Annotated in this window: 53 protein-coding genes; 16 read left to right on the top strand and 37 right to left on the bottom strand. The window is 45.7% G+C overall.

Annotated features, from left to right (window positions below; translation table 11 throughout):
• Positions 1 to 175 precede the first annotated feature (175 nt).
• A complete protein-coding gene (locus ACFI6J_RS15380) occupies positions 176 to 1,231 on the top strand; it encodes an MBL fold metallo-hydrolase (protein WP_061486824.1) in 1,056 nt (351 codons plus the stop codon).
• A 58-nt stretch (positions 1,232 to 1,289) separates the two neighbouring features.
• Here the strand turns inward: ACFI6J_RS15380 and ACFI6J_RS15375 are convergent, their stop codons facing one another.
• The 13 genes from ACFI6J_RS15375 to gspC form a co-directional block, all read right to left on the bottom strand.
• Positions 1,290 to 2,723, bottom strand: a complete 1,434-nt coding sequence (locus ACFI6J_RS15375) for a YdgA family protein (RefSeq protein WP_156087254.1) — start codon at positions 2,721 to 2,723, stop codon at positions 1,290 to 1,292.
• Between the two features lie 100 nt (positions 2,724 to 2,823).
• Complete coding sequence (locus ACFI6J_RS15370; RefSeq protein ID WP_156087252.1) at positions 2,824 to 3,579, bottom strand: type II secretion system protein N; 756 nt, start codon at positions 3,577 to 3,579, stop codon at positions 2,824 to 2,826.
• On the bottom strand, positions 3,576 to 4,055 hold the full coding sequence (gene gspM / locus ACFI6J_RS15365; RefSeq protein WP_014977776.1) for a type II secretion system protein GspM: 480 nt from the start codon (positions 4,053 to 4,055) through the stop codon (positions 3,576 to 3,578). The genes ACFI6J_RS15370 and gspM overlap by 4 nt, the downstream gene beginning before the upstream one ends.
• The gene (gspL, locus tag ACFI6J_RS15360; protein ID WP_110288942.1) at positions 4,052 to 5,251 is read right to left on the bottom strand and encodes a type II secretion system protein GspL; all 1,200 of its coding nucleotides are present in this window, start codon (positions 5,249 to 5,251) and stop codon (positions 4,052 to 4,054) included. The genes gspM and gspL overlap by 4 nt, the downstream gene beginning before the upstream one ends.
• Positions 5,251 to 6,297 carry a type II secretion system minor pseudopilin GspK gene (gene gspK / locus ACFI6J_RS15355; RefSeq protein ID WP_156087250.1) on the bottom strand — a complete coding sequence of 349 codons (1,047 nt, stop codon included), beginning with the start codon at positions 6,295 to 6,297 and terminating at the stop codon, positions 5,251 to 5,253. Before gspK ends, gspL begins: the two co-directional genes overlap by 1 nt.
• On the bottom strand, positions 6,294 to 6,920 hold the full coding sequence (gene gspJ, locus ACFI6J_RS15350; RefSeq protein WP_014951312.1) for a type II secretion system minor pseudopilin GspJ: 627 nt from the start codon (positions 6,918 to 6,920) through the stop codon (positions 6,294 to 6,296). Before gspJ ends, gspK begins: the two co-directional genes overlap by 4 nt.
• A gap of 1 nt (position 6,921) precedes the next feature.
• Entirely contained in the window at positions 6,922 to 7,350 is a 429-nt protein-coding gene (gspI, locus tag ACFI6J_RS15345) for a type II secretion system minor pseudopilin GspI (RefSeq protein WP_156087248.1), read from the bottom strand.
• Positions 7,347 to 7,973, bottom strand: a complete 627-nt coding sequence (gene gspH, locus ACFI6J_RS15340; RefSeq protein WP_156087246.1) for a type II secretion system minor pseudopilin GspH — start codon at positions 7,971 to 7,973, stop codon at positions 7,347 to 7,349. The genes gspI and gspH overlap by 4 nt, the downstream gene beginning before the upstream one ends.
• A gap of 5 nt (positions 7,974 to 7,978) precedes the next feature.
• Positions 7,979 to 8,416, bottom strand: a complete 438-nt coding sequence (gspG, locus tag ACFI6J_RS15335; protein ID WP_014951309.1) for a type II secretion system major pseudopilin GspG — start codon at positions 8,414 to 8,416, stop codon at positions 7,979 to 7,981.
• Positions 8,416 to 9,642, bottom strand: coding sequence for a type II secretion system inner membrane protein GspF (gene gspF / locus ACFI6J_RS15330; protein ID WP_156087244.1), 1,227 nt, complete (start codon positions 9,640 to 9,642; stop codon positions 8,416 to 8,418). The genes gspG and gspF overlap by 1 nt, the downstream gene beginning before the upstream one ends.
• Positions 9,643 to 11,208, bottom strand: coding sequence for a type II secretion system ATPase GspE (gspE, locus tag ACFI6J_RS15325; protein WP_076012000.1), 1,566 nt, complete (start codon positions 11,206 to 11,208; stop codon positions 9,643 to 9,645).
• A gap of 1 nt (position 11,209) precedes the next feature.
• A complete protein-coding gene (gene gspD, locus ACFI6J_RS15320; protein WP_156087242.1) occupies positions 11,210 to 13,261 on the bottom strand; it encodes a type II secretion system secretin GspD in 2,052 nt (683 codons plus the stop codon).
• A 98-nt stretch (positions 13,262 to 13,359) separates the two neighbouring features.
• The gene (gene gspC, locus ACFI6J_RS15315) at positions 13,360 to 14,277 is read right to left on the bottom strand and encodes a type II secretion system protein GspC (RefSeq protein ID WP_061486815.1); all 918 of its coding nucleotides are present in this window, start codon (positions 14,275 to 14,277) and stop codon (positions 13,360 to 13,362) included.
• A gap of 129 nt (positions 14,278 to 14,406) precedes the next feature.
• On the opposite strand from gspC, the gene hslR reads away from it, so the two are divergent.
• From hslR to ACFI6J_RS15290, 5 genes are all read left to right on the top strand, one after another.
• A complete protein-coding gene (gene hslR, locus ACFI6J_RS15310; RefSeq protein WP_015000020.1) occupies positions 14,407 to 14,811 on the top strand; it encodes a ribosome-associated heat shock protein Hsp15 in 405 nt (134 codons plus the stop codon).
• Positions 14,812 to 14,834: 23 nt separating this feature from the next.
• Positions 14,835 to 15,734 carry an Hsp33 family molecular chaperone HslO gene (gene hslO, locus ACFI6J_RS15305; RefSeq protein ID WP_156079017.1) on the top strand — a complete coding sequence of 300 codons (900 nt, stop codon included), beginning with the start codon at positions 14,835 to 14,837 and terminating at the stop codon, positions 15,732 to 15,734.
• Between the two features lie 446 nt (positions 15,735 to 16,180).
• The gene (locus ACFI6J_RS15300; protein WP_061486814.1) at positions 16,181 to 17,743 is read left to right on the top strand and encodes a phosphoenolpyruvate carboxykinase; all 1,563 of its coding nucleotides are present in this window, start codon (positions 16,181 to 16,183) and stop codon (positions 17,741 to 17,743) included.
• A gap of 234 nt (positions 17,744 to 17,977) precedes the next feature.
• Complete coding sequence (locus ACFI6J_RS15295; RefSeq protein WP_462557731.1) at positions 17,978 to 20,401, top strand: TIM-barrel domain-containing protein; 2,424 nt, start codon at positions 17,978 to 17,980, stop codon at positions 20,399 to 20,401.
• A gap of 140 nt (positions 20,402 to 20,541) precedes the next feature.
• Positions 20,542 to 21,714: an MFS transporter gene (locus tag ACFI6J_RS15290; RefSeq protein ID WP_462557733.1), complete on the top strand. Its 1,173-nt coding sequence runs from the start codon at positions 20,542 to 20,544 to the stop codon at positions 21,712 to 21,714.
• A gap of 26 nt (positions 21,715 to 21,740) precedes the next feature.
• Here ACFI6J_RS15290 and envZ read toward each other — a convergent pair whose 3' ends face one another.
• The 5 genes from envZ to ACFI6J_RS15265 all read right to left on the bottom strand — a co-directional run bounded on the left by envZ (position 21,741) and on the right by ACFI6J_RS15265 (position 27,489).
• Positions 21,741 to 23,060, bottom strand: coding sequence for a two-component system sensor histidine kinase EnvZ (gene envZ, locus ACFI6J_RS15285; protein WP_014951299.1), 1,320 nt, complete (start codon positions 23,058 to 23,060; stop codon positions 21,741 to 21,743).
• 135 nt (positions 23,061 to 23,195) lie between these two features.
• Positions 23,196 to 23,918, bottom strand: a complete 723-nt coding sequence (gene ompR, locus ACFI6J_RS15280) for an osmolarity response regulator transcription factor OmpR (RefSeq protein WP_014951298.1) — start codon at positions 23,916 to 23,918, stop codon at positions 23,196 to 23,198.
• A gap of 307 nt (positions 23,919 to 24,225) precedes the next feature.
• A complete protein-coding gene (locus ACFI6J_RS15275) occupies positions 24,226 to 25,371 on the bottom strand; it encodes a DUF2855 family protein (RefSeq protein ID WP_049585473.1) in 1,146 nt (381 codons plus the stop codon).
• A gap of 154 nt (positions 25,372 to 25,525) precedes the next feature.
• Positions 25,526 to 26,431, bottom strand: coding sequence for a phosphoribulokinase (locus ACFI6J_RS15270; RefSeq protein ID WP_014951296.1), 906 nt, complete (start codon positions 26,429 to 26,431; stop codon positions 25,526 to 25,528).
• A gap of 122 nt (positions 26,432 to 26,553) precedes the next feature.
• Positions 26,554 to 27,489: an ion transporter gene (locus tag ACFI6J_RS15265; RefSeq protein ID WP_342317639.1), complete on the bottom strand. Its 936-nt coding sequence runs from the start codon at positions 27,487 to 27,489 to the stop codon at positions 26,554 to 26,556.
• Between the two features lie 157 nt (positions 27,490 to 27,646).
• Here ACFI6J_RS15265 and ACFI6J_RS15260 point away from each other — a divergent pair, with 157 nt between their 5' ends.
• Entirely contained in the window at positions 27,647 to 28,408 is a 762-nt protein-coding gene (locus ACFI6J_RS15260; RefSeq protein WP_049585477.1) for a sugar-binding protein, read from the top strand.
• 169 nt (positions 28,409 to 28,577) lie between these two features.
• Here the strand turns inward: ACFI6J_RS15260 and ACFI6J_RS15255 are convergent, their stop codons facing one another.
• From ACFI6J_RS15255 to prmA, 7 genes are all read right to left on the bottom strand, one after another.
• Positions 28,578 to 29,330 carry a glucosaminidase domain-containing protein gene (locus ACFI6J_RS15255; RefSeq protein WP_069945194.1) on the bottom strand — a complete coding sequence of 251 codons (753 nt, stop codon included), beginning with the start codon at positions 29,328 to 29,330 and terminating at the stop codon, positions 28,578 to 28,580.
• A 468-nt stretch (positions 29,331 to 29,798) separates the two neighbouring features.
• The gene (purD, locus tag ACFI6J_RS15250) at positions 29,799 to 31,091 is read right to left on the bottom strand and encodes a phosphoribosylamine--glycine ligase (RefSeq protein WP_061486808.1); all 1,293 of its coding nucleotides are present in this window, start codon (positions 31,089 to 31,091) and stop codon (positions 29,799 to 29,801) included.
• 27 nt (positions 31,092 to 31,118) lie between these two features.
• Positions 31,119 to 31,934 (bottom strand): class I SAM-dependent methyltransferase, encoded by an 816-nt coding sequence (locus ACFI6J_RS15245; protein WP_039228695.1) that lies wholly within the window; start codon positions 31,932 to 31,934, stop codon positions 31,119 to 31,121.
• A 311-nt stretch (positions 31,935 to 32,245) separates the two neighbouring features.
• On the bottom strand, positions 32,246 to 33,844 hold the full coding sequence (purH, locus tag ACFI6J_RS15240; protein ID WP_061487019.1) for a bifunctional phosphoribosylaminoimidazolecarboxamide formyltransferase/IMP cyclohydrolase: 1,599 nt from the start codon (positions 33,842 to 33,844) through the stop codon (positions 32,246 to 32,248).
• An 82-nt stretch (positions 33,845 to 33,926) separates the two neighbouring features.
• Positions 33,927 to 34,220, bottom strand: coding sequence for a DNA-binding transcriptional regulator Fis (gene fis / locus ACFI6J_RS15235; protein WP_012520109.1), 294 nt, complete (start codon positions 34,218 to 34,220; stop codon positions 33,927 to 33,929).
• Positions 34,221 to 34,250: 30 nt separating this feature from the next.
• The gene (dusB, locus tag ACFI6J_RS15230) at positions 34,251 to 35,249 is read right to left on the bottom strand and encodes a tRNA dihydrouridine synthase DusB (RefSeq protein WP_014951289.1); all 999 of its coding nucleotides are present in this window, start codon (positions 35,247 to 35,249) and stop codon (positions 34,251 to 34,253) included.
• 370 nt (positions 35,250 to 35,619) lie between these two features.
• Positions 35,620 to 36,498 carry a 50S ribosomal protein L11 methyltransferase gene (prmA, locus tag ACFI6J_RS15225; protein ID WP_061486807.1) on the bottom strand — a complete coding sequence of 293 codons (879 nt, stop codon included), beginning with the start codon at positions 36,496 to 36,498 and terminating at the stop codon, positions 35,620 to 35,622.
• A 291-nt stretch (positions 36,499 to 36,789) separates the two neighbouring features.
• Here prmA and ACFI6J_RS15220 point away from each other — a divergent pair, with 291 nt between their 5' ends.
• The gene (locus ACFI6J_RS15220; RefSeq protein ID WP_014951287.1) at positions 36,790 to 37,551 is read left to right on the top strand and encodes a substrate-binding periplasmic protein; all 762 of its coding nucleotides are present in this window, start codon (positions 36,790 to 36,792) and stop codon (positions 37,549 to 37,551) included.
• Positions 37,552 to 37,680: 129 nt separating this feature from the next.
• Positions 37,681 to 39,300 carry an amidase gene (locus tag ACFI6J_RS15215; RefSeq protein WP_156087235.1) on the top strand — a complete coding sequence of 540 codons (1,620 nt, stop codon included), beginning with the start codon at positions 37,681 to 37,683 and terminating at the stop codon, positions 39,298 to 39,300.
• Between the two features lie 98 nt (positions 39,301 to 39,398).
• Here ACFI6J_RS15215 and ACFI6J_RS15210 read toward each other — a convergent pair whose 3' ends face one another.
• From ACFI6J_RS15210 to ACFI6J_RS15200, 3 genes are all read right to left on the bottom strand, one after another.
• The gene (locus ACFI6J_RS15210) at positions 39,399 to 39,692 is read right to left on the bottom strand and encodes a high-potential iron-sulfur protein (RefSeq protein ID WP_014951285.1); all 294 of its coding nucleotides are present in this window, start codon (positions 39,690 to 39,692) and stop codon (positions 39,399 to 39,401) included.
• Between the two features lie 222 nt (positions 39,693 to 39,914).
• Positions 39,915 to 40,544 carry a flavin reductase family protein gene (locus ACFI6J_RS15205; protein ID WP_061486805.1) on the bottom strand — a complete coding sequence of 210 codons (630 nt, stop codon included), beginning with the start codon at positions 40,542 to 40,544 and terminating at the stop codon, positions 39,915 to 39,917.
• Entirely contained in the window at positions 40,537 to 40,728 is a 192-nt protein-coding gene (locus ACFI6J_RS15200; protein ID WP_014980678.1) for a zinc ribbon domain-containing protein, read from the bottom strand. Before ACFI6J_RS15200 ends, ACFI6J_RS15205 begins: the two co-directional genes overlap by 8 nt.
• A gap of 186 nt (positions 40,729 to 40,914) precedes the next feature.
• Here ACFI6J_RS15200 and ACFI6J_RS15195 point away from each other — a divergent pair, with 186 nt between their 5' ends.
• From ACFI6J_RS15195 to ACFI6J_RS15185, 3 genes are all read left to right on the top strand, one after another.
• Positions 40,915 to 41,202: a hypothetical protein gene (locus ACFI6J_RS15195; protein ID WP_230598863.1), complete on the top strand. Its 288-nt coding sequence runs from the start codon at positions 40,915 to 40,917 to the stop codon at positions 41,200 to 41,202.
• Between the two features lie 117 nt (positions 41,203 to 41,319).
• Positions 41,320 to 43,455 (top strand): exonuclease domain-containing protein, encoded by a 2,136-nt coding sequence (locus ACFI6J_RS15190; protein ID WP_039228684.1) that lies wholly within the window; start codon positions 41,320 to 41,322, stop codon positions 43,453 to 43,455.
• Positions 43,456 to 43,557: 102 nt separating this feature from the next.
• Positions 43,558 to 43,821: a TIGR03643 family protein gene (locus ACFI6J_RS15185; RefSeq protein ID WP_110288928.1), complete on the top strand. Its 264-nt coding sequence runs from the start codon at positions 43,558 to 43,560 to the stop codon at positions 43,819 to 43,821.
• A 52-nt stretch (positions 43,822 to 43,873) separates the two neighbouring features.
• On the opposite strand, the gene ACFI6J_RS15180 is transcribed toward ACFI6J_RS15185, so the two are convergent.
• The 8 genes from ACFI6J_RS15180 to cutA all read right to left on the bottom strand — a co-directional run bounded on the left by ACFI6J_RS15180 (position 43,874) and on the right by cutA (position 51,688).
• A complete protein-coding gene (locus tag ACFI6J_RS15180; protein WP_156087233.1) occupies positions 43,874 to 44,314 on the bottom strand; it encodes a hypothetical protein in 441 nt (146 codons plus the stop codon).
• Between the two features lie 250 nt (positions 44,315 to 44,564).
• Entirely contained in the window at positions 44,565 to 45,509 is a 945-nt protein-coding gene (locus ACFI6J_RS15175; RefSeq protein ID WP_156087231.1) for a hypothetical protein, read from the bottom strand.
• Positions 45,510 to 45,907: 398 nt separating this feature from the next.
• Positions 45,908 to 47,251, bottom strand: coding sequence for an acetyl-CoA carboxylase biotin carboxylase subunit (gene accC, locus ACFI6J_RS15170; protein WP_014999996.1), 1,344 nt, complete (start codon positions 47,249 to 47,251; stop codon positions 45,908 to 45,910).
• A 14-nt stretch (positions 47,252 to 47,265) separates the two neighbouring features.
• Entirely contained in the window at positions 47,266 to 47,730 is a 465-nt protein-coding gene (accB, locus tag ACFI6J_RS15165) for an acetyl-CoA carboxylase biotin carboxyl carrier protein (RefSeq protein ID WP_039221534.1), read from the bottom strand.
• Between the two features lie 14 nt (positions 47,731 to 47,744).
• On the bottom strand, positions 47,745 to 48,185 hold the full coding sequence (gene aroQ / locus ACFI6J_RS15160) for a type II 3-dehydroquinate dehydratase (protein ID WP_014951275.1): 441 nt from the start codon (positions 48,183 to 48,185) through the stop codon (positions 47,745 to 47,747).
• Positions 48,186 to 48,488: 303 nt separating this feature from the next.
• Positions 48,489 to 49,298 carry a M23 family metallopeptidase gene (locus tag ACFI6J_RS15155; RefSeq protein WP_014977754.1) on the bottom strand — a complete coding sequence of 270 codons (810 nt, stop codon included), beginning with the start codon at positions 49,296 to 49,298 and terminating at the stop codon, positions 48,489 to 48,491.
• Positions 49,299 to 49,413: 115 nt separating this feature from the next.
• Positions 49,414 to 51,306, bottom strand: coding sequence for a protein-disulfide reductase DsbD (locus tag ACFI6J_RS15150; protein WP_044583929.1), 1,893 nt, complete (start codon positions 51,304 to 51,306; stop codon positions 49,414 to 49,416).
• Positions 51,307 to 51,373: 67 nt separating this feature from the next.
• Positions 51,374 to 51,688: a divalent-cation tolerance protein CutA gene (gene cutA, locus ACFI6J_RS15145; RefSeq protein WP_156087229.1), complete on the bottom strand. Its 315-nt coding sequence runs from the start codon at positions 51,686 to 51,688 to the stop codon at positions 51,374 to 51,376.
• Positions 51,689 to 51,902: 214 nt separating this feature from the next.
• On the opposite strand from cutA, the gene ACFI6J_RS15140 reads away from it, so the two are divergent.
• From ACFI6J_RS15140 to ACFI6J_RS15125, 4 genes are all read left to right on the top strand, one after another.
• On the top strand, positions 51,903 to 52,427 hold the full coding sequence (locus tag ACFI6J_RS15140) for an FxsA family protein (protein ID WP_156087227.1): 525 nt from the start codon (positions 51,903 to 51,905) through the stop codon (positions 52,425 to 52,427).
• A gap of 321 nt (positions 52,428 to 52,748) precedes the next feature.
• Complete coding sequence (locus ACFI6J_RS15135; RefSeq protein WP_012520088.1) at positions 52,749 to 53,039, top strand: co-chaperone GroES; 291 nt, start codon at positions 52,749 to 52,751, stop codon at positions 53,037 to 53,039.
• A 40-nt stretch (positions 53,040 to 53,079) separates the two neighbouring features.
• The gene (groL, locus tag ACFI6J_RS15130; protein ID WP_156087225.1) at positions 53,080 to 54,717 is read left to right on the top strand and encodes a chaperonin GroEL; all 1,638 of its coding nucleotides are present in this window, start codon (positions 53,080 to 53,082) and stop codon (positions 54,715 to 54,717) included.
• Between the two features lie 203 nt (positions 54,718 to 54,920).
• Positions 54,921 to 55,226: a hypothetical protein gene (locus ACFI6J_RS15125; protein WP_126872088.1), complete on the top strand. Its 306-nt coding sequence runs from the start codon at positions 54,921 to 54,923 to the stop codon at positions 55,224 to 55,226.
• Positions 55,227 to 55,340: 114 nt separating this feature from the next.
• Here ACFI6J_RS15125 and ACFI6J_RS15120 read toward each other — a convergent pair.
• The coding region (locus tag ACFI6J_RS15120; RefSeq protein WP_462557745.1) for a hypothetical protein at positions 55,341 to 56,857 on the bottom strand (1,517 nt) is incomplete at its 5' end.

The raw sequence follows: 56,857 nt of genomic DNA, 5'->3' as shown, positions 1-56,857 counted from the left end.
TTTGCCGTACTCCCTATTCATTAAGGTAGTCGCACAGTCAAGCCCATGTAATCGAAAACAGTCAGGCGAAAAAACAGTGCACAGTCAACTAGGCTGAATAGTTTCGTCCGGGCAAACGGTCTTTTAATCAAATATCTGTGTATTAATGAGTAGGGAATAACATAAGGCGATGGTTATGACGGTTATAAATGAACGGTTAAGTAATGCAAGATCAGGCATTGGGCTTAAAAGGCAGGACAAACAGCGCGGTAGAAAACAAACTGCGTTTTTTTGCGCTATGACAACCACTGCTATTCTATCGTTCTCGGCTTTAGCGCAGCCGTTGTCTCAACCTTCAATTACATCAGACGATGCCGGCCTAAGCACCAGTCCTATGGGTTGCCATAACGTTTCGGTGCAAATATTAGGGTCGGGTGGACCTGAATTGGATGACGGCAGAACATCTAGTGCCTATGTGGTTTGGATAAATGACAGCGCCCGCGTGTTGGTAGACGCTGGAAGCGGAAGCAGCGTTCAGTTTGGCGCTGCGGGGGCAACGTTTGAATCGTTAGAAGTTATCTTGCTTTCCCACTTACACACCGATCACTCCGCCGATTTGCCAAGCTTTGTAAAAGGTGGGTATTTCACCGATCGCGAGAAGGATTTAATAATAATGGGGCCAGAGGGCAACGACATTATGCCGTCCACAAACGCCTATGTGTCGTCGTTAATAGGGAAAAACGGCGCGTTTAAGTATCTGTCTTCTTACACCATAGAAGGCCAAGATGACTATGCGATATCCACAAAAAGCATCGGGGCCACAACCTTTGAACAACCGTTTAAACGTAATGTAAACGATAGCGTCAGTGTTGAGGCAATGACGGTGAACCACGGGCCTATTCCAGCATTAGCGTGGAAGGTCAAGGCCAATGGCTGCGAGGCGGTATTTTCAGGCGATACCAATGATAAACAAGGAAACCTTGCTCGTTTTGCTAAAAACGCAGACCTTTTGGTGCTACACAACGCCATTGGTGATGACGCGGGTCAGGTTGCTAAGAACTTGCATATGACGCCGACTCAGATTATCGACATTGCCGCGCAGTCAAACGCTAAGCAAATAGTGTTGTCTCATATTATGAAACGTAGCGAACCGGGTCTTGATGCACTTACTGAGGCGATTACTGTTGTAGCTGAAGGTCGAGTATATGCCGCTGAAGATTTAATGAACATTACCCTGTCTGAACAGGAGTAAAATAAGCGTAAACCGTCTGCGATACACGGTTTACGCTTTTATAGAGGTTCTCTAACTATTATTGAGGGGCAAAAGGCAGCGGAATAGGCGTACCGTTTACACTGGCTTCGCCATCTTTTAGTGTTAGCTTTGTCTCGTAACCTTTCTCGGTTTCTTTTATTAAGCCTTGTTGAGCAAAGGTACTTAGCATCATAGGTGTCTGTTGTTCTACAGCGGCTTGAAGCTCTTCAGCCGTCATATTTTGTGCTTGTGGCGTCGCCATTAGTTGGCCCATCATATAGCCAGATGCCATACTCTGTGCAAGCGCTTTATCGGCGGTGATTTGTGCATCAGCCAGCAAATGCGTGACCCAATAAGCGGCGTCTTCCAACGTACCGGGAAGTGCATCTATACCCACTAATTTCGTGTTTGCGTAAGCGTTAAACGCCCCTTCAGGCAACGTTGCTTTCAGCTTCGTTATATTAATCTCTGGCTCAGCTTTAAGCTGTGTTAGCAAGTTAGCTTCAATAAACTCCATCATTTTGGCTGGCACTTCTTCAGAAGGCACTAATAATGAATTGTTGCTAAATTCTTGATAGGCCTTAATGAAGTCGATATCTAAGTTATTGATGGCAACGCCTAATACCATGTCTGTAGCATCAAGTTCAGGGCCCACGGCTTTGTCGACAGCGTATTCTACGTAGACATTGGCGGTGTTATTGTCTTCGTCAATCTTGACGTCGGTAGCAAAAGCTAGGTTCTCAATCTTAACTGTCGCACCTGGCTCAATGTTAGAAATTTCTATGCTTTCAATACGCGCCTTACCAGTAGATTCAAATAAGTCACCTTTGAACGCCGCTACCATATCGCCATCATAGCTCATATCCATAGACAGATTTTTCATCTCTAAGGAAAATTCATCTGCGCTTATGCTTAGCGATTCACCCGACGACGTATACAAAGTTTTGTCACCATCAGGCTCAGCTTCACCCGCATAACCAGAGAAAAGTAGCGTGAACCCCTCTTCTTCGGCCGTCGCGCTAAGCGCTGGAATAACGTCTGCGTAGCTTAGTCCACCAAACAAACCAACCACGCCTTCGTTGCGATAAATTGGCTGTTGGCCATCCCACTGAACGTATTCTCTTAACTCATCTCCATCAATAGAGACCGTATAGTGAACGCGGCCTAATCCTAAGCCATCGCCAAAGTACACCGGTCCGTGATGAGCTACTAGCGTAGCGGTAATGCCAGGGTTTTCTTCCATTGGTATATCAGTGGAGTCAACATTCTGTGCATTGATTAGCGCTTGAAAATCGACAGCAAGCTTGATTTCTGCTGTTGTCGAAAACCAGCCTTTGTCATACGAAAGTACCTCGGCAGAATAAACGGCTTGTTGGTTAATTTCGTTTACGGCGGCGTTAACATTTTCGTGAACGCTAGTGCCAATAAAATAAGGGGCAACGCCAAGTGCAACCAAAGTTACGCCCGCGCCAGCTAGAAGAGGTTTGTTCATGATTACAATCCTTTGTTAAAAAGTGTTCCCGGTTCTTCTGGCCACAAACGTGAAGTACGTTGGTGGCCTAGAAATTCTACGCATAGTTTGTGCTAATGCATCACAGCTTAATAGCGATATAGCCGCTACCATCCGGCGCACCAAACAAGCGTGCGGCCTGATGGACTTCTTGCGGAAAGCTGTCGTCAGGCTTAAATTTACCACTTACTCGAATATTTTTCATCGTAGTAGGGATAACCGCATCCATCGACAAGCTTAGTAAGTTAGGCTCGCTTACTAGTATTCCAATGTCATCGCCTTCACAACGCAGCTTTGCGGAATAAGTGCCAAAATCAATAGGACCCTGTGTACCGGCAACTGTCGCGTTGAGCCAATCTCCGGTGCCGTTTAGCGATTGACACGCAGGCCCAAACGTTAAGTCACTGAGCGACACTTTGAAGCGCCCGCCGGCATTTACTGGCAGCGGAAGGCGAACTTGTGCAAGCACTCGGTCTACCGGTAAATACAGCGTGAAGTTTTCGGTATTTACGCTGTTTTGGCTGAAAAGTCCCGTGGTAATAGGCCCTTCAAATGCAATGTCATTTTTATCGCGAATATTACCTGCTTTAAGGTTTAATTTAATTTTACCTATCAACATATGTAAGGGGCTAAGCTCCCATTTTACATTGTTGATGGGTAGGCCATTAACTACTACAGTTTGCGCCTTGCCTGAAAACAAGGTGCCGCTAACACCACTAACGGCAACATTGCTAGGTAACGCAATACGGCCAATAACGTGAACAGCAGGCATGTAAGCAATGGCAAACAATAAGAAGGCAATAATGCCGCCTATAATCCAACTAACTTTCGACTTCATGCTTTACCTAATTGTAATCGGCGAATTTTGATATAGCCTGGCGCATCGGCCTCGGCAATATCCGCTTGAAGAATAATCACGCCCATATTTTCCATGGCTTTGAGCCATTCTAAAACACTGTTAAACGGCGCCTGATCAACCCACACCTGAAGCTCGTCGCCTTGTGGCTGCATACGAGATATAGCAATGTCGTGCTGAGCAGTAGTGCGGTTTACCGCTTGCGGTAACGAGCCAGAGAATGTTCGTTTACCCCCGCTGCTGCGGCGCAATTGCTGTGCTCTTGCTGCACTGTCTTTTACCCAAACCAACAAGGATTGCTGATTGTCGAGAAGCTGTTTCTGTTTATCTAAAGCAGCATTAAGCGGCGACCATACCGCAAAATAAAATAGCGCAATTATTAATAGCACAGCTGAAACCAGTACTAACTTTTGTTCGCGCTCGGTCAGCGCTTTGTACTTTTCTAAGAGTGCATTCATGAGGTACTCCTTACTGATACTGTACCTACAACGCCATTGTCACGATTATTTATGGCCCCTTGTTCAACCACAAAGCCTGCGCTTTCTGCTGTACGTTTAAACTGCTCTAGCGCTTCAAAGTTTTTACCTTGCGCCTGAATGCGAATCTCAGTGCGGGTTGCATCGAAGCGCAGTGTTTGCGGTTTTACATCAGTGGCTGAAAAAGCCGGAGCGAGCTGGTCTAGCATAATAAGCATAGAGGCACTGCCACCGCCTTGTTCTAACTTGGCAAGCTCGCTTTGTAGCTTCAGTCGCACGTTGCGATAGGTACCAATATTGGGGAAACCCGCCTTAACAGCGGTATTAATCTCACTGCTTAACGCCTGATTTTGGGCTTTAAGCTGGTAAAGAGAAAATCCTTTGTCGATAAGGCTGGTGCATAGCGCTAACACTGCTAATACTGCAGCAACACGCCACTGATTCAGAACACCGCTGCGCTTGCGCTTTACCTTGTAATCGCCTTGGCATAGGTTGAAGCTGCTTTGCATCGCCTCTTTTGCCAATACTTGCATAGGCAGCTCTAAGGGGGCCTGCGCTTCTTCAATATTTGGCAAAGTGCTTAAATCGATACCCGCATAATTGGTAATGGTTATCGGGCTTTCTTGTTGTGCAGTAAAATGGACAAGAGTTGGCAGTAACCATGTTGCCTCGCCCTGCACGCCTTTGAATGTGTCTTGTCGAACGAGAAGCTGTTCACCTAACGTAAGCACTGACCAACCGTTTTCGGTGACTGGCACTGCGAGTACATCAGGAATAATGGTGTCGCAGAATAACCCTGCTTCGCTAAGCCAGGACTGCCACAGCTCCATCTTTTCATGGCTAACTACTGCAACGGCCTGCTCATCGCCTCGCTTAGGGCCGATCGCAAAAAACTGCTGGCTAATGTCAGTGGCAAGCTCGTCTTCTAGCATAAACGGGATGGCAGAAATGATCTTGCGGCCAGCTTTAGGCGGCAGCTCAACCCATTTGAGTAAAATTTCGCTGCTAGGAGCTAAGGCAATAACACTTCGTTGCCCCGCGCGTTCGGTCAGCGAAGATAAGGCTTCTGCATTAGGCAGCTCGCCCGATGCAATAATTTCATCTTCGGTTCGCGAATAAACGAGCCAGCTAATTGGGTCTGTATGGTTGGCGCCTAAACGCACCAAGAGTTGTTCCATCAATAGGTTCCCCCAAACTCGCGATTCACAATACTAACGCCGGTATCGGCACTAACGTGAAACACGGTGGAAAGCTTAAAGGTTGCTTTGTTGTATTGTGTTTTTGTATGCAACATAAAATATTCAGTTTTAACCGAAAACCAATCTTGTCGAGTGCTTGTTAAATTAAGCGCTTGAATAGAGGGCTCGCTTAAAAATGCATTGGTATCGTCCCAGCCGTTTTGCGGGCGACTGCTAATCAAACTTGCGGCCTGCTGAATGTCTAATCCCGTTAGGCCTGCAAGTAATGGTGCATCTTCTTCTTCTAATGTGTTGACGTTAATTTTCAACTCATTGTAATCCGGGATCACGCAAACTAATGGCAGTAATGCGTCTAGCCATTGTGGTGATACACCGTTAATAATACGCAATTCACTTTTTGATGCCAGTGGTCCGTTAGCTGCTAAGTAAGGAAACTCTCTGGACTCGTATTCGCTGTCTTCTGCACCGTAAGGGCGCATTCTGTCATCTTCGTCGACCCAGTCGGCTAAACTGTCGCGTAAGGTATCTGCGGTGTAGTTGTCTAGTCCGTCAACGCTAAGTGATAGCAACATAGTGTGAAAAGCGTCCATGGCTTCCGTGGTGTTACTCGCTCCACTGCTGCCATTACCGCTGTTACTGCCCGCGCCTCCTGCACTGCCAGACGTAATCGCGTTTAAATTAAAACACGCTTGCAAATCGTCTAAGTTAGCGGTTAAACCACCGTTTTCTAAAGGATAGCTGAATTCTTGTGCCCAAGGCTGATCTATAGAAATCACATTCGGGCTTTCTTCTATCAAAGATTGGATAGACTTACGCGCAAAAGCCTCGGCTCCCATGGCGTACCAGTAGGCTTGATTGTTGTCTTTTAAGTTCATCGTACGCTGCACCTGAAGCTGCAAGCGTGTACCCATTTCTGTGGCTAATACCGCAACCAAGGCTACTATCATGAGCACAATCATTAATGCCACGCCTTGCTGCTTAGCGGGTGGAGCAATCGACTTGCGCTGAGTACTCTTGATTGTCATGACGATTCACCCGTAGTTAAGGTAAATTCTCTGCGTATTTTTCCGAAGTCTTTGCTGACAAACTCAATGGCCACGGCGCGCGGCAGTGCAGCTCCTTTATAACTTTCGCTCCACGACAGGTCTTCGTCTTCATCTAAGGAACTACTGTTAGCGGTGGCAAGAAATTCAATTTTTAAGCTTTCTACATCCTCTAACAGCACACGGACTTTGGGCTCGTAGCCTATGACGTTATCCACATAGTTGCTGTAAAGGCGCTCCAGTTTGTTTTCTCTAAGTCTATAGGCGACAAACTGTAGGGTACTTCGTGGCAACATTAACTGAGGGTTGTGCCACCCTCCACGTACAAAACCAATGCCGTCATCGTCACTGTCGTCGGTTTCACCGCCAGACATGACCACGTCTTGCTTTTCGCCGTTAACCCTTGCTGCACGAGGCACGGCTTGCTGAAGGTCTCGCTCAATCGTGATCATGGCACGCTGCAATAATTGAAGTTTTGCAAAACGCTCTTCTGAAATATCATTGCTGTCGATAACTGTGGTAAGTAGACCTGTGGATGCAAGCCCAATTAGGGTGAATATGGCCATAGCAATCAGTATTTCGATAAGCGTGAATCCGCGCTGCATGCTAATTTCCCGCCGTCGGTTTAGCAACGAAAGTGGTTACTGATGTAACTGAACTGCCGTAGCTTTCGTCTTCACCCACCGAAACGGTTACCGATCGCAAGTCGTTGTCGTTGGTTTTTGTCACCGTTTGCTGCCAGTACCACGTGCGATCGGCCATCTCCATCGTGCCTTTTAAATTGTTCTTGGGCGGCCACGTGGTATCTAACTGAAGCTGGTTTAAGCGATTGCTTGCCACCCAGTTGGCAAAGGTGACAGATTCTATTTGCCCAACGCTTGATAAATGCTCGCCTGCAGCTTTAAGTACTGCTGTACCGGTTAGCGCAAAAATAAGCAGGGCAACCATAACCTCCAGTAGCGTCAAGCCACTTTGCTGGCGTGGTGTGGCAGGTGCAACGTTCTTTTTCGATGCATCAACGTTGAACGCACTCATAGTGGTCTCTCCAGAGGCCCTTCAAGCACTAAAGGCGGAAGATCTTGGTTTTGCAGACTGTAATAGACGGGGTTGTCGCCGTCATCACCTTCGTAATTAAACGACAAGGTAAAAGGCGTCATTTCGCCACTCGACATTATAAGCACTTGAGGCGGAGGCAGCTTTTTCTCTTCTTCGTTACCTATTTCAACCCCTTCATCAGAAACACTTAAATTCTCGTCGAATAGTTCCCTGTCAAAGAGCCTGTCTTCAACATCCCATGGTAAGTCGTCTAAATTTAAAGTGAAGGTGAAAGGCTCAGGTAACGTATAAGGCTCGTAGGTTTTTTCGCCTTCGATACGCTGCCACTCATCATCGTCGTCTAAGTAGACAAAGTAGTATTCATTTTTATCGGCTTCAAACCGCACACCAAGCTGTTGTTGATTTAACACCGCAAAATCGCTGGCCATATCAACAATCACCTGCAGGCGTTGCGCTTGGGTTTTTAGCAGGTCAGATTTACTCGCACCGAATGCGTTAAACATAACGTAACCCGCCGCCAATCCCATAAGCAGCAGTACCAGCATGACTTCTAATAGGGTAAAGCCTGCTTTTTTCAAAGATGTACTGCCGCGGTTGCGCATAAAGGTTAGTTCAGGTATTCGTTAATGTTCCAGTTACCAATGTCATCATCAGTACCCGGTTCGCCGTCTGGACCATTAGAGAAAATATCAACTACGCCAAGTTCTCCCGGGCTAATTAGTGCATATGGATTGCCCCACGGATCTTCAGGCAGGCGTTTAATGAAACCACCTTCAGGGTAATTACGAGGAATCGGGTCGATAGTCGGCGCGGTAACTAGCGCTTCTAGTCCCTGTTCTGTGGTTGGAAAGCGGTTGTTACGCAGCTTGTACATCTCAAGCGCACTTTCCATTTGCTGGATGTCTACCGCCGCCTTTTTAAGCTGCGCTTCTTCTTGGTTACCCAAGATTTGCGGTGCCACCATAGACGCCATAATACCGATGATTAGAAGTACGACCATGACTTCAATCAAACTGAAACCAGAACTGCGATTAAGTGTTTTCATTAAATATTCACCATGTTGTTCAATGCTAAAATTGGTTGCAATATTGCCATAACGATAAACAGAACAATGCCTGCCATCGATACAATAAGTAAGGGTTCAAATACCTTAAGTGAGACACCAATAAGCGCTTCAAATTCCCTATCTTGATTATCTGCGGCGCGAGCTAGCATTTGCTGTAGCTCACCCGATTTTTCACCAGACGCAATCATATGCATCATCATTGGTGGAAACATTTTCGTGTTATCCAACGCTGCCCGTAAGCTGCTGCCTTCTTTAACGTTAATGGCTGCTTCAGCTACTTGGTTCTTAATATGTTGATTTTCCAGTACGTCACCCGATATACGCATGGCTTCAAGCAAGGGTACTGCGCTGGCGCTCAGAATACTTAAGGTGCGAGCAAAACGCGCGGTATTAAGACCGCGAGATACCCGGCCAATTAATGGTAGGGTTAGAAGCGCTCTGTGGTAGCGCAGCTTCATGTGCTTTTGTTGTAACACACGCTGAATAATGACAATGAGCACACCAATACCAATAAGCATGAACAGGCCGTAATTTTGCAGCCACGTGCTTACGGATATAAGAAATTGGGTAATGGCAGGAAGGTCTTGCCCCATGTGATCGAACTGCCCAACTATCTTTGGCACTACTACGGTCAACAGCAGCAACACGATACCCATTGCAAAAAATAGCATTAGCGATGGATAAATCATTGCTTGCGTGATTTGGCTACGGGTTTGTTGCCTGCGTTCAGTGTAGTCTGCAAGGCGATTCAGCACGGTATCAAGGTGGCCCGATTTTTCCCCTGCCGCGACCATTGCGCGGTACAGCTCGTCAAATACACTAGGGAACTGCCCTAGAGCATCGGCAAGCCCATGACCTTCCACCACTTTACTGCGCACCGCCATCATCATGTTTTTCTGACGAGGCTTTTCACACTGTTCGGCTACGGCAAGTAATGCTTCTTCAACAGGAAGGGCCGATTCGACAAGGGTAGCAAGTTGACGCGTGAGTAGCGCTAAATCTGATGCAGAAATTCGCGGTTTGAATAAAGAAAACGACAGGCCTTTGCCTTCGCTTTGTGTGCGCTCTGCGACCTGCTCTACTTCTAAGGGAATTAAGCCTTTTTCACGCAGCTGCTGACGAACCTGACGTGCATTATCGCCTTCAAGCACACCGTTTGTATTTTTACCGCGGGCATTAACCGCCTTAAAAGCGAATGCCGCCATTTAGTCTTCCCTCGTAACTCGAAGCACTTCTTCAAGTGAGGTAGCACCAGCAAGCACTTTGCTACAGCCGTCTTCACGAATACTTGGTGTCGTTTTTCTGATATAGCGCTCAATGGCTTGTTCACCCACACCTTCGTGCATCATTTCACGCACTTTTTCATCTACCAACAATAGCTCGTGAATACCGGTACGACCGCGGTATCCCGTTTGGTTACACGCGGCGCAGCCGTGCGGCTTAAAGATAGTGGTGTCGCTTGTGGCATTCTGCCCAAGTATTTCCAGCTCAGAGGCGTCAGGTGTATGTGGCTTTTTGCAATCTGGGCACAGGGTACGAACGAGTCGCTGTGACAATACGGCCAATAAGCTCGAAGACAACAGAAATGGCTCAATGCCCATGTCTTCTAAACGGGTAATCGCGCCCGCTGCCGTATTGGTATGCAGGGTAGAAAGTACCAAGTGACCAGTTAAACTGGCTTGAACAGCAATTTGCGCGGTTTCTATATCACGAATCTCACCCACCATGACTACATCGGGGTCTTGACGCAAAATAGCGCGAAGGCCGCGGGCGAAGGTCATATCTACGCGAGGGTTAACCTGCGTTTGTCCAATACCAGGAAGGTCAAATTCGATAGGATCTTCAACCGTTAAGATGTTTCTGTCTCGCGAGTTTATCTCGGTTAACCCTGCATACAGGGTGGTACTTTTACCCGAGCCCGTGGGGCCGGTAACCAAAATAATGCCGTGAGGTTTTCGAATAAGAGATGAAAAGTGATTACGGTTTTGCAGCGTCATGCCTAAATCTTCTAGATTTAAGCGCGCATTGTTTTTATCCAGTAGACGCAATACCACACGCTCGCCGTGGCTTGAAGGCATGGTCGAAACACGCACATCTACTGCTCGCCCAGCAATACGCAATGTAATACGGCCATCCTGGGGCACGCGTTTCTCGGCGATATCTAACTTCGCCATAACTTTAATACGCGATACCAGCATGGAAGAAAGTTTGCGATTCGGGCGCAAAATTTCGCGTAATACGCCGTCTACCCTGAAGCGAACCACAAGCTGGTTTTCAAAGGTTTCAATGTGAATGTCTGACGCGCCTTCTTTAATCGCCTCGCCCAACATGGCGTTGATAAGCTTGATAATAGGCGCATCGTCTTCACTGTCTAACAGGTCTTCAGTGTCAGGCAAGTCTTCAGCAAGAGCGAACAAATCACTCTCGTTGCCAAGGTCTTCCATTAGCTGTTTAGCCGCAGAGCTATCGCGCTGAAACGCACTGGTAAGCAGGCTTTCAAATTCGTTTGCAGGAATAGTTTTCGGTACAAAGGGCTCGCCGTAGAAACGTCGCACTTCGGCGAATACATCAAACGGCGTATTCTCTGTAAAATATAAAACCGCAGGGGTTTCATTGGTTTCCAGCAATACCTGATTGCGCTTCGCAAAGCTAAAAGAAAGCTGTCTTGGACCGGCCTCCTCTTCAGGCAAACCTGCGTCTTCACCCATGGCTTCTAAGGCTTCTTCTTGCGCCTCTAATGCCTGAGTAATTTGTTCGTCCTGCCCTGCCATGCTAGTCGTTACCTTCTTCTTGTTTCTGCTTCTCTTTCTCAGAAAGGTACTCTTCGAATGAAGGTGGCAACGCTAGCGCATCATCCCATTGTGGAATAGTCGGGGTTTCTTCGTAAGGCATTAGCGAAACACCTTCTTGCTGGCGTTTTAGCTGCAGTGCGCGAATGTAATTGTATTTGCGATGGCTGATTGTATTCATGGTTGCACCGTCACGGACAATGGTCGGTTTCAAGAACACCATCAAGTTACGCTTACGCTTGCTGGTTGATGTAGATTTGAATAAATGGCCTAGAATTGGAATATCACCCAGTAGTGGTACCTTAGATTCACTCTCTTGAACGTCTTCGTCGATAAGGCCGCCAAGAACAATAGTACCGCCATCATCAACAATAACCGTGGTCTTAATTTCACGCTTGTTAATTGAAATATCTACTGACGTTGCGCCGCTCACGCTAGACACTTCCTGTTCAATAAGCAATTGTACCGCATCGCCTTCATTGATTTGTGGCGTCACTTTAAGTTTGATGCCTACCTCTTGTCGGTCGACCGTTTGGAAAGGATTAGAGTTGTTCGCGCCTGTTGTGGTACCCGTAATAATAGGTACCTCTTGACCAACAATGAAAAACGCTTCTTCGTTATCCATGGTAGTTAGGTGAGGTGTGGCAAGAATATTTGAATTGGTATCTGTGCTGACCGCTTGTACCACAGCACCCCAGCCATTTTCGATAACGCCCGCAATCAGGCCGTTTGCACCGCCAAGTAAGCTTGCAAGAGCAGTGAAGTCGCCTTCTATCGTGTCCGTTGTTTCTACCACTTCACCGTTGGCAGTGATGTTGGTTTGCGTGGTCTCTCTATCTTCGGCCTGTCGTAGTGCCACAGCTAATGAACCGACGCCTATAACACCATTATTGAACTGTGTACCACCGCCCTCTTCTGACACCCATTGCACACCTAATGTGTTGCCGTCGCCTTCAAAAACTTCAACGATAATGGCTTCAACTTGTACCTGTGCACGGCGAATATCAAGTTGACGTACAACCTCTTCTAATGAGCGCATCATGTCCGGCTCTGCGGTAATAACAATGGCATTAGAATCTTCGTGCGCATCAATGCTGATTTCACGGTTAGAGCCAGCTCGACGTGACGTAGTGCCACCACCTTGCTCTTCAGCTTGAATGCTTGCAGATACGCCCTGTAATACTTTTACTAAATCTTCCGCTTTAGCGTAGTTAAGAAACAGCACGCGGGTATTGCCGTTTGACTCAAGCTCTTGGTCCATGCGCTGAATAAGGTTAATAAGACGCTGACGCGCTTTAATATCACCGCTTACAATAACTGAGTTAGTTCTGTCGTCTGCCACTACGCGAGGCTCAGACTTAGTACCAGTATTGGCTTTACCTTGTGACTTATTAATACTGTCAATAATGCGCACCATTTCTGATGCTGACGCATAGCGAAGTTTAACGATTTCAACTTCTTCGTCACCGGCACGGTCCACGCGCTCGATAATTTCTACCAGTCGGTTCACTACCGCTGCACGGCCGGTTAGCATCATCACATTTGATGGGTCGTGGCTAACTACGTTACCGCCGCCCGCTTGGTCATTTAGCTGGCGTAAAATAGGCGCAAGTTCACGTACCGGTACGTTATACACAGGAACAACGCGAGTGATCATTTCGTCGCCGTCGCGGTTAGCGCCTTCCACTACTGGAATGTTCGATGTTTTGGCGTCTTTAGAGCGAACCACTTTCAAAATACCGCTAGGCATTTCTACAACGGCGAAGTCATACACTTGAAGTACGTTTAGGAAAAACTGGTAATACTGATCTTCATCGAGCATGTCGTAGCTGCGTACGCTTATTTTCCCACGTACGTTGGGGTCGACAATAATAGTGCGCTCTAGATTTTTACCAACGATATTAATGAACTCGTTAATGTCGGTATCTTTGAAATTAGGCATGTACTCAGCGGCTGTCACCGAGAAACACAGAAGCGCCGTGCACATGGCTGTGCTCAAGCGAGATAATAGTTTTTGGCTAGTGCGCCTTTTCATTCTAACGTCCTTCATTTCCTAACTTGTCGATGACCGATTTGCTTTAATTGTTATTTTGCTTACCTAGCGACAATATAGCGCTGCTACCGTTAGTGGTATTAAGACTCGGGTAAATCTAGGTAAAGCGTGGTTAAGCTGCCATCTCGAATAATCGTTAATTCTATTGTTTGTGCATTGCGTAGCTCAGACAGTGCCTCTTGCGATTGCTGCAAGTCGGTAAGGTCTAGCCCGTTAATTTGTGTAATGACATCGCCAGCCTGAAGCCCTGCCGATTTAAATAATTCAGGTTCTTTGCCAGGACTTACTTGATAACCAATAAGCTGGCCTTCTTCGGTTTTTGGCGATATTGAAATAAAGTCTGTGAAGTTAGCGGGGCGTTCTCGCAGAGCAGCGGTTGCTTCTAGCGCTTCTTCGCTAAGCTCAACTGTATCTTCTTCCTCTTCCTGCGGCTCAGGTCGGTTTCTCGCTTGCATTTCACGGCGACGATTAGCTTCATCGTAATCAATTCCGTCAAGCATCAGGGTTTCGTTTCTTACCCCGTTCTTAATAATAACGCGATCGTTATACACCTTTTGCAACGTGGCGTTGGTGTCTTCAATCTTTTCACCTAAACCATATACTGCTTGGCTGCCGCGATTTTCTATAATAGCGGTGCCCGCTTCCTGCTCTGAACTGGCAACAACGCCGGTCAGGGTCAAATTTAAGCGTGTCTCTGGCGCGTCAGTAACTTCGGCTACCGGTTCCGCGGGTTTAGCCGCTGCATTACCAAACAGATTCAACTGTTGTATTTTGGCAATGTTGACCCCATTTTGGCCTGACGACGAAGAAATAACCGGAGCACGGCTTACTGTGGGTGTCGCAGATAGTTGAGGTTCGGGTATAATTCGCCACACGAGTTTGGCAGCAAATGCAATTAAATACAGGCTGAGCAGAACCACTACGATGGTATGTAGCTGTTTTTGATGCTGGTTCAGATAAACAACCAGAGATTGTGGGTTGGGTTTATTGAATGTCATGCTGCCACTGATGGTACTGCTTTATTATAATATAGTGAATTTTTGGTTAACCGCGCTTTAGCAAACCCATAATAGCCTAGTAAAGGTGAGGGTCACAACACTAAAGCCACACCATTACGAAAATATTACATGAGCCAATCGGATAGCAACAATACAACACAAAATGTCAGGCTGGACAAGTGGCTATGGGCTGCAAGGTTCTTTAAGACCCGCGCAATAGCAAGAGACATGGTGCAGTCGGGAAAAGTCCAGTACAACGGGCAAAGAGCCAAACCTGGCAAGCATGTAGAGCTTGGCGCCATGATTAAAGTTCCCTCAGGATGGGATAATCGTGAAATTAAGGTGCTAGGCTTAAGCGACAAGCGATTGAGCGCGCCTTTGGCGCAAGCGCTGTTCGAAGAGACGGTTGAAAGTGTAACAAAACGTGAAGAAAACCAAGCTGCGCGCAAAATGAACGCATTTCACAGCCCTAAACCAGATCATAGACCTGATAAAAAGCAGCGACGACAGATTATTAAATTTAAGCAGCAATAGTGAGCTGCTCAACAGGATTACTTATGAGCGATTTCGATAAATTACACCGCTTCTTATTTACCCAAGCTAACGTCCGTGGCGAATTAGTTCGTCTTGATGAGAGCTTAACGCAAATTGTGCACAGCTATGAATACCCTGTGCAAATTCAAACATTGTTAAGTGAAATGGCGGCAGCGACGTCATTGTTAACGGCAACGCTTAAGTTTAAAGGTGAAATTTCACTTCAAATTCAAAGTAAAGGCCCGGTAAGTTACGCGGTATTAAACGCCACTCACGAACAAACGCTTCGCGGTGTAGCTCGCTGGGACGAGACATTAGAAACATTACCTGAAACGTTCTCAGAGCTTTTGTCTCAGGCGGTATTGGTCATTACTATCACTCCAGATGAAGGCGAACGTTACCAGGGCGTTGTAGCATTGGATAAACCTTCACTTTCAGAATGTATTGAGAGTTACTTTACTCAGTCAGAGCAGCTAGCAACTAGCGTTCACTTGATGACAGATCTAAGCGATCCAGAACACGCAAAAGCGTCGGGTGTGTTGCTTCAGGTATTACCTACCGATGCCAGCGCTACCGATGTGTCGCAAGCCAATGAGTTTGCTCATATCACTAAGCTTACTCAAACATTGACCAAAGAAGAGATGTTTTCTTTGTCGGTTGAAGACATTTTATATCGTCTTTACCACCAAGAAGATGTGGAAGTGTACCCAGCTAAAGACGTAACCTTCGCTTGCTCATGCTCAAAGGAGCGCAGCGCAGAAGCACTTCGTCATGTTGAGAAGTCTGAACTTCATGCAATTATTGCTGAAGAAGGCGCGATCAAAATGAATTGTCAGTATTGTCATACCGAATATTGCTTCGATAGTATCGACGTAGAGGCCATTCACAGCGGCAACTTCGACGCACCGTCTTCAAATCAGTAACTACATATTTACTGCTTTATTAAAGTGCCTTCATTCGAAGGTGCTTTTTTGTATCTGAGCTCCTCAAAACATACATCGACGGGTTTGTTCAACACTTCACTTGTGGTTAAAAATTGCTCATCTGTAAGTGTTTAACTTTTCTACACAGTTCAATCTTTCTTTTATTCCTGTACTAGTGAAAGTTTTCATCTCTTCTTTCGAAAGAAAACTGTCATGTTTTATTTTGAAATTCATCGATCAATATAGGTTTTCTACGCCTTATTTTTGCATTTATATCCAAGGAAAAGGCTTTCCTTGTAATTAATTTACAATATTTATGAAATTCCGTTGTAAGAAATAGTGAGTATGTGTTTTATAAATGCTTGCTAGGCCTTGTTTACATTACACTCTAAGAGGTGATACTTTTTTGAAAGTGCTTTTGAAAAATTACATATAGGGTAACAGCCATGACCGCAGCAGCCTCAATTCAAACGGATCTGAAAGTAACGCCACTCACCGACCTGCCAAATGCAGAACTTATCGAGCGCGCCGTAAAGCGCGGCGAAGGTGTCCTCGATAAAAACGGTGCGCTAGTCGTTGAAACCGGAAAACGTACAGGTCGCTCTCCAAACGATAGATTCATCGTTAAAGAGCCTACGACAGAAAACGACATTGATTGGGGCAAGGTAAACAAGCCTTTTGATTCTGATAAATTCGATGCGCTGTGGGATCGCGTTGAAGCTTACCTGTCTACCCAAGAACACTTTCTTTCACACCTTCAAGTGGGCTCAGACCCTGAACATGCCTTGTGGCTAGAAGTAAGAACGCAAACTGCGTGGCAGCATGTTTTTGCTCGTAACCTTTTTATTATCCCAGAGCAGTGGAATGTTAAAGGCGACCAGCCTTGGCAAATTCTGAATGTACCTGGTTTCACCTGTGAGCCAGAGCGTGACGGTACAAACAGCGACGGCACAGTTATCATCAACTTCGCGAAAAAACGCGTATTGCTTGCGGGCATGCGTTACGCGGGTGAAATGAAAAAAGCCATGTTCTCAGTGCAAAACTTCCTGCTTCCGGCAAAAGACGTGCTACCTATGCACTGTTCAGCCAACGTGGGTGAAGAAGGCGATGTGACCTTGTTCTTTGGTCTTTCAGGTACTGGCAAAACAACACTTTCAGCCGATCCTAAGCGTTTCTTGATTGGTGATGACGAGCACGGCTGGGCACCAGGTAGCGTATTTAATATTGAAGGCGGTTGCTACGCTAAATGTATCGACCTATCTCAAAAGAACGAGCCAGTAATTTGGAATGCTATCAAGTTTGGTACCATCCTAGAAAACGTAGTGCTTGATGAAACACGCACGCCGGACTATACCGACACGTCGTTAACCCAAAACTCACGTGCGGCCTATCCGCTTTCACACATTGAAAAGCGCGTTGCTGAAAACCGAGGCGGCGAGCCTCGCTCGGTTGTATTTTTGACCTGTGACGTAAGTGGCGTATTGCCTCCTGTTTCAGTGTTAAGTGAAGAAGCTGCGGCGTATCACTTCCTAAGCGGTTACACAGCGAAAGTAGGCTCTACTGAAATTGGCTCTACTAGCGATATTGAATCAACCTTCTCAACGTGTTTTGGTGCGCCTTTCTTCCCACGTCCAGCAGGCGTGTATGCAGAGCTTCTGATTAAGCGTGTTAAAGCGTTTGGCGCTAAGGTTTACTTGGTTAATACCGGTTGGACAGGCGGCCCTTACGGCACAGGTAGCCGTTTTGATATCCCTACTACGCGCGCCATCATCGACGCAATTGTATCGGGCAATTTGGCTGATGTTGAAACCCAGCACATTGACGCGTTAAACCTAGATGTGCCAGTGGCAATAGACGGTGTAGACAGCAATTTGCTTGTGCCACAAAACACGTGGGCAGACAAAGAGAAGTACAACGAATACGCCGCTAACTTAGTCAACGACTTTAAACAGAACTTTGAAAAATACGACGTTAGCGACGCTATCGTTAAAGCCGGGCCGGGTAACTAACACTCGGTTTGCCCCTTCCCAACGTTCATCACACTCAACGTGATTGATGTTTTGCCCGCACCGTGTTGCGGGCTTTTTTTGTGTTGTTGTTAACAAATTTAACATTATGAATACGTATGTTTATTTAAGTTGAGCAATGCACTGGCTATCATTCACCGTACACAAGTAGGCTTTAATTAAGCGCGCTCGTTAATTAAGTGCGGTTCGCTAAGAAGCATAAAAAAGGTTTTGAGCATGATAGACAGGAAACAGCGTATAGCACTAGCATGTGCTGGTTTGGCATTTTTCTCGGTAAATACGGTAGCCGAAGTTCAAACAGCGACACTCGAAAAAGCAACGCTAAATATTGATACGGATACCAATGACTTCACGATAAGCGCGTTGCACGATAGTGGCTTTCAAGTAACGTATCTTACTGATGATAATGGCACGCCTTACGCAAATCTACCGTCTATGGCGCTTCCCGAGCCCGCGTTGACTGATGTTACAAACAAAACAGTTAATGATGTAGAGCTAGTTGAAACTGCGACAACCCTAATCTTAAAACTCAATAATATTGCAGCGCATGTTGATAAGGCGACGCACGCTATCAGCTATTCTATTAACGGCAAAATTGTCGCGAAAGAGCAAGGCGGACTAAGTATTTCCAGTGACGGCGTCAGCCTGTCGTTTGCGTTAGATGAAAACGAAAAACTCTACGGTGGCGGCCAGCGCGTTTTAGGTATGGATCGTCGTGGTCATAGCATGCCGCTATATAACAAAGCACACTATGGTTACACCACATCGTCAAACCAAATGTATTTTGGGCTGTCGGCCGTGATGTCGTCAAAAAATTACAGCGTATTGTTCGATAACACCGCTTCTGGTGAGCTAGATATTGGCAAAACGAACAGCGACGAGTTGCTATTTAAGGCACAAGGCGGCCGTGCAAGCTACATCATGGTGTTGGGTGAAAATTTAGAAGATACAGTAAGGTCTACCGTTGCAGTAACGGGAAAACAGCCGCTTCCTCCACGCTGGCTACTCGGTAACTTTGCGTCTCGATTTGGCTATAAATCACAAAATGAAGTGATGGATATTGTCGATGCCTTTAACACGCAAGATATTCCCGTTGATGCCGTAGTACTTGATTTATATTGGTTTGGCAAAGACATTAAAGGGCACATGGGGAACTTAAGCTGGGACACCGCCGCTTTCCCTGAGCCTGAGAAAATGATTAGCGATCTGCGCGCACAAGATGTGAAAACCGTGCTTATAACAGAGCCTTTTATTCTTACGACGTCAAAGCAATGGAATAGTGCCGTTGCCAATAATGCCCTTGCTCAAAACGATGATGGTGCGCCGTATACCTTCGATTTCTATTTTGGCAATACCGGCCTTGTCGATGTGTTCAGTGAAGCGGGTCAAGATTGGTTTTGGCAATATTATGAAAAGCTTGCTGCACAGGGTGTTGCCGGCTGGTGGGGCGACCTGGGTGAGCCAGAAGTGCACCCTGATGATATTCAGCACATGTGGCAGTCTACAAAAGTAAGCGGCGCAGAAGTGCACAATGCCTACGGTCATCAGTGGGCGAAAACCGTATATAACAACTTAACAGAGCTTCAGCCTGATACGCGCCCCTTTGTGCTGATGCGTTCAGGATTTTTGGGCAGTCAACGGTACGGAATGGTGCCGTGGACAGGCGATGTGAGTCGAAGCTGGGGCGGACTTAAACCTCAGGTAGAGTTGGCACTTCAAATGAGTGTTTTTGGAATGGCGTATACCCATTCCGACTTAGGTGGGTTTGCTGGAGGCGAAACCTTTGATCCCGAGCTTTATACAAGATGGCTTCAGTTCGGTACCTTTTCACCGGTATTTAGGCCCCACGCTCAAGATAATATTGCGCCGGAGCCAATTTTCCACGCCGATCCCGTAAAGTCTATTGCGCGCAAGTTTATCCAACTTCGCTATGACATGCTGCCTTATAACTATTCATTGGCCTTTGAAAATGCGCTTTACGGCACGCCATTAATGCGCCCGGTAGCTATGGCGTACGGTGAAAGCGATTGGTTTGAAAATGCAGACAGTTATCTGTGGGGCGATGGCTTGTTAGTTTCGCCTGTGACTAGCGCTAACCAAACGGTGTGGCCGACCAAGTTGCCTGAAGGCGTATGGTTTGATTTTTTCTCTGATACGAAATACCAAGGTGGTCAAACCGTTAACTACCCGCTGAGCCAAGATAATTTCCCAGTGTGGGTAAAGGCGGGAAGCTTTATGCCAATGACTAAAGGGCTTAGCCGCACAGAGCAGTTTGATGCACGTAAAATGGAAATGCACTACTGGCATGACAATTCAGTAAATTCATCTTCATATACTTATTACGAGGATGACGGCAAAAATCCAGCGTCTGTCAAAAAAGGCTTATATACAAAGCTACTTCTTAATGCATCAGTAGACGATAAGGCCGCATTAACCCTGACGCTTGATAGTGAAGGCAGCTATATAGGTATGCCTAAGCAGCGAGACATCACTTACGTCGTGCACGGTTTAAGCGAAAAACCACAGAGTGTTTCACTTGATGGCAGGAGCGTGCCTGTAATGTGGGATGAAAAAGGGAAAACGCTTTCACTTGCAATTTCTTGCGATTATCAGCAATCTGTAAAGGTAGTGATTATGTGATAATTAAGGGCTGCTGTTCTTTCTTGCACAGTAAAGGTCAGCGCCCTCAAAAGGTTCACTTTGTGGTCAAGGGCATAACTACGCTGTGCCCTCACGCCTAAATCGGATGTCTTTCTACTGATATCAGCCATGGAGCCCAAATGAGCCGACTTCCTGCCACCATCGTTATTTTCGCTGGTTTTTTTCTAATTGGTAAATTGTTTCTCTTGTGGGGAATATTACTGCCAGATATTGCAGCCGATTTGCAAATGTCTGAAGTAGTCAGTGGCGCACTTTTTTCGCTCTTCTCTGTGGGCATGATGTTAGGCGCTGTGATTGGTGGCAAGTATGCCAGTCGCTTTGAGTATATGCCGCTATTAGCCACGTTATTCAGTATGAATACGACGCTGTTGCTGCTTGTGTCAGTACTTACCGCTTGGCAGTGGTTTTTGGTGTTAGCGGTATTAATCGGTGTGGTGAGCTCAACAATATTTACTATTGGCCACACGCTTATTGCACGAATGTACGCAGAAAAGCGTTTTACTATGATGGGCTTAATGGACTTTATGTTCAGTTTAGGTACGTTTGCGGCGTCGTTCTTTGTAACACTGTTATACCTTGTTGAGCACAACTGGCGTTTACCTATTCAGGTGTTGGCAGGCGTTATGGTTGTGCTTTCGTGCTATGCATTTATTGCGGCGCGCTCTCAGGCAAAAGTACTTAAAGGTCAGCCTAAAGCGCCTAAAAAGACCTTGGCATTTGGGGTCATTATTAAGCAGCCTGTTTTCATATTTCTAACTTTGCTTACCTTTGGCTATGGTGCCGTAGAGTTCGGTAACGCGAACTGGTTTGTGAGCTATGCGCAAAACGGCTTAGGCTTTACCGGCGAACAGTCGAGAAACTTACTGGCATTTTTTACCGCTGGCATGGTGATTAGTCGTCTTACCTTCCCTTTTTTACTGCGATTCGTATCGGTACACCGCATGATTGTAATCATGGCAACAGCCTCGCTTGCGGGTGTATTTGCACTGAAACTAATGCCTTCATTTTATGGGATTGGCGCTGGTAACTTACTGCTTGGTTTAGGGCTAGGTGGGCTCTTCCCGTTAGCACTTTCTGCGGCAATGAATATCGACAGTGACAACGGCCCTGTACTTTCTGGTATTTCTATTATCGGTAACTCTACTGGCGTACAAGTGGCATCGTTTTCTACCGGACTATGGGCGAACTTCGCGCCACTTACTACGGCGTTTTGGGTAATTCCCCTTGGCGGCTGCGTGCTGTGGCTGGCATCTTATGGATACAGCCGAAAAATTAAGTACCGCCGAAGCTAATACCAATCCGTGTAGTGTTTTTGGGCTTAATGGGTTTGATAGGGTAAATAAAACTCTGCGACCAAGCCCTGCTGAGGATGATTTCGCAACGTCACCTCACCATCGTGAGCTTCTACAATTCGCCTTATTATGGCAAGGCCAAGGCCTGAACCTGACGAATTGCGGGCTTTGTCGCCTTGTGCAAACGGCATGAATACACCGTCGAGCTCCGCTTCCGGTATTCCCGGGCCAAAGTCGCGTACTTTGCAATACACGCGCTTTTCGTGGCGATTGTAAAAGCTGCTAATTGCAATATCGTCCGAGCCGTACTTGAAAGCATTTTCGATGAGGTTGTCGATCACGCGTTTCATTGCAATTCGCCGAAGTGACAGCGGAGGAATGGCGTTGAGTTTGAGTTCGATGTGGTGCTTGTCGTCTAAATGTCTGGCTTGTACCAGCTCTGCAATAATCGCGTTTAAATCAGTTTCTTGAGTGACTTCTTCGGTGTCGTAGCGCGCATAGTCAATGAACTGGTCGATGATGGCATTCATGTCTTCTATGTCATTTACAATGCCATCTTTAATCCAGTCTTGATCTTCTGGCAGCATTTCTGAGGCAAGGCGAATACGGGTAAGCGGTGTGCGCAAGTCGTGAGAAATACCTGCTGTCATGATATTTCGGTCATTCTCAAGCTGCTTAATACCTTGATTCATGCGGTTAAACGCCCGGGTAACCTGAATCATTTCGGTGCTGCCTTGTTCGCGAAGCGGCGCCGGGTGCTCGCCTTTACCCACCGCTATTGCAGCTTTTTGCAGGGCTGACAACGGGCGAGTCATGCGTCTTACAAACAACCAGCCTCCGGCCACACTTAATATACCAATTACCATCAAGTACATAGTAAGAGGGGATATATTCGCTTCGTTAAGTCCTGAAATAGGAATAGAGATCCACGTATCTGGGTAGCGGTTCAGGGATATCCAAACAATGTATGGCGCATTTTCGTCACTGGCCTGCGTGGTGGTGCTAATGCGCACATCTGCAAGCTGCCGGAGCTGCTCGCTAACCTGAGAAGAAATATAGCTATAGTATACGGCGCTCTCTAATCCATTCTGTTTGGCAACGCTTTCGTCAAAGACCTGTACCTGGGTTTTTTGAAAATAGCGGTCGCGGGTTTCTTGGTTAGTCACCAACAAGTCGTTGGCGAGCACAGATTTTACTTGGGTGGCCAATAAGCTGTTAATTTGTTGGTAGCTGGGCTGAATAAAGTAATAGGTGACAGAGATGTAGGACACAATCTGATTAATAAGCAACAGCACGCCAATAAGCATGACGGTTTGGCCAAATGCACTTTTGGGAATTAAACGCATAACATGCCGTCGCTTTGAATCATAAGCCAGAGTTTGGAATGGCAGTAGGTAAACGCATAATTAGGGGTCATGAGTAAACATACTTCACTTGCGCACAGGCCAAGACGGAAGAGCCCGCCGTATCAGTCATAGGTGCTAAACTTGTTCGCCATCAGGCACGAATACGTAGCCCAATCCCCATACAGTTTGTATATAACGAGGGTTGGCAGGGTCTTCTTCAAGCATTCTTCGTAAGCGTGAAACCTGAACGTCAATACTGCGCTCTAATGCGCTGTAGTCGCGACCACGCGCTAGGTTCATCAGTTTGTCTCGTGACAAAGGCTCACGTGGGTGAGTAACCAGAGATTTCAATACCGCAAACTCACCGCTTGTCAGGGTTAAAGGTGTATCGCCAGCTGTCATTTCTCGGGTGGCAAGGTTCAGTTTGTAATTGCCAAATTCCACAATTTGCACATCTTTAGACGGCGCGCCCGGCGCTTCGCTGCTGCGTCTGCGCAATACCGCTTTAGCGCGTGCTAGTAGCTCGCGTGGGTTAAATGGTTTAGGCAAATAATCGTCTGCACCCATTTCAAGGCCGATAATGCGGTCAACTTCATCGCCTTTTGCAGTAAGCATAATAATGGGCATGTCGTTTTCTTGCTGGCGCAATCGGCGGCAAATAGACAAGCCGTCTTCGCCAGGTAGCATAAGGTCCAAAACCATTAAATGAAAATTCTCGCGCTCAAGCAGTCTGTCCATTTGTTCTGCGTTAGCCGCACTGCGAACTTGATAGCCCTGCTCAAGCAAATAGCGCTCTAATAGGCTGCGCAGACGCATGTCATCATCAACAACGAGAATTTTAGAGGTTTCCTGACCCATACTCATACCTTTCGTTTTACTTTTGTTTCACTATAACCACAAGATGTGAAATACAAAAGCGAGAAAAGCGTAAAAGGCTGGGGATGTTTGTTACAAATAGTGTCTAGGCCTGTCGAACTTGCATGTAAAGAAAGTTCCAGAAAGAGCCAGCAAGGTCTAGTAAAAGCCCAGCAGACTCCAACGAGGAGGCAGCCATTACGCTTTTCTCCCCACTGAGCTTATAGTGAACTACGTATTGGTGAGAAGCGTTATAACGTAGGCAGTGCAACAACACACCAGCAGTTCAAGTTGTAATCCTTAAGAGGCGCTAATCAAAAGTGACGACGTTAAGGGCTTTTGTTTGCGCCGAGCCATTAAGCGTTTCTAAATATAACTGCGTTATAGCATCAGCTCCGCGGTGCGATTGCTCATAAAACTGATCGCTCATTTTCTCTGCGAAGCGTTTCCATGCACTGGCGTATTTTGCCAAAAAGGCCTCGTGCCCCCATTCATGTTGGCGCAGTTTCACGCGAGCTGGCGCGAAGAATATCTCTGCATTGAGCAGTTTGGGGTTGGGCTTCTCTCGGGCTTTCCAATCTGTCGCACCAATGAGTGTAACGTCGCTCAGGCTGTCGCCAAGCTGCTTGGTAAGGTCATTAATCAACGTACCGTTGGCAGCGAAATCAAGCAGCCAGTAGCGCGCATCGCTGCTTTTACTGCTATTGCCTTCGCTACTTAGGGCTGAGAGTTCGTCATAACTATACACTTCATCGTAGCAGCCGGTCGCTTTTACCAAATCCACGTTTTGTTTCGAGGTTAGCCCAACCACCTTGTAGCTTGCGTTTCGAGAGGCCTTTTGGTCTTTAAGTAGTTGCGCTGTACCCAGTGCGGTTTTACTCGAAGCGCTCGACAACAGTAAGGTTTCATTGTTTGCTTTCTCTGCCACATAGTCATCGAGCACAAACGAAGTCATATAAAGGGGTCTAAAATTAAGCTGCCATGCTTCGCGGTTTTTGTCGTAGCCGGGGTCGGCGGCACAGCGAAGATATTGATCGTAAACAGGGCTAATGCTTTTCCGTTTTTCGTGGATGTCTGAAAAGCCGTGAGGGGCAACTTTGCCAGCTTTTATCACCCAATGGCTAGCCATAGGCAGGTAGCCGAACACCTTTTCACCTACTTTGATATCGCTATGACAAGATGCCTTAACGGTAGCAAAGCCCCAAACGGGCACAATACCGAAGCCATGTGCTTCATCAACGTCATTATCACTCTTTGCAGGGAAAAAGCCCCAATAGCCCATTTTAAAACCCAGTGCAGCATAGGTGATGTTGTTGGCAGAAAAGCCAAAGCTGTCTGTCTCAAGCAATACTTCGTCTTGCTGTAAGTCGCTGATGTTTATATCGCGGGTAACAACGTTAGTGTTGGCAAGGTTTTGCTGGTCTACCCAAATTTGTTGGCTTTTAATTGTGGTCATAATAGGAGCCTGCTGTGTCAAAAACTAGGTCGAGAAACTAAATCAAGAAACTAAATCAAGAAAGTTTCCGAATAGAACCTAGATTGACGCAGGGCATGAGCCATTACGACTTACTGTTTTAAATATATGCCTATAGAAGCGATGTATATTGGGCTCACTCGTCGCTGCTCAACCAATCCATCTGATGACCAGCTCTACGCTTTTTATTTAAGATGTCTTCAAGGAGCGGAGTTAAAATGAGCTCCATGGCTAAGCCCATCTTTCCGCCGGGTACAACCAAGGTGTTGATGCGAGACATAAACGCGCCGTCGATCATTTGAAGTAGGTAGGGGTAGTCCACAGTCTTCATTTCCCGTCTAAAGCGCACAACCACAAAGCTTTCATCTTGGGTTGGAATTTCCCGTGCACTGAAGGGGTTGGAGGTATCAACGGTTGGTACGCGCTGGAAGTTAACGTGGGTGCGTGAAAATTGTGGCGTGATGTAGTGGAAATAGTCGTCCAGTCCTCGCACTATGCTGCTCATTACCGCTTCACGAGAATGTCCTCGGTCAGTGGTGTCGCGTACAATCTTTTGGATCCATTCTAAGTTTACGATCGGCACCATGCCGACCAGTAAATCTACATGTTTTGCTACGTCATTTTCTTCCGTTTTTACACCGCCATGTAAACCTTCATAGAACAGCAAGTCAGTGTTTTTGGGTAAATCTTGCCAAGGTGTAAAGGTGCCGGGCATTTGATTAAAAGGCACGGCTTCATCGAATGTGTGAAGGTATTGTCTAAACTGTCCTGTACCCGAGCTGCCGTATTCCCTAAACAGGGATTCCAGTAGCTCAAAGTCGTTGGCTTTAGGGCCAAAGTAGCTGATATGCCTGCCTTGCTCTTGGGCTTTGCGAATTTCCACTTCCATTTCCGGGCGGGTAAAACGGTGAAAACTATCGCCTCCTACAACCGCAGCATTAACACTTAAGTTCCTGAAAATATGGCGTATAGCGTTGGTCGTGGTAGTAGTACCCGCGCCAGAAGAACCTGTTATAGCAATAATAGGGTGTTTGACAGACATAGGAATTCTTTTTGGAAATGACGGGTACTAGTTATAAGCTGATGTGAGCTAAGAATCAAGGGGAGGTATAAGCGCTTATTACTCGATTCTTAGAAGTTGCTTTCGCTCCAGCCTGCGTATAATCAATCATCTAGCCGTTTGTGATGGTGCTGCAATAGGCGCACAATTAGCTTTGCCTCTTCTTCATCTAAATCAAGAAGTGCGCGAACATGTTCTAGGTGATGCACATCGTGCTCACTCAACTTTCCGTCGTCCAAAACGCTTCTTACTGTGTTTTTAAACCTATTGCGTTTTAGCTGCATCTGTGACGTGTAGCTAGAAGATAAAATACCCGCTGGTAAGGCGTAAAAACAGATACCCATAATAGTTATGAGGCCGCCAAATATTTTACCCAATGCAGTTATAGGAACGGCGTCACCATAGCCCACTGTGGTCAGCGTGACGAGTGCCCACCACAATGAAGCGGGAATACTGCTAAAAACATCCGGCTGAGCAGCATGTTCAATGTAGTAAATACAGGTGGCGGCAATAATCGTGAACAACAAAAGTACGCTTAATGCCGCAATAAGGCTGTGAGACTCGTTGCGCAATACGGTAATGAGAGTTTGCATAGAGCGTGAATAGCGCCCGATTTTTAGAATTCGCATTACCCGAAATATTCGCAAAATACGTAAATCGAACGCCACGAAAACGCTTAAGTAAAAAGGCAGAATTGCCATTAGGTCGACGAGCGCCATGGGACTTTTCAAATAGGACCAGCGCTTTTGCCATGTCGTTGTACGTTCGTGATTAGGGCGGTTTGGGGCCGATGCGCTGCCGTATAAACGAAGAAAGTACTCAACGGTAAATATCAGTACTGAAACCACTTCGATTATATGAAGTTCGTACTGCCAAATGGCAGGGATACCCGGCACTGTTTCCAGCATCATAGCGACAACATTTACAATAATTAACGCGATGAGAAATACATCAAATATTTTGCTGAGCTTTTTGTACTCGTGAGCCTCGCTAGCAGGCGCAAGGATGTGATAGCACGCGTTTTGAAATGACATAGCCATAGTAGTGAGGGAACGAATGTCCTTTTTATACCAATTACCGTTGCAAATTGGTAATGCTTCTAAAAAAGAAGAGGGTGTTTGGCGCTATTTTCAAGCGCGGATGGGGTCAAAACATGGTAGTTTAAAATACAAATAAGCAAATAAAGAGCGTATCCAATTGAAAAGTACAAAACATTTAGGGGCAGCACTAACCTCGGCACTGCTTGTGGCTATGTCTGTGCCCACAGCACAAGCTAAGTCTGACAGCGTACTTTTTTCATCAACGCCACCTGTTATAGATGGCGTAGCCAACGATGCGGCATGGGAAGAGGGCGACTGGCATGAAATGACGGCTCTTATGTGGGGCTCAGCTCCTGAGTCCGGTGATTTTTCTGGTCGATATAAACTGCGATGGAACAAGGATGCGCTGTATCTGTTGGCAGAAATACAAGACGATCACCTTTCAGATACCTATGCCAATCCCCTTGAACGTTATTGGGACGATGACTGTTTAGAGATTTTCATTGATGCGGATGCCTCTGGTGGCGATCACCTTAATAATTACAATGCGTTTGCCTATCACTTGGCGCTAGATAATCAGGTTATTGATATAGGTCCAAACGAAGCAGGAGAGGCTGTACCACAACTCTACAATGATCACGTAGAGAACAAATGGCAGCGAGATATATCGGCGCCGCATAAGATTCATTGGGAAGCAGCGGTACGTGTATTTGATGATAGCTATCAACACGGAAAAGATAATTCGCCAGTTACCTTAAAAGAAGGTATGACACTGGGCTTTATGCTTGCCTATTGCGATGCGGATGGTGGCGACAGAGAGCACTTTTTAGGCTCTCATGAGATCACCCCAGTAAACGGCGATAAAAACTTGGGGTATAAAGATGCATCGGTGTTTGGAAAGGTGAAGCTGACAAAGTAGTGAACCATAATTTGTCGCTACTTTAATTGATTGACTTGCCGCGCGTAATTGGAAGGAGTCGCAGAAATGCCACTCCTTTTAACCTGCAATCACTCACCTTGACTAAAAGCCATGCCATTTGGCGATAAATAAATGTGCTACAGAGCTCGTCACGCTCTAGCTGGTTGAGTTAATTGGCTTCGCCTTCCTGCTTACTCAGATCTAACTTGTCCAGCACTGCAAGTTTATTAAAACTGATCATCTCACGTATTTCTTTTCCATATTCATCGCCACGCTCAGAATACTTCCCTAAGCCATAGCTGAGCGCAACCCCGGTGACAGCCTTGTCTTCTTCACGTAAGGATTGTCGAATTTTACGCAATGGTTTGTAAGCATCGTGGGTGTTTAAATTTAGCATGTAGCTTTCTACTGAGTCGGCAGGCGAACGGAAATCAGCAACTTCATGATTTTTGTTAGTGTCACGCGATTTTGGAACGATACCGCAGCCCTTAGAGAAACACCACTGACCAAAAAAGTTGTTCCCTAATTTTGCAAAACGAGAGGTACCCCATGCACTTTCATTCGCTGCTTGTGCAATTGCTAACGACGCAGGAACAATGTCGGCACGCCTTAACAACACCTCGCAGGCTGACTCCTGTTCAAGGTCAGCATCGTCAACACGAAACTTTGTCAGGAACTGGTCTAGATTGTCTGCTTCATCCGCGTCGCAAGAACTTTGAATTTGCTCTCTATCGGTGGCTAGCTCTTTGTTCACCTCGACTACAATAGGAGTGAAATACTCAAAAAATGCCGCTTTTCGGTCAGGGCCTGCGGCATAAGCAGTAAAGTCTGGAGCAGATTCTTTGGCAAAAAAGGCGAACCACGCTGCGGTACTCGCCACTACTGCTACAAGCAACACAGCAATAAGTTTAGTGTTCGACATCAGGTGATACCTCTTTTATTAGAATGAAATAATACGCTTTTTAAGCAGACTACCTGAGCTTATTAAATCTCGCTAAGTGGTTAATCATCTATGCGGATTGATATTAATACCATACAGGTTCTTGTATGCGCTGCAACATATGGAGAAGGTCAGTAAATTAAAGATTTATAATATATACAGTACTATCGGCAAGTACCAAATCAGACTCGATGTGAAATTCAATACCTTATTGCTTATGTACTGAGCGCGAGTTTTCTTTTGTGTTGAGCGTTAGTATCAGGTTAAGCAGTGATATGTAGCTGGGAAACTACGATTTCTGCGTTTACTGCACGTTAGCATGGTAAGTAAGTGGTAAGAGTAGGTAAGAGTAAAAGTGGGGGGCGTAGAATTCACACCCTGGCTTTTCGTAATTATGTAAGAACGCAGCATTACGCTGCGTTCATTTAGCACTTTCTATGAGGCTTTCGGCTACTTGGCTTCAGCTTCACGCGCAATCGCACGGTGCGCGATATCAGTGCGGTAGTACACATCTTTAAACTGAATGGCTTTTAGTAGCTCGTAGGCTTTTTGCTGCGCTTCGGTAACGTTGTTACCCAAAGCTGTAGCGCAAAGTACGCGGCCACCTGCGGTTACCACTTCGCCATCTTGCAGGGCGGTGCCTGCATGGAAAACCTTTCCGTCTAACTTAGCGGCTTCTTCGAAACCAGTAATCACGTCGCCTTTATCATAGCTGCCTGGATAGCCGCCAGCGGCAAGCACAACACCTACCGACGCGCGCTCATCAAACTCAATCGTTTTACCAGCAAGTTCGCCTTTGCACGCTGCTTGGCAAAGTGGAACCAAGTCAGACTTTAAGCGCAGCATGATTGGCTGGGTTTCCGGATCGCCAAAGCGACAGTTGTATTCGATTACCTTTGGAGTGCCATCAGCCATAATCATAAGGCCAGCATATAAAAAGCCAACGTAGTCGTTGCCTTCAGCAGCCATGCCGTTAACTGTTGGCATAATCACTTCTTGCATAATACGGTCGTGAATGTCCTGCGTTACAACCGGAGCCGGAGAATATGCACCCATTCCGCCTGTGTTCGGCCCTTTGTCACCGTCAGCAGCACGCTTGTGGTCTTGGCTGGTGGCAAAAGGAAGTACGTTTTTGCCGTCTACCATGACAATGAACGACGCTTCTTCACCGTCTAGGAATTCTTCAATAACTACGCGGCTGCCGGCTTCGCCAAACGCGTTACCTGCCAGCATGTCGCGGATAGCGTCTTCCGCTTCTTCAAGGGTCATCGCAACAATAACACCTTTACCCGCAGCAAGACCGTCAGCCTTTACTACAATCGGCGCGCCTTTCTCACGCACATAGGCAATAGCTGGGTCAATTTCTGTGAAGTTTTGATACTCGGCCGTTGGAATGTTGTGGCGAGCCAAAAAGTCTTTGGTAAAAGCTTTAGAGCCCTCAAGCTGCGCGGCAGCTTGAGTGGGGCCAAAAATCATTAAACCAGCGTTTGTGAACGCATCAACAACACCTGCAACTAGCGGCGCTTCTGGGCCTACAATAGTAAGCTCAACATCGTTACCCTGAGCAAAAGAAACCAAGCCAGCAATATCATTTACATCGATAGCTACGTTCTCAAGCTTAGGTTCTGTAGCTGTGCCTGCATTGCCAGGTGCTACAAATACTGTTGAAACATCAGAAGACCGCGCTGCTTTAAACGCTAGCGCGTGTTCGCGGCCACCGCCGCCAATTACAAGTACGTTCATTAACTGTTCCGTTTTGAGTGTTTAATTTTATGATTTTGGTTTGGTGAATTTTAGCGTCATGCGATTGCTCTCGCCAATCGCCATGTATTTTTCGCGATCTTGATCATCTAGCGCCAAACGTGGAGGTAGCGTCCACACACCTTTCGGGTGGTCGGCAGTATCCATTGGGTTCGCGTTGACATCGCTGCTTGCTTCAAGCACAAAGCCTGCTTTTTCGGCGGCAGCCACAACGTAAGAACGCTTCATGTAGCCACTTTTCTTCATTGCTTCATCATCTGCGCTTTCAGGAAGCTCATGTTCCACTACGCCCAGTACGCCACCTGGCTTAAGCGCTTTGAAAAATGCGCCAAATGCATTGTCGATACCCTCGTCACCGTGACGCATATACCAGTTGTGTACGTTGCGAAACGTCAGCACCATATCGGCACTACCTGCGTCGCTAATATCTAACGCTTTGATTGGGTCGAATGCAGTAAGCTCAGCACCTTCGTACTTCATGCCCGGCTTCATTTTTTCTTTGAAGCCTTCTACCGATTTTTTAAAGTAACCGCTGGTTTCATCATCAACGTAAAAGTGAGCAGCTACATACTTACCGTTATCTTTTACAACAGAATAAAGGATGTCGGCGTACCAACCACCACCTGGAGAGATTTCTACCACAGTCATGTCTGGGGTAAGGCCAAAAAAGCGCAGTGTTTGCTGAGGATTACGGTACTCATCGCGTACTTTTGCACTAGCAGAGCGGATATCGCTCATTGCGGCATCAGAAATCGCATCTGCGCTGGCATAAGTAGCACTTACACCTAGGGTTGCGGCTAACACATATTGGGCTAACTTTTTCATTCTTATTTCCTTTTTCTGTCGAGGGTAGGCGAATAACATAACACTATTACTACAAATTACTACGGGTCAGATCAAGCCTATCAGCTAACCCCTATTTGCACTTACGCCTTAGCAGAATAATTCGCAACTCTGTCGCTTCGATGAGATTTCATTACAACCAAGCAAATGACCTCGAGTCTGCGTATTTAAAAGGGTTAAGGAAAAATAACAAACACACAGTAAAGCCACTAAATGCCACTTTACTGCGTGTTTAACTTAGGTGTTGGTGTCCCTCACTAAGCCTGCACTAAAAGGTATTGCGTAAATACTTATTAGTGACGGAAGTGGCGCATACCCGTGAACACCATCGCAATGCCGTGCTCGTCAGCGGCATCAATGACTTCTTGGTCGCGCATAGAGCCGCCTGGCTGAATTACTGCTTTAATACCTGCTTCAGCTGCAGCGTCGATACCGTCGCGGAATGGGAAGAATGCATCAGACGCCATTACAGAGCCTGCAACTTCAAGGTTCTCATCAGCTGCTTTAATACCCGCAATTTTTGCAGAGTAAACACGGCTCATTTGGCCTGCGCCCACGCCTACCGTCATACCGTCTTTGCAGTAAACAATCGCGTTAGACTTCACGTATTTTGCTACCTTCCAGCAGAACATAAGGTCGCGTAGTTCATCTTCGCTTGGCTTACGCTTAGTCACAACTTCTAGGTCTTCCATTTCAACCATGCCGAAGTCGCGCTCTTGTACTAATAAACCGCCGTTTACGCGCTTAAAGTCATAACCTTCAGTTAGCTGACCAGTCCAGTCACCACATGCTAGAAGACGTACGTTTTTCTTCGCACTTACTACTTCTTTCGCTTCATCGCTTACTGTCGGCGCAATAATTACTTCCACAAATTGACGGTCAACAATCGCTTGCGCCGTTTTCGCATCAAGCTCGCGGTTAAACGCGATAATTCCGCCAAATGCTGATGTTGGGTCAGTTTTAAACGCACGGTCGTAGGCACTTAAAATATCATCGCCAATGGCCACACCACATGGATTAGCGTGCTTAACGATTACACATGCTGGCTCTTCGAATTCTTTTACGCACTCAAGCGCCGCATCCGTGTCAGCAATGTTGTTGAATGACAGTTCCTTACCCTGAAGCTGAGTAGCGGTAGCCACAGACGCTTCTTGAACATTGTTTTCAACATAGAATGCCGCTTCTTGGTGGCTATTTTCGCCATAGCGAAGGTCTTGCTTCTTAGTAAGCTGCATGTTGTAGGTACGTGGGAATTCGCTGTGCTGGTGATCACAGTCTGCTTCACAACCTGTGCTGTCTAAACGAGCACCAAAGTAGTTTGCAATCATGCCGTCGTATTCGGCCGTATGTTCAAACGCTTTAATCGCAAGGTCAAAACGGGTGTTGTACGTTAACGAGCCATTGTTGTCGTTCATTTCTGCAAGCACGCGAGAGTAGTCCGCTGCATTAACAACAATAGTGACATCTTTATGGTTTTTCGCTGCAGCGCGAACCATCGTTGGCCCACCGATATCAATATTTTCAATCGCATCTTCTAGCGTACAGTCTTCGTTTGCCACGGTAGCAGCAAACGGGTAAAGGTTAACCACCACAAGGTCGATAGGTGCAATGCTGTGTTCTTCCATCACTGCTTCATCGGTACCGCGACGACCAAGGATACCGCCATGAATTTTCGGGTGAAGGGTTTTAACGCGGCCAGCCATAATTTCTGGGTGACCTGTGTGATCCGACACTTCTTTAACAGGTAAGCCAGCGTCAGCGAGAAGTTTAGCAGTACCGCCCGTCGACAGAAGTTCTACGCCAGCGTTATGCAGCGCTGTCGCGAAATCGAGGATACCGGTTTTATCAGAGACACTAAGGAGAGCACGTTTAATTGGTTTTGGTGTTTGCATAAATTTTAAGTTTCTAATGTTGTAGTGTTGAAACAAAAAGAGCACCGATTGGTGCTCTTTGGTGGGCAAAGCCCTTGGAATCTTAGTTCATGCCGTATTGCTTAAGCTTCTTGCGAAGTGTGCCACGGTTGATGCCCATCATGATGGCAGCGCGGGTTTGATTGCCGCGTGTGTAAGTCATGACTTCTTCTAGCAGCGGCGCTTCAACTTCAGCCAGTACCATTTCGTACAGGTTATCGATGTTTGCGTTATCCAATTGCTTAAGGTACTTATTAACCGCTTGCTTTACAGAGTCACGCAGTGGCTTTTGAGCTTGCGTTTGTGAAGGCGTAGTTACTGTAGTAGTAAAAGGTGAAGTCACGTTTTGATCGAACATAATACTGTGTTGCTCTTAAGTTAGTCATCACTATGCTGCGGGAGAAATCTGTCGGGTTTCTCGTGTCTGCAGCGCTTGAAAATATGCATTTAGTGCATCGAGTTGCTCATTCGCATCATCGATAGCGTTAAACGTTTTACGAAACTGACGATCCGTATCGTGCTCCGCGAGATACCAGCCCACGTGCTTACGGGCAATTCTCACACCGGCTATGTCGCCATAAAAGTCCTGCACATTGGCTACGTGCTCATGCAAGAGTTCATATAACTCTGACAGCGGCGGTGCTGGTAGGTTCTCGCCCGTTTCAAGATAATGTTGGATTTGCTTAAATATCCAAGGTTTACCTTGCGCGCCGCGACCTATCATTACGCCATCTGCACCGGTGTAATTCAGCACCTCTTGTGCTTTCTCTGGAGAAGTAATATCACCATTTGCAATAACAGGAATTGAAATTGCCGCCTTAATTTGGCGTATGGTGCTGTATTCAGCTTCTCCTTTATACATACAAGCTCGTGTTCTGCCGTGAACAGCAAGCGACTGTATGCCGTTTTGCTCTGCAATGCGGGCAATCTCTACCCCATTGCGATTTTCTGGGTTCCAGCCGGTACGAATTTTTAGTGTCACGGGTACATCAACAGCATTAACTACTGCTTTAATAATCGCTTCCACTGTGTCTGGGTATTGAAGCAATGCAGAACCTGCCAGCTTCTTATTGACCTTTTTAGCAGGACAACCCATGTTGATATCGATGATTTGCGCACCGTTCTCAACATTAAATTGTGCTGCTTGAGCCATAAGCTCAGGATCAGCCCCAGCTATCTGTACAGAGCGAATGCCTTCTTCACCCTCATGATTCATACGCGCTTGTGATTTAGCTGTGTTCCAAACTTTCGGATTACTCGAAAGCATTTCTGAAACAACAAGCCCTGCACCTAAGCGCTTACAAAGTTGGCGAAACGGTCTGTCTGTTACGCCAGCCATGGGGGCCAACATCAAATTGTTTTCTAACTCGTAAGGTCCAATTCGCATTATAAAATGTATAGCTCGCCATCTAAAACTGCACAGAAAATATACACCCGGCTAAAACGGGGCGCTAAGTGTACGTGTTTTCGCAAGGCTTGAAAAGGCTAAAAATCGCACAAAATTTCACTCCGTGGTCTTGACAGTGAAAAAAATCTGTCACATTAGTAAGCTAACGTCGATTTTTAGTTTAAATATTGTACTAAAGTCTTACAGCCCCCGATTTGAAAGGGCTGTAATGTGAAAAAAATTAACAATTAATTAGGCGGTGACGTTCTTTGTCGTACAAATTTTCGTCGCAATTTTGAGGTGGTTTACCGAAAACACACTATTCTAACTGGGCGTAATTTTCACCGACTGGTCGGTTTATCACTCAAACTTAGTGTTTTTTGCCCGACACTCTCGCCCATTCGCCATCTATGGCACTGGGTTCAAGTGTAATATCTTGAGCGTACGCTTCTTCTATGCGCGTAACTTGCTCCGCCAAAATGCCAGAAAGAACTAACAAACCACCTGATTTGCAGTAATTTGTAATCACGCTTTGAAGTTCTAGTAATGGACCTGACAAGATGTTCGCCATCACGACATCGGCTTCAAGCTCAGGCTGGTCTTCAGGAAGGTATACATCCAAACGGTCTTCAACGCCGTTGCGTCGTGCATTTTCTTTTGTTGCTTGTAGCGCTTGTGGGTCGATATCAATGCCGATGACGCGTTTAGCACCCAATTTCAACGCAGCCAGCGCTAATATTCCAGAGCCACAGCCAAAATCGACAACGGTTTTATCTGTCATATCTATGCCGTCTAGCCAGCGCAAGCAAAGCGCTGTGGTAGGGTGCGTGCCAGTACCAAAGGCAAGCCCAGGATCTAACATTACGTTAACGGCGTTTGGATCGGGAACATCGCGCCAGCTTGGGCATATCCACAAGCGCTCGCCAAATTGCATGGGATGGAAGTTATCCATCCACTCTCGCTCCCAGTCTTTGTCTTCAAGTGGCTCAAGCTTATATTTAAAATCAGGGCCTAAGACTTTGGCTTTACCCAAGCGCTGAAGGATGCCTTTCATATCGGCATCAGCTTCAAATAAGCCGACGACTTGTGTATCGGGCCACAGTAACACTTCACCCGGCTTGGGCTCGTACATAGGGGTGTCTTTCGCATCCACATAGGTCACTGCTTGTGAGCCGTTGGCCGTTAGCATGTCGCCTATTGATTCTGCATGTTCAGAGGAGGTATTAATTCGAAGTTGTAGCCAAGCCATAGTTATCGTTCATTGAGACCTTTGCGCTTTATTGTACCTTTGCTTGGCAGTAAACAAAATGCAGGCAAGCGAAAAGCTTTCAGTAAATGAGAGCGCGATGCTTACAGAGGCATGATCAAATCTAACCACTTTGGTTTTCAACAGGCTCTCACGTACTCAATAAAACTTGGCTGCTCAATTGATTACGTAAGCCTCGAGAAAAACTAACCTTTTGTCGACTGGTGAAATTCTAATATAAGTTTATATTATGAGAAGGGTATCGTTTAATTTATAGTCTGGTTCATCTGTTGTATGCGCGCACTTTTATCTGCTGTTTGTTTACTGTGTTTTATCATACCGCTTAGCGCGAAAGAGCTAGATGTGGTTGTAGGCTGGAACAAGCCTCCATACGTTATTTCACAAGAGCACACCGGCTTTGAAGTTGACTTGGTGCGGGCGATCCTTGCTGAAATGGGATATGGATTGTCGCCTATTTATGTTCCTTTCGGGCGTACGGCAAGGTTATTAAAAGATGACGCAGTTGACATTGGACTTACCCTTAATCCTGCACACACGGTCGATCAAAGCATTTTATCTGAGCCATATATTATCTATCAGAACGTCGTGGTAACACGGGCAGACAGAGAACTGACGATAGACAGTATCGACGATTTGAAAGGTAAAAGCGTCATTGCTTTTCAAACCGCTCAATCGGTATTAGGTGAGGACTTTGGGCGAACTCTTGCATCGCAAACTACCTATATAGAAATGGCACGACAAGATCGTCAAGTGGACATGCTGATGCGCGGCAGTGTCGATGTTGCCATTCTCGATAGAAATATTTTCAACTACTTCAAATCTGCAAACAGTGCTTATGCCGAAGACGCAACCGTCTTTCATGAGCTTTTTCCTATATCGCCTTACAGTGCTGCGATCCCCGACCCAGCGCTAAGAGCCAAGTTCAACGCCACCCTTCGGCTATTTATTGAAGATGGGCGGTATCAGTTACTGCTTGATGAATATAAGCTCGATAACCTCCTTCATAAGCTTCCCGTAGCGGAAACGGCAAAATAATTCTTAGACAGTGAACTATTTCTGATTCAACGTATAAGAAACTAACATTACGTTACCTTCTATTGCCGTCAAACGCTGCATAATAAGAAGGAGTAACAGGCGCTAGGATCATACGTTAAGGAAAGGTTTATGTTGAAACAGGGTTTTTTGCTGGCCGTAGTCGTGCTATGCACTGCATGCGTGTCTCAAGCAAATCATACAGATAAGATTGAGCAATGGTTAGATAAGCCTGCTCACGTTCAGGCGCAAGCGATTGCGAGTGGCGACACGACATCTGCTGAGCTCGTTAGCGGTTATCTTGCGCGAATCGAACGGCTAGATGAAAAGGTAAATAGCGTTTTAGCGTTGAACCCTAACTCGCTGACCGAAGCGAAGGCCATCGATAAACGACTAGCGAATGGCGAGACGCTTGGCCCTCTGGCAGGTATTCCCGTGCTGCTAAAAGATAATATAGAAAGTAAAGAGATGCCCACCACAGCCGGCTCAATGGCGCTTATTGCTAATGACACTGGTCGCGATGCGCCTATCGTAGAAAAACTGAAAGCGGCAGGGGCAATTATTTTGGGTAAAACCAATTTGTCTGAATGGGCAAACTTTCGCTCTGAATCCTCTATCAGCGGCTGGAGTGCAGTTGGCGGGCTTACCCGAAACCCGCATATGCTATCAAGAAGTGCTTGTGGCTCGTCATCGGGCTCGGGCGCTGCCATGTCACTTCGCCTCGCGTCACTTGCCGTGGGCACCGAAACCAATGGCTCTATTATTTGTCCGGCATCCATAAACGGGGTAGTCGGCTTTAAACCAACCGTGGGCTTGCTTTCCAGAACTCACATAGTACCTATTTCTTTCAGTCAGGACACCGCAGGACCAATGACGTCTAACGTTCAAGACGCCTGGCTAATGACGGCAATCATGGCGGGCCCTGATGCAAGCGATAACGCTACACTAGACGCTGAGTCTCATCGCCCAGCTATGCCAACATCTTCAATGCTGGCTACAGATTTAAAAGGCAAGCGTATTGGTGTGGTTAGGTACCGCCAAGGCGATAACCCTCATGTGCTGGCTGTTTATGAAAGCGCGTTAAAGCAGCTTAAAGCATCGGGCGCGACGCTGGTGGACATCAGTGACTTCTCTCAGCCAGATTCATTTTGGGCAGACTCCTATAATGTTCTGCTGAGCGAGTTCCATCATAGTATTAACGAATACTTGTCGGGGTCGCCGGCAGAACTCCCTGCAAGGAACTTGTCTGAGCTTATCGATTTCAATAACAAAACAGAGCGCGAGTTAGCGTTATTCAATCAAGACATTTTCGAAAAATCGCTCGCGTCGGCAGCCATTGACAGCGAAAAGTATCAAAATGCACTGCGCCTTATTCAAGACACGGCGGGCAAAAATGGTATTGATACGTTGTTAGCAAAGCACAATGTTGATGTACTAGTTGCGCCCTCAAACAGCCCTTCTTTTTTAATAGATGGCGTATATGGTGACCATTCGCCTGTCGGTTTTATCGGTATCGGGTATTTGGCCGCAATTGCAGGATATCCGCATCTCACAGTGCCCGCTGGACAGGTGAAAGATCTTCCTGTGGGAATTAGCTTTATTGGTGGAAAGTGGCAAGACGAAAGCGTGTTAAAAATAGGTAGAGTCTTTGAAGCAAAACACGGCTTCTTCATTAAGCCTGGCCTTCTGCCTACACGTTTTGACAACCCAGCGCTAAAAGGTATCGAAGACGGAATTGACGTAGTTCGCTAGCGGGAAATGAGGGTACATAATCGTATTTCGCCTCAACAGAAACGAAAAAAGCCCTTGGTTTAACTCAAGGGCTTTTGAACGTCTTTTCTTTCGATTGGTTAGCCAGGCTTTTTCACCCAAGCGCTACACCAGCCATCAGCGTTAACAAGCTTATTAGGGAAAATGTTACAAGGGCGGTGTTGTTCGCCATCGGCGCCCTGCACGTACATGCAGTTTGCGCATTTTGCACCTTCAACAGTTGACGACGGTGTGTAGTTCAGTGCTTTTGCAGTAGGGTCATCAGCGCTCAATTGTTCTTGAGCCTGAGCACGTAACGCTACACCACCTAATGTAAGACCGATAACTGTCGAGCCAGAAAGCTTTAAAAAGTCACGGCGATTTACAGATTTCATAACATTCTCCTTAAGAGATAGAAACGATAATGATTCTTTTTTATTCAGTGCCTTAAACGCAAAAACCTGCCCAAAGAGGCAGGTTTTGTTTCATGTTTAAATACTATCTCTTTTTGAAAAAAGATCGAACGAAATGTCGCATTTTCGCTTGATCCAGATTAAATAAACTTCAGAGTTACAACCTTAAGTATTGAATGTAAGACCGCTGGACAGTTTATTAGTTCACTTCACGGTTAACTTTACATCGGGCTTTGCATACGCAAATTGCGCAATTCGTTGTGTGCTGTGGTAGCTGTCTAGGCCTGAGATACAGGCCGTTTGCGCTTGCTCTATATCTGCATAGCCGTCTGAATCTATTATTTGCTCAGGAACGTAGAGCTCCTGGATTTCGCCAATAACCATTTCGGTTTCATTAAGCAAAGTAAAATGCTGTGCTACTTTTAAGCCCATTTTAATTTCACTTTCTTTGACATACGGCGCACTGAAGGACTCACTGATCTGCGCGGTTAACCCAACGGCTTCAAATTCACTTTCATCTGGCGCATAGCGGGCTGATGTTTGGTGGGCTTTGTCGACCCAGTCAACAGACACGTGATTTAGCGTATAAAAGCCCTGCTGTTTTATATTGCTTAACGTATCTCGCGTGACGGTATGTGGACGCATGATCATGCCAATGAGAGGCGGGTTTGCACCGACATGAACAATAGAGCTCACTATAGCCAAATTGTTTGTAACGCCGTTTGTTGTACCCACCAAAGTCGCCGATTTAAAACCAGACAAACTATTAATTAGGTTTGCGCGGTAGCGCTGTGCAAGGGCGTCTATATCACCGCGGGTAAACTGCTTAGTCATTCTCTCTTTCTGCCTCTATCTGAATGTCATCACCGTGCTGATAAGCAGTAAGCTCAATGGGCTGACAACACACTTGGCAGTCGAGCACCTGTACTTGGCCAACATCGTTAATTTCATCTATTTCAACATCATTTGGGGCCATACAGTAAGGACAGGAAAAGCCCATGGAACGAGTTAAACTCATATTTAAATGCCTTTGTAATCACTAATGCTATTTGTTACGTAATGCAAAGACGAGTGGATTTTCTTTTAGACACGCCCCTTGTATCTGATTTTAAGAGAAAAGGACAAGACTGCCATTTGACGCTTATGAGTAATCAGAAAACTGGGTGCACAAATAATAGATGTGATAGACGAAAAAGGTGACCTTGTGGCAAATAAAGTTGGTCAATGCCCGTGCTGTAATAGAGAAACTCGCCTTACTTACCATCATCTTATTCCGCGAAAAATGCACAGGCGTACCTATTTTAAAAAGCACTTTAGCAAAGCGGAGCTTCAGGACGGCATTTACATTTGCAGACAATGTCACAGCGGTATACATCGATTTTATGATGAGATGACGTTGGCCAAACACTACTTCAATTTGCAGCGTTTATTGGCAGATGCGCAGCTTTCTTCGTTCTTTCATTGGGTGTCTAAACAGCGCGTACGCGTGTAAAAGTACACGCTGTGCACTATTAGCAGCAGATGTGATACCCAATCGCGGAGGATTTAATTTGATTCGCGTGGCTGTATAAATATACACTATTGGTGTTTTCATAGCCAAAGATACCTCATGCGAAAAGATTTACCGCCACGTTATTACCTTACACACTTTCACGAGTTCCTTGGGTTCTTTGAGGGTGCTAGCAGGGCGCTTCTAAGTGACGAAGCCACTGACTTTGTTAGGCGTTTTAAAGCGTTGGACGATGACAAACAGTGTATTGTTGTGCGCGCTGCAAATCGCAAGTACGCAGTGATTGACAGGACGCAGTTCAATTATAGCGAAATCGCTGTGCCACAAGAGCAAATAGATTGGCTTACCGACAACGGCTGGTTTGGTGACCTTACCCACGCTTCGCTTAATGACATCGCAGGTGTCTTGACCAAAGATGCTCTGCTTGAGCTACTTGCTGAATACGGCAGTATTCAGGGGCTCGCATCTCTCACCAAGCCTAAACTCGTGACGTTGCTTAATGAACATATCGAAGCTAGAGGCTGGCCAGAGCGCTTTTCGCTAGATAACTACTTAGTGTGCTTGTTCGACGATGCACTTCGCTATTTGCTGTTTATCTATTTTGGTAACACCAAAAGCCGTCTAAATCAGTTTTCTATGCGCGATTTAGGCGTAATGAGAACCCGTTCTGATTCCGTAACGGATACGGCGCGTTTTGAAACTAAAAGCGACGCCCAAGCGTCATGGTTTTACGCTAACCATTACAGCCAGTTAGCTTTTTATAACGATGATATGTTGCTTGCCATTGCCGAAGGTGAACTGCCCATTACAGAAGGTGTGTCGGCCTGTTTTTATCGCGACCAGTTTCTCTATGCATTAGGCCTAAAAGTACTGATGTTTGATAGAGCGAAAGGGCTAGAAGTATTGAAAGCGGCGCAAAGCGATAAGGCAAAAGAAAAGTGGTTAAGAGAGAGCTACAAGGACGGAAATGAAAATAGTGTTAAACAGACCCTTGAAGAGATAATTGATAATCCGCAATCGGATACGCTGTTAGCATTTGCAGAAGATTTCTATGCCCGTAAATACCACAAAAAACGCACCAGCACGGTTACCGACATGCTTCGCAATGCTAGCCGTACACTGGATATTGACGTAAGCCAAAATCAACAGGTTGAGCGTGGTGTGCTGGCGCATTATGCAAGGCGCGGCATTGAAGGCTGGCGCACGGAAAACCGATTATGGCGCAGTTTGTTCGGCCTTACCTTTTGGAAGCAACTTTACGAAGAAGACACGCTGGTTACGGAGTTTGATCGCAGACCATTATCGCTTAAACAGAATAACTTTTACGCTAAGTTTGAACACAGTATTGAAGCGTTGTTACAGGCGCTTGATAGCAAAGAAAAACTGCGTTTTCACATTCACAAAATGGCCACGATGCACTATGGCAAAGTTAATAGCCTGTTTATGTGGTCTAGTCATTTGCTTACGCCTATAGAAGCGCTAATTGAGCATGGTTCGCTAGATTCGATTTATGCTTTACTTCGCATGATGTGCAAAGACTTTGAGAGCCTCCGAGATGGCTTCCCCGATATCATGGTATTTGACGGCGCACTTCGCTTTGAAGAAATCAAAGCGCCTGGCGATCAGCTTCGCCGAAATCAGCTGGTTTCAATTCAACGTTTGCAGCAAGCTGGATTTGACGTTGCGGTAACAACAGTGAAATGGATACGCGACCCAGCACAGCCTTATGTTGTGGTAGATATAGAGACCACTGGAGGAAACAGCAGCTACAACCGGATTACCGAAATAGGTATGGTAAAACTTGTTGGTGGGAAAGAGGTAGACAGGTTTCAAACCCTGTTAAATCCGCAGCGCCGCATTCCTAGCAACATTACCCGCCTTACTGGAATTTCGGATGACATGGTGGCAGATGCTCCGCTTTTTGCTGAAGTAGCGGAACACGTGGCAAATTTCACCGAAGACGCTGTGTTCGTGGCTCACAACGTAAACTTTGACTATGGGTTCATCAAGCAAGAGTTTGCAAGACTAGAGCAAAGTTTCAGGCGACCCAAAATGTGTACCGTTCGTGAAATGCGTCGCACCTATCCTGGGCTGCCTTCTTACTCGCTGGCAAACTTAACAAAGCATTTTCACATAGAAATGGAGCAGCATCACCGCGCGCTGAGCGATGCGAAAGCCGCCGCCGAGTTGTTGAAGCTAGCGTTTGAAAAAGACGATGAGCAAGTGAGCGTTTAAGTCGGCCACTAATTGTTTGTAAGTTTAGTGTACTTGAACTGAACAAAATGAGCCGAAAATAAGTATGTAGTGGGGTTAAACACGCATATTGAGATGTAAGAAATGGCATTAACTGAAGAACAAGAATCACGGGTAATTGAAATGGCGTGGGAAGACCGTACGCCTTTCGAGGCAATAGAGCGTTTATACGGGCTGCCTGAAAAAGATGTGATAAAGCTTATGCGTAAAAATCTCAAACCGAAAACCTTCAAGAACTGGCGAGAGCGCGTGTCGGGTAGAAAAACCAAACATGCCAGCCTGCGCCCTGAAGGTGTGGACAGAGGATACTGCCCCTCTCAGTACAAATTTAAAGGCGCTAATAAGTAGCGTGTAGAAGCCTTTCCTATAGAAGCGGAACTGCCTTACGTTGTAGCTGCCTTTATTTTTTGGGAGGCGAAATAGTAGTAATCGGCAAAAGAAACGCAGTTAACTGCTGACGCATGGGGGTAGGAAAAACGATCGTGTTTTCTGATTGCAAAATACTCTTCGCGTGTTGAACCTGACGCAATAGATTTTGATAGGTGTCGTTATTTTGCTGAATCGCTTCTACCTTGTTCATGACAAGCTCAATGAACTCTGCAGGAGAAACGTCTGCATGTTGTTTGATCTCAAACGCCAGTGCCTTTAGCACGTAGGCTTCCCACTCCTTTCTATAACTGTCTTTCAGCCGTTCCGGGTAAAGCGTTAAGTCAGATATATCTTGCGCTAAGTCTACGATATCGAGAGGATCATCAAAAAGGACGCGAAACGCAAGCAGCGCTTCATCGGAGAGTCGGGAAATGGGAAGTTTTTCTTTGAACTGAGCGTAACGGCTGGGCACAAGAACACCTTCAAATTACGATTATTAGAGTTAAACAATACGAGCTTTAACGCTTCATTAGACTAAAGTTTAATAAACTCAACTTTAAGTTTAAAGCTCAAGAGATTAAAAATACGTAATCTGCGGTAACTGAACTCACAATGGCGACAAGCCGTAATTTATTATGCACTGTTAAAGTGTGTACGCGTTCTTGCTGTTTGGCCCATCGTTTGATGGGCCTTTTTTATGTGGTGTAGGCGCTTTGTTTCATTCAACTATCGAAGGAGAGTTTTACTCCTGCCAATAATCGACTGACACTATCTACCACATCAGCTCTTATAAACCATTCAACATCATGCTTCTCCGATAGCACGCCACTAAATTCCAGAGAGCCGCCGTGACCTGTTCCTAGGAAGTCTTCAATTAATTCAGCGCGCTCACCAAAACTACTGTCTATATAGGAATAGTAAGCAAAATATTCGATAGGATATGATGTGTTAAAAGCGCTTGCAGCGAATTCGCCGCTGGTGCCCACTACAACTTTCGCAGCACTTTCATCAGTACGATGCACTAATTCAATGAACGCGGTATCTTGTTCATTAATACGTAATCGATATTCTGCCCTGGCAAATGTACCGTTCAGCATTCTTTCAAAACTGGCTTCATAGCTATGTCGTTCCCCCATCTTTGCCGAATATTCAATCTCAAAGTATTCATCTTCTTCACCAACGTTAAACGCCTCGGAAGCTTCGGCATTCGCCAGTTGCCCCACCACTATTTCAAGAGCAGTGTTGTTTTGCAGCTTTCTCACGTGGCGAATGCCAGTAATCCATCCATCTTTGGACAAGCCTGTTGAAGAAACTCGCCCTTTATAAGTGGGAATAATGCCTAGTTCAGTTTTGCCCGCATTTGTTTCATGCCTGAGGTACAGTCGTCTTGCATAAAGATAATCGGTTGTGTCGCTACCAAACGTATTGTGGCTAGATGAAAAGTCATCGCCAGTAACAATAAAACTGTTTACTGACCATGTAGAAGTGAGGGAGAGCGATGGATAGTAACGCAATCGATATTGTTCACGGCTAGGGCGATTGGAGCGATTATCGTAACGCACTTGGATATCGAGTTTCTGTGAGAACGAAGGCGTGGTGTCTTCAGCACAAGCCTCGGAGAGCGAGCCGCATAAGAATACACAAATAAAAATAGAGATTACCCTCACGCAATTTCCCTTCTCATTTCCAGTTAATCAGTTTATACATCAATCATAACTTTTTCGGACAGATAAATTTCGCTATGTAGATAAAAAGCGAAAAAAAAGCCGGCAAGGTTGCCGGCAATAAGTGGAGTGGGACTCCAATGAGTGGTAAAACACACAAAAAAGGGAAGGTCTTAAGGGAGATGTCTTAAAACTTGTACGCAGTATAGAGTGGGCGTTTAAATAAAAAAATCGTTAAAAACTGATTGTGGTAATCGGAAAATTAGAATTTGCTGAATAGCGAATAGCGAATAGCGAATAGCGAATAGCGAATAGCGAATAGCGAATAGCGACAAGAAAGTAGTAGCGGACTATAAGAAAATTGGGCTACACAAAAATACAGCGTGTAGCCCAAAGGGGGATTAGGCTAAACCTAATTTCTTCTCTAAGTAGTGGATGTTGGTTCCACCGGCGAAGAAGTTTTCATCGGCCATAATGGCGCGTTGAAGTGGAATATTCGTTTTAATACCCTCAACCACAATTTCTTCAAGAGCATGGCGCATACGAGCAATCGCTTCGTCGCGGCTTTCACCGTAAGTTATAAGCTTACCAATCATTGAATCGTAGTAAGGTGGCACGTGGTAACCCGCGTAAATATGCGACTCCCAACGAATACCCAAACCACCTGGCGCATGGAACATGTCAATTTGACCAGGGCTAGGAATAAAGGTTTTAGGGTCTTCTGCGTTAATTCGACATTCAATGGCGTGGCCACGAATTTGAATTTGCGACTGATCAATAGACAATGGCTGACCCGCTGCAATGCGAAGCTGCTCTTTAATAAGATCAACGCCAGTGATCATTTCAGATACAGGGTGCTCTACCTGAATACGGGTATTCATTTCTATGAAATAGAATTCGCCGTTTTCATATAGGAACTCGAACGTACCTGCTCCGCGGTAGCCAATTTCGATACAGGCTTTGCGGCAACGATCGCCAATCTTGGTACGCATTTGCTCAGAAATACCCGGTGCTGGGGCTTCTTCCACTACTTTCTGGTGGCGACGCTGCATTGAACAGTCACGCTCACCTAAGTGAATGGCGTTACCTTGGCCATCAGCAAGTACCTGAATTTCAACGTGACGTGGGTTTTCAAGGAATTTTTCCATGTAAACCGTTGAGTTGCCAAAGGCAGCACCCGCTTCCGCTTGTGTTGTTTCGATGGCTTTAATCAACTCAGCTTCGCTGCGAACCACGCGCATACCACGACCACCACCGCCGCCTGCAGCTTTAACGATGATTGGGTAACCAATGCGCTTAGCAATGGCTTTGTTGCGCTCTACGTCGTCAGTTAGCGGGCCGTCGGAACCGGGTACACACGGTACGCCTGCTTTTTTCATGGCGTTGATAGCAGAAACTTTGTCACCCATAAGGTTGATAGTTTCAGCTTTAGGGCCAATGAAAATAAAGCCGCTTTTTTCTACCGCTTCAGCAAAGTCTGCGTTTTCCGCTAGGAAACCGTAACCTGGGTGAATTGCAATAGAGTTAGTGACTTCTGCAGCAGCAATAATGCGAGGAATGTTCAGGTAGCTTTCGGTTGCCGATGCTTTACCAATACAAATCGATTCGTCAGCCAGCAACACGTGCTTCAAGTTTTTATCCGCAGTAGAGTGCACTGCTACGGTTTTGATGCCTAGTTCTTTACAGGCTCTCAAAATACGCAGGGCAATCTCACCACGGTTAGCAATAAGTACTTTATCTAGCATAGTTAAGCACTCGCTTATTCAATGATGAACATTGGCTGGTCGAACTCTACAGGATCTTGGTTTTCAACCAAGATTGCCTTAACCACGCCTGCTTTATCTGCTTCAATTTGGTTCATCATCTTCATCGCTTCAACGATACAAAGCGTGTCGCCAACTTTTACTTGCTGACCAACTTCTGCAAACGGTTTTGCCGTTGGTGAAGATGCACGGTAGAACGTACCTACCATTGGAGACTTAACAACGTGACCCTCTGGCTGTGCTGGCTCAGCTGGCGCTTCAGACGCAGTGGTAGCTGCCGCTGCTGGAGCTGGTGCCATTTGCGGTGCCGCTGGTGCTGCAAAGCTGTAGTTCATTGGCGCTTGAACACCCGTTGGACCACGGTGGATGCGTACAGACTCTTCGCCTTCAGTGATTTCTAGCTCGGCAATGCCAGATTCTTCCACTAGTTCGATGAGTTTTTTAATCTTTCTAATATCCATGTTCTGTCTCTGCTTTATTTATGCGATTTCGGTAAGTTGATTGCTGCAGTTAGCGCGAGCGAGTAGCCCATGGCACCAAGGCCAACAATGACGCCAGCTGCAACATCAGAAAAATAGGAATGATGACGAAACGGTTCACGGGCGTGAACGTTCGACAAATGCACTTCAATAAACGGGATATTGACACTTAATAATGCATCGCGAAGGGCGACGCTGGTGTGCGTGAAGGCAGCAGGATTAATAATAATGGCATCAACAGTACCCATAGCAGCGTGCACGCGATCAATCAGTTCAAACTCAGCGTTTGACTGAAAATGCGTTAAGGTCACGTTGCTTGACGCAGCCTGCGCCTGCAAATCATCTACGATGTCTTGCAAGGTTTGTGTGCCGTATTTGTCGGGTTCTCTTTGGCCTAACATATTCAGGTTAGGGCCGTTCAATAACAAAATATTCATCTAGTTTGCTGCTATCTTCGGGAAAAAGTCACGGTTATTGCCATTTCAACAAACTTTTGTGACAGTTGCACGAAAAAAAGCCAATTAATTTGCTCGTTTATTGTGTTAAATGCTGATTATAGTGATAGATAAAGATTTCGCAGCAAAATACTGGTCTAATCAGGTGTTTTCGGCGCAAAGTTTATTGGGAGGTTTGCTTATTGGCTGCCTGTGAAACCGCAGCATGCTGCACTCTCAGAAGGCGTTAGTGGGGGAAGAGATAGTAGTTTTAACGAAAAGTATCAGTATGTATTGCTATAAATGCTAAGGCGAGGCCTTAGTTAGGGCGCTGTCGAAGGAAAAGGGGACACTTACGTACTTACCATGGAATTTGGCTACATATATGCCAAAGTGAAGGTGGGGTAAGGAAGAAAACCCCGTATTGCCGGTATAACCGATAAGCTGCCCGCGTTCCACGACTTGCCCTCTTGTCACAGCAACACCTTTATATTTCAGGTGGTAGTATTCGCCGGTGGTTCCGTCGCTATGAAGAATAACAACGTTGTTAGCGTATTTTGCAAACTTCGGCGTTGGCCCGCCTTTCGTGCCGTCATCTTTCGTGTCGATCACTACGCCTTCCCGGGCGGCTAAAATAGGTGTACCTACAGGCGCGGCAAAATCGAGAGCATACCTTGACGCACCAGAATGACTAAAATTGCCGTTAAAGCCTTGAACAATACGGTATTTGCTAGCTGGCTGTAGCGGTGGCAGATACGTATAGGCGTTGTCGTGTATCGCGTCTACGCGCCCCACCGTCCATTTAACGCGCATAGATGCCCAGAATGCGTCGGCATTTTTTACTACGCCAAGGGGCACTTGGTCATTGGTATCTAAAAATGCGTTAACGTGGGCTTTTGATCTAAGCTCCCCATTGCCTGTGGGAATGTCTTGCATCACATTGGAATACAGAGTTAGCGCTACGGGCAATTCTACTTTTCTCTGTACTGAGACTAAATAAAGAGAAGAAGACGAAGGCGTAAGCTCAAAACAAAAGCGTTTGTTATCAAAGCACCCCGTGGTTTTCGCTGTTACTGATAGGGAAAAAGTGAGCGAAATAAATAAGAAGGCCTGCATTGAATCCAACCTTCTTTTCTGAGCCCCGTTTCTACCCAAGATAAAGAGAGCAGCGCTTCGCACCGCTCGCCATACTCGCCATATGAGAAGAGGAAAGTCCTGGAATCGACGCTCCTTAGTCCAAGCGACCACTTTGACCGTCATTAGTGTTAGACCCATCGTTAAGCCATTCGTTAACGTGACCGGCAAAGGCGTCTGCTTTCATAAATCCAGTGACGCGGGCTTTGGTTAGCTCGTCGCCGTTTTTGTCAAAGAACAAAATAGTCGGCAAGCCAAGCACCGTAAAGGTGTCGAAAATCTCCTGACGTTCTGGTGTGTTATCGGTAAGGTCCATTTGCATCCATACCGTATTGCTAAGTGCAGCCACAACATTTTCGTCTGGGAACGTGTACTTCTCGAACTCTTTACACGCCACGCACCAGTCGGCGTACAAATCGACCATTACCGTTTTACCTTCAGCGTTAGCCGCCGCAATTTTATTACGTAAGTCTGCCAAGTCTCGCGCAACAACAAAGTCTGGGTGCCCTGCGTGAACACCATCAGAGTGCTCACCCCAAAGCCCTGTGTTTAGCCCTGCTTGATAAATAAGGCCAGCACTTCCCATAATGCCTATTGCCACCACAACAGCACGTACAAGCTTCATCAGTGAGTTTTTGCTGGCGCGATTGAGTACCCAGTAGTAACCGAATAAACCAAAGCCAAGCAACCCCCATAGGAAGCCAGTGGCTGGGCTATTATATAAACGCTCAATAAACACAATGGCCACGGCAAGCATCATAAAGCCGAAGGTGACTTTAACCACATTCATCCAGTTACCTGCTTTAGGTAGCAGTTTTCCTCCTGTCATGCCGAACAGGATAAGTGGAACACCCATACCAATACTTAACAGGTAAAGAGAGATAAAGCCCAGCGTCATGTCGCCAGTTTGGGCAATAAATAGCAATATGCCGGTGAGCGGCGCAGTGGTACAGGGCGAAGCGATAAGGCCAGATAGTACACCCATAACAAACACACCAGCGAAACTGCCGGGCGTTTGGTTGTTACTCATGTGAGTGAGCTTTTCTTGATACTTTGCTGGCAGCTGAATTTCAAAACCACCAAACAGAGCAACGGCGAGCGCCACAAACAGCACAATGAATACGCCCAGCACAACTGGATGTTGCAAAGCAGCCTGAAATTGCGCCCCTGCCACCGCTACTACCAAGCCAAGCAACGAGTAAGTAATCGCCATACCTTGTACATAAACAAAGGTTAACCAGAATGAATGAGATGCGGTTTTAGGCTTGCCCTGACCAATCACAATGCCCGACACAATGGGGTACATAGGAAACACGCAAGGCGTAAAGGCGAGGCCTACGCCTAGGGCAAAAAATAGAGCTAAAGTGAGAGCAAGGTTATCTTTATCGATCAGCCTTTGCGCTAAATCGAACTGCTCGCTTTGTGGAGACGACGAGGTAGACGCGCTATTTGATTCTGTAGTCGCATCAGCGTTTGCTGCCGTATTGCTTCCGACTTCATTTAAATACACCACTTTTACTGTGGGCGGGTAGCAAAGGCCGGCATCAGCGCACCCCTGATAGCGAATTTTAACTACTCCGTCACTGAGTGCTGACTCAATGGGTAGGGTAATAGATACGCCGTTGTAAAATACTTCAGACTCACCAAAGAACTCATCTTCAATCATCACCCCGCTTGGGTAAACAGGCTCGCCAATTTCGGCTTGTTTAGCCACAAACTTAAACTGTTTAAGGTATAAGTAGTAGCCGTCAGCAATGTCGAAATTTAAAGTAAGAACGTTATCTTGTTGACTAAAGTCAAAAGCGAACGCTTGGTCAACATCGAGAAATTGGGGCTCATTTGCAAATGGGTCGTCAAAAGCACTTGGCACTTGTGCGAACGCAAACGTAACTAACAGCGACATCAAACAAAGCACTGACAATACGGACGCAATAAAGCGACGAAACAGCGAAGCCAACGATAGGCAAGGCGAAGGCAAAAGGGTAGTCATAAGGTTGTCATTCATTTTAATCTATTTTTACGTCTTAGTTATTCTTGTTCAGAAAATACGGGTTCAGTTAGCGCTGCAGTGTGTTTTGTAGCCAATGCCCATAAGCGCTGCTAGCCTCAGCATTAAGTTCTAACCATTCAGGGACATCGTACGGATGTAGTTCGCTTACTCTATCGAAGGCCTGTAAAACGTGTTGTGTGTTCGTTTTAATAAGCAGTTGGCACTCTGCGTCGGTTTCCACCTTCCCCTGCCACTCATAAACGGACTCTATACCCTTGATTATGTTGACGCAGGCGGCAAGCTTTTCTTCAACGAGCGTGCTGGCAATTAACTGCGCTGTCTTTTCATCGGGCGTGGTGCACAATACAAGCTTAATTGTCATAAACGTTTCCTACTTTATTTCGCGCCTGTTACTTTGCTAGTGGGTCGATATGTAATTGACCTGAAAAGTCGCACTATTCTTTCATAGCTACAGTATATCACGGTCGTTATCGGTCGCTTTAAGTGGCTATTTAAGCGAAAGGGTGGGCACCTTTTCTTGTTATTACGTACAAAGACCCTATAACAGGTTATGAATACATGAAAGAGGAAGCATTTTGCGGGTTTTATTTATACTGTTTGCCCTATTACCTATTTTAGAGATTGCGTTGCTGATAAATGTGGGCAGCGTGATCGGTGGTTGGAATACCGTTGGCTTGGTACTTCTTTCTGCCTTTATTGGTGCTTACTTTGTTAAACGCGAAGGCGTGAGTACACTGCAAACTGCACAAGAAAAAATGCAGCGAAATGAAGTGCCAGGAAAAGAGTTGGTTGAAGGTTTGATGCTGGTGGTTGCGGGTATTCTTCTGGTTACCCCAGGGTTCATTACCGATATCTTTGGCTTTTTGCTAGCAATGCCAGGCTCTCGCCACTTTTTTGCAGCTCAAGTTAGTAAGCACATGAAAATGCGCATTGTCACACCTGGTATGGGAGGAGGCGCAGCTGGCTTTGGGCAAGGTCAGTCGCCATTTGGACAAAGTCCTTTTGGTGATCGCCCTAACTCGCCCAATAGTGATGGTGATGTGTTCGAAGGCGAGTACACCGATCACACCACCAACGACCCGGATAAGCGCTTAAAATAACTATCGACCGTTGACCTTTGATGTATAGCAAAGGTCAACAGGCTCTAGCCTCACTACAGATCCCATCAGGTTATGAGCGCCGATTACCACGATAAACAGCGTTTACATATTTAATAAAAATAAGTATTTAGCGAAAAAATCAATTTTTTTACATTTTTTTGCTTAAAAACCCTTGAAGTTATCTGGGTACTACCCCATCTATCCGTGCAGAAACGATTTTAACTGCTCAGCAATGAGCAACCTTAAACACACGGCATTTAGATTGTCTGAATGTCGATAATTACATTCATTTGAATAGTGGAATTTTCAGGAGACTTGAAAATGGCAATTCGTCCTTTACACGACCGCGTAATCCTTAAGCGCGCAGAGCAAGAAAGCAAATCTGCAGGCGGTATCGTTCTGACTGGTTCTGCAGCAGAAAAATCTACACGCGGCGAAGTAATCGCAGTAGGTAACGGTCGCATTCTTGAGAACGGCGAAGTTAAAGCGCTAGACGTTAAAGTAGGCGACACCGTTATTTTCAACGACGGTTACGGCGTTAAAACAGAAAAGCTGGATGGTGAAGAAGTACTAATCCTAAGCGAAAGCGACATTCTAGCGATTGTTGAGTAATAACAACTAACGTTAAAACGAATTTTAGAGGAATTTAATCATGGCAGCTAAAGAAGTACGTTTTGGTGATGACGCTCGCAGCAAAATGCTAAAAGGCGTAAACACACTAGCTAACGCAGTTAAAGTAACACTAGGTCCAAAAGGCCGTAATGTTGTTCTAGACAAGTCTTTCGGTGCACCTACTATCACTAAAGATGGTGTGTCTGTAGCGAAAGAAATCGAGCTTGAAGACAAGTTCGAGAACATGGGCGCTCAAATGGTAAAAGAAGTTGCGTCTAAAGCGAACGACGAAGCAGGTGACGGTACAACAACTGCTACTGTACTTGCTCAAGCAATTGTTACTGAAGGTCTTAAGAGCGTTGCAGCGGGTATGAACCCAATGGATCTTAAGCGCGGTATCGACAAAGCAGTAGCGGCAGCAGTTGAAGAGCTTAAAGCCCTGTCTACTGACTGTGCAGACAGCAAGTCTATCGCTCAAGTAGGTACTATCTCTGCAAACTCTGATGCAGAAGTTGGCGACATCATTGCTCAGGCAATGGAAAAAGTAGGTAAAGAAGGTGTTATCACTGTAGAAGAAGGTCAGGCACTTCAAAACGAACTAGACGTTGTTGAAGGTATGCAGTTCGACCGCGGTTACCTATCTCCATACTTCATCAACAACCAAGAAAACGGTACTGTTGAACTAGACAACCCGTTCATCCTATTGGTTGACAAGAAGATTTCTAACATCCGCGAACTACTTCCTACCCTTGAAGGTGTAGCGAAAGCGGGTAAGCCGCTAATGATCATCGCTGAAGATGTTGAAGGCGAAGCGCTTGCTACACTAGTAGTTAATAACATGCGCGGTATTGTTAAAGTTGCAGCGGTTAAAGCACCAGGTTTCGGTGACCGTCGTAAAGCAATGCTTCAAGACATCGCTATCCTAACTGGCGGTACAGTAATCTCTGAAGAAATTGGTCTAGACCTTGAAAAAGTTCAGCTTGAAGACCTAGGTACTGCTAAGCGCGTAGTTATCAACAAAGACAACACAACAGTTGTTGACGGTAACGGCGACCAAGAAGCGATTGAAGGCCGTTGTGCTCAAATCAAAGGTCAAATTGAAGACTCTACGTCAGACTACGACAAAGAGAAGCTTCAAGAGCGTCTAGCTAAGCTTTCTGGCGGTGTTGCAGTAATTAAAGTTGGTGCAGCAACTGAAGTTGAAATGAAAGAGAAGAAAGACCGCGTAGAAGATGCACTACACGCAACTCGCGCAGCGGTTGAAGAAGGTGTGGTACCTGGTGGTGGTGTAGCACTAGTTCGCGCAGCAGCTAAACTTGCTGACCTTACTGGCGACAACGACGACCAAACAGTAGGTATTAAGCTTGCACTACGTGCAATGGAAGCGCCTCTACGTCAAATCTCTATCAACTCAGGTGCAGAAGCATCAGTAGTAGTTAACGAAGTGAAGAACGGCGAAGGTAACTACGGTTACAACGCAGGTAACGACACTTACGGCGACATGCTAGAGATGGGTATCCTTGACCCAACAAAAGTAACGCGCTCTGCACTTCAGTTCGCATCTTCAATTGCTTCACTAATGATCACAACTGAAGCAATGGTAGCTGAACTACCTAAAGACGACGCACCAGCAATGCCTGACATGGGCGGCATGGGCGGAATGGGCGGCATGATGTAATTGCCTGTTCCTCCCTTTGCTGTTGATTTATAAAGGTTTATTTTTCATATGTAGAGACGTATGTAGAGACAATAATAGAGCCTTTTGATCTAACACGGCATTGAGACCTAAAAAAGCCATCAAGATAATACTTGGTGGCTTTTTTGCTTTTAGTGTGTAGCTTTTTTGTATGCAGGTCAGAATATATCTTGTTGGGAGGATTTATGAGTAGTCGTGAAGAGTCAAAGGAAATAGCCTTCTTGCTGAAAAATGGCGATTGGGCTTTCCCTGTAAAAGTTGAAAGTGAAAAAACGGGGAATCTTTCATTTAGGTCTGCGCCCAAGGACGTAAACAAATTTGGATTCGATTGGAATAATAATGAAGTTGAAGTATCTGAAGTAGAAATGATTGATGATGTGTTGAATAAAGGAAGAAGGACACGTTGTACGTCTACTTCTCAACCTGATAAGGCTAACCTCAGAGGTAAGTCATCAAGAGATGTCGTAGGTTTATATATACTCCATCGTTAGGTATTTTCGTACCCACAATCTCAGGGGGGGATGACGTAGCACGCACCTCACCCTTTAGATTGCAGCGTATCATTACAATAAATAAAAGTGTCGTTTATTTAAGTGGGCTTTTAGCTATCTGGACTCAAACAATCCAATCAAATGGTATGCTATTTCGTTGTCATCAATGTTCTTTGCAATTAATAAGCATTGCTTTACATGATCAGGTTCCAAGGCTTGTACTGATGCTTCGTTGATGAATTTATCTCTTAATTGTTTATTAGCATCCTTGTATAAAACGACAGCGAGAGAATATTCAGAAGACTCATGAGGGCATAAAATAATCATGTTCTTGTGACCTACTTGTTGCCAAGTGTGGTGCACTCTCTTGGACAAACTTTTTATCATATTGCTCAATTGAACTTGGTCTTCAGGTACATACATATTTAGTATGCAACCTATTTCCGTCCACCTTGGGGTTGAGCGTTTTTCGAGTTGGTTGAATATCTCAGTGAATAATTTAGATGTTTTAGGTTTAGGCTTTTGGATTGATACACCGGCATCTTTAGCCTGATAGTAACTGTCTATAGAATCAGACATTCCGCTAATATCTATAACGTGATCTGTGGCATAATCACTAAAGTTTCCTAAAGCTAAAAACGTCGATAGGTAAAGCCCCAAATAATCTAGCTCGTCTCCCATAAGATTATATTGCCTTTGAATTATGCTTCGTCTTTCTAAATAGTGGAGTATTTGTACTGGGTGCTCTAGCAAATCAAATATTGTCTCAAAATCAGCTAAATTGGTTGAAGGGCATGACTCATATCCATCTGGTAGCCAGCCAGTATCTTCGAATAATTTCAGATTAGTTTGTAAAGTGGCAAAATCCTCTAGCGAAACTGAAACTCGAATAACTTTGTTAATTTTTGAAATGTCGATTGGTAGTTTGTCGATTAATGGGTCATTCGTATCCGGATTTTCGATTAATTCTTTAATCTTTTCAGCAAACCTAAATGACTGAATGCTAGGATCAATATAAATTTCTTTGAAGTGCTTTTTGATTCGATCCGGAGCACCTCTCAAAGCTGGCTTGGTAATATTGTGTGATTTGGCCTCTATTATTAGTGCATGAGAATCTATGAAGGTGATTAGGTCTGTCTCAAATGTTTTTCCCTCGAAATCCCATTGTATTCCGGAGATTGTATGAGATTCAGGAAACCTCGTTTTTACTATCTCTTCTATCTTTTCTTCTAGATATAGCGCTCTTCTTTCATGAAGTTTGTCTTTATCATAACCTTCGATTAGATTGTCTAGACTGTTCAAGGAGAAACTAAAAAACACTTGTGGGAGTGGACAGAAGTACTCTGACTCTCTTTGGAATATAGGTCTTGTCCAGATAGGGTTATCAAGAAATATGAAATCCTGATTGTGGGTAGCAAGTTCACCGCTTTCGAGTGAAAAATGGTTTAGTATTTTTACTATAGTCTCTTGTGCAATGCTTAACTCTTGACTTAATTCTTCACAATCTATGTGATACATGTATGGAGTGAATAAGTCATAGTGAGAAAGCATGAGGAAAAATAACTGTTTGAAGGGAGTTCTATCGATAGCTAAATCCTCAAACAGCTCTTCGTTGTCATTCACTGAGAGAC

The organism is Alteromonas sp. G4i13 (assembly GCF_054960505.1).
Note: the sequence above shows the minus strand (reverse complement) of the source record. Positions and strands in the feature narration are given on the sequence as shown.

What these genes read in the sequence shown, in the direction of transcription:
- groL (WP_156087225.1), top strand. Translation starts at nt 53,080, where the DNA reads ATGGCAGCTAAAGAAGTACGTTTTGGTGATGACGCTCGCAGCAAAATG.
- ACFI6J_RS15220 (WP_014951287.1), top strand. Translation starts at nt 36,790, where the DNA reads ATGCGCGCACTTTTATCTGCTGTTTGTTTACTGTGTTTTATCATACCG.
- purH (WP_061487019.1), bottom strand. Translation starts at nt 33,844, where the DNA reads ATGCAAACACCAAAACCAATTAAACGTGCTCTCCTTAGTGTCTCTGAT.
- purD (WP_061486808.1), bottom strand. Translation starts at nt 31,091, where the DNA reads ATGAACGTACTTGTAATTGGCGGCGGTGGCCGCGAACACGCGCTAGCG.
- gspM (WP_014977776.1), bottom strand. Translation starts at nt 4,055, where the DNA reads ATGAATGCACTCTTAGAAAAGTACAAAGCGCTGACCGAGCGCGAACAA.
- ACFI6J_RS15200 (WP_014980678.1), bottom strand. Translation starts at nt 40,728, where the DNA reads ATGAGTTTAACTCGTTCCATGGGCTTTTCCTGTCCTTACTGTATGGCC.
- ACFI6J_RS15290 (WP_462557733.1), top strand. Translation starts at nt 20,542, where the DNA reads ATGAGCCGACTTCCTGCCACCATCGTTATTTTCGCTGGTTTTTTTCTA.
- gspC (WP_061486815.1), bottom strand. Translation starts at nt 14,277, where the DNA reads ATGACATTCAATAAACCCAACCCACAATCTCTGGTTGTTTATCTGAAC.
- ACFI6J_RS15215 (WP_156087235.1), top strand. Translation starts at nt 37,681, where the DNA reads ATGTTGAAACAGGGTTTTTTGCTGGCCGTAGTCGTGCTATGCACTGCA.
- ACFI6J_RS15275 (WP_049585473.1), bottom strand. Translation starts at nt 25,371, where the DNA reads ATGACCACAATTAAAAGCCAACAAATTTGGGTAGACCAGCAAAACCTT.
- gspD (WP_156087242.1), bottom strand. Translation starts at nt 13,261, where the DNA reads ATGAAAAGGCGCACTAGCCAAAAACTATTATCTCGCTTGAGCACAGCC.
- ACFI6J_RS15255 (WP_069945194.1), bottom strand. Translation starts at nt 29,330, where the DNA reads ATGTCGAACACTAAACTTATTGCTGTGTTGCTTGTAGCAGTAGTGGCG.
- ompR (WP_014951298.1), bottom strand. Translation starts at nt 23,918, where the DNA reads ATGGGTCAGGAAACCTCTAAAATTCTCGTTGTTGATGATGACATGCGT.
- hslO (WP_156079017.1), top strand. Translation starts at nt 14,835, where the DNA reads ATGAGCGATTTCGATAAATTACACCGCTTCTTATTTACCCAAGCTAAC.
- gspJ (WP_014951312.1), bottom strand. Translation starts at nt 6,920, where the DNA reads ATGCAGCGCGGATTCACGCTTATCGAAATACTGATTGCTATGGCCATA.
- gspH (WP_156087246.1), bottom strand. Translation starts at nt 7,973, where the DNA reads ATGCGCAACCGCGGCAGTACATCTTTGAAAAAAGCAGGCTTTACCCTA.
- hslR (WP_015000020.1), top strand. Translation starts at nt 14,407, where the DNA reads ATGAGCCAATCGGATAGCAACAATACAACACAAAATGTCAGGCTGGAC.
- envZ (WP_014951299.1), bottom strand. Translation starts at nt 23,060, where the DNA reads ATGCGTTTAATTCCCAAAAGTGCATTTGGCCAAACCGTCATGCTTATT.
- prmA (WP_061486807.1), bottom strand. Translation starts at nt 36,498, where the DNA reads ATGGCTTGGCTACAACTTCGAATTAATACCTCCTCTGAACATGCAGAA.
- gspE (WP_076012000.1), bottom strand. Translation starts at nt 11,208, where the DNA reads ATGGCAGGGCAGGACGAACAAATTACTCAGGCATTAGAGGCGCAAGAA.
- ACFI6J_RS15370 (WP_156087252.1), bottom strand. Translation starts at nt 3,579, where the DNA reads ATGAAGTCGAAAGTTAGTTGGATTATAGGCGGCATTATTGCCTTCTTA.
- ACFI6J_RS15205 (WP_061486805.1), bottom strand. Translation starts at nt 40,544, where the DNA reads ATGACTAAGCAGTTTACCCGCGGTGATATAGACGCCCTTGCACAGCGC.
- ACFI6J_RS15210 (WP_014951285.1), bottom strand. Translation starts at nt 39,692, where the DNA reads ATGAAATCTGTAAATCGCCGTGACTTTTTAAAGCTTTCTGGCTCGACA.
- ACFI6J_RS15300 (WP_061486814.1), top strand. Translation starts at nt 16,181, where the DNA reads ATGACCGCAGCAGCCTCAATTCAAACGGATCTGAAAGTAACGCCACTC.
- ACFI6J_RS15185 (WP_110288928.1), top strand. Translation starts at nt 43,558, where the DNA reads ATGGCATTAACTGAAGAACAAGAATCACGGGTAATTGAAATGGCGTGG.
- ACFI6J_RS15125 (WP_126872088.1), top strand. Translation starts at nt 54,921, where the DNA reads ATGAGTAGTCGTGAAGAGTCAAAGGAAATAGCCTTCTTGCTGAAAAAT.
- ACFI6J_RS15245 (WP_039228695.1), bottom strand. Translation starts at nt 31,934, where the DNA reads ATGAAAAAGTTAGCCCAATATGTGTTAGCCGCAACCCTAGGTGTAAGT.
- gspI (WP_156087248.1), bottom strand. Translation starts at nt 7,350, where the DNA reads ATGAGTGCGTTCAACGTTGATGCATCGAAAAAGAACGTTGCACCTGCC.
- ACFI6J_RS15155 (WP_014977754.1), bottom strand. Translation starts at nt 49,298, where the DNA reads ATGCAGGCCTTCTTATTTATTTCGCTCACTTTTTCCCTATCAGTAACA.
- fis (WP_012520109.1), bottom strand. Translation starts at nt 34,220, where the DNA reads ATGTTCGATCAAAACGTGACTTCACCTTTTACTACTACAGTAACTACG.
- gspK (WP_156087250.1), bottom strand. Translation starts at nt 6,297, where the DNA reads ATGACAATCAAGAGTACTCAGCGCAAGTCGATTGCTCCACCCGCTAAG.
- gspL (WP_110288942.1), bottom strand. Translation starts at nt 5,251, where the DNA reads ATGGAACAACTCTTGGTGCGTTTAGGCGCCAACCATACAGACCCAATT.
- aroQ (WP_014951275.1), bottom strand. Translation starts at nt 48,185, where the DNA reads ATGAATATTTTGTTATTGAACGGCCCTAACCTGAATATGTTAGGCCAA.
- dusB (WP_014951289.1), bottom strand. Translation starts at nt 35,249, where the DNA reads ATGCGAATTGGACCTTACGAGTTAGAAAACAATTTGATGTTGGCCCCC.
- accC (WP_014999996.1), bottom strand. Translation starts at nt 47,251, where the DNA reads ATGCTAGATAAAGTACTTATTGCTAACCGTGGTGAGATTGCCCTGCGT.
- ACFI6J_RS15150 (WP_044583929.1), bottom strand. Translation starts at nt 51,306, where the DNA reads ATGACTACCCTTTTGCCTTCGCCTTGCCTATCGTTGGCTTCGCTGTTT.
- gspG (WP_014951309.1), bottom strand. Translation starts at nt 8,416, where the DNA reads ATGAAAACACTTAATCGCAGTTCTGGTTTCAGTTTGATTGAAGTCATG.
- ACFI6J_RS15190 (WP_039228684.1), top strand. Translation starts at nt 41,320, where the DNA reads ATGCGAAAAGATTTACCGCCACGTTATTACCTTACACACTTTCACGAG.
- ACFI6J_RS15375 (WP_156087254.1), bottom strand. Translation starts at nt 2,723, where the DNA reads ATGAACAAACCTCTTCTAGCTGGCGCGGGCGTAACTTTGGTTGCACTT.
- ACFI6J_RS15135 (WP_012520088.1), top strand. Translation starts at nt 52,749, where the DNA reads ATGGCAATTCGTCCTTTACACGACCGCGTAATCCTTAAGCGCGCAGAG.
- ACFI6J_RS15295 (WP_462557731.1), top strand. Translation starts at nt 17,978, where the DNA reads ATGATAGACAGGAAACAGCGTATAGCACTAGCATGTGCTGGTTTGGCA.
- ACFI6J_RS15265 (WP_342317639.1), bottom strand. Translation starts at nt 27,489, where the DNA reads ATGGCTATGTCATTTCAAAACGCGTGCTATCACATCCTTGCGCCTGCT.
- gspF (WP_156087244.1), bottom strand. Translation starts at nt 9,642, where the DNA reads ATGGCGGCATTCGCTTTTAAGGCGGTTAATGCCCGCGGTAAAAATACA.
- ACFI6J_RS15380 (WP_061486824.1), top strand. Translation starts at nt 176, where the DNA reads ATGACGGTTATAAATGAACGGTTAAGTAATGCAAGATCAGGCATTGGG.
- accB (WP_039221534.1), bottom strand. Translation starts at nt 47,730, where the DNA reads ATGGATATTAGAAAGATTAAAAAACTCATCGAACTAGTGGAAGAATCT.
- cutA (WP_156087229.1), bottom strand. Translation starts at nt 51,688, where the DNA reads ATGACAATTAAGCTTGTATTGTGCACCACGCCCGATGAAAAGACAGCG.
- ACFI6J_RS15270 (WP_014951296.1), bottom strand. Translation starts at nt 26,431, where the DNA reads ATGTCTGTCAAACACCCTATTATTGCTATAACAGGTTCTTCTGGCGCG.